Below are 56166 nucleotides of genomic sequence, written 5' to 3' on the forward strand. Positions count from 1 at the left end.
CGTGCTCGGCGGCGGCCCGCGCGTACCGGGCGAGCAGCGGGGTCAGCCCGCCGTCGACCTCCCCGGCGAGTTCCGCCAACCGCTGCGCGACCGTAGGCCGGCTGCCGTCGGGGCACGCCGGCCCGACCGGGGCGCCGGCCTGGCCGAGCCGGACCAGATCGTGCAGGACGAGCACCTCGTGACCGGCGAGACCGGCGGCGCGCAGCCGGTCGGCCAGCTCGCCGAGGTGCCGGGCCGCCCCGGCGGGATCGCCGCCGGCGGCCAGCACCGCGCCACGGGCCTGCTCCAGCCAGGGCTGGAGGACCGCCATGCCGGGGGTCTGGACCCGGTCGGCCTCGACCATCGCCTCCTTCGCGGTCGCCACGTCACCGCGCAGCGCCGCCGCCTGGGCGCGCTCGGCGTGCGCGAGCCCCGCGAAGACCCGGCTGGTGGCGAGCACCACGCAGGCGTCGAGGCTGGCCTTGAGGGCGTCGTCGCCGCGACCGCGCAGCCGCGCCGCGTACGCCTGGAGGATGGACAGGTAGCCGGTGCCGAGCCGGAAGTCCCCGGCGTCGGCCTGGTCGGCGAACTCGTCGGCCACGATGGCGTCGATGCCGGCCAGGTCCGCGGTGAGGGTGAGCCGGGTGCCCCGGGCCAGTTCCATGGCCAGGTGCAGGTACGGCATGTCGGCCCGCCAGTTCGCCGCCTCCGCCTGCACCCGGTCGATCGCCGCGGCGCTGGCCCGGAACCGGCCCCGCGCCGCGTCGGCGTGGGCGACGGTGGACCGGGCCAGCTCCCTGGCCGCGACACCGGCCGCCGGATGGTCCAGCACCGAGCGGCTGATCCGCAGCGCGGTGTCGACGTCCAGGCTGTGCAGCCGCATGATCGCCTCGAAGGCGCGCAGCCGGGCCCGGTGTCCGGGGTCGGCGAGGGTGTGACCGGCCGCCGCCAGGGTGTCCACCATGGACTGCCGGCTCAGGCCCCAGTAGCCGACCATCCCGTGCACGGTCAGCCAGCGGCAGCGCCGGTCCTCCGAGCCGACGTCGTCGGCCACCGCGTCGAGCACGTCGACGGCCTCCGCCGGCCGGTCGCCGAACATCAGGAGGGTGGCGAGCAGCTCGGCCGCGGGGAAACCGCCGTCGGCGTCGAGCGCGGCCCGCGCCAGCCGGGTGGCCAGCGGCACGTCGTACCGGGTGAACGCCTGACGGGCCGCGTCGAGCAGCAGCGCCGGGTCCTGGGCGGTGCCGGAGTTCAACCGCCACACCGCGACCCGCAGCAGGTCACCGCGGCGACGGGCGCCGACCCGTTCCAGCCGCTCGGCGAGCTGGGCCTGGAGGCGGCGGGTCCGGCTGACCGGGCACCGTCGGCGGATCACCTCGCCGTAGAGCGGGTGGGCGAGCCGGGCATCGGCCCGCCGGTCGCCCGAGCCCACGGTGATCAGGCCGCGCTCCTCGGCCACCTCCACGTCGGCCGGGTCGGCAGCCTGTCCGAGCAGGTGCAGGCCGAGCGGTTCACCGAAGGCGACCAGCTCGACCACGGTCCGGACGCCGGGCTCCAACCGCCCGATCCGGGTGTCGACGAGGTCGGTGAGGCTGGGGGCCAGCTCGAGTCGCCCGGTCCACCGCCACAGTCCGTAGCTGCGGACCAGTTCACCTCCGGCGGCGGCGGCCAGCACCAACTCCCGGAGCAGCAGCGGGTTGCCGGCGGAGAGCCGGAACAGCCGCTCGGCGGTGCCCGCGTCGACCGGCCCGGTCAGGATGGCGGCGAGCAGGGCCGTGGTCTCGGCCGGCCCGAGCGGGGCCAGCTCGGCGTGTTCGACCAGGTCGTCGGTCCACAGTGCCCGGACGGGCAGCGGGATCTGCTCGCCGCTGCGCAGCGTCCCCAGCACGGTGGTGTTCTCCGCGCGGGCGAGCAGGTGGACCAGGGCCGCCGACGGGGGATCGAGCAGGTGGGCGTCGTCGATGGCGAGCACGGTGCGCCGCCCGGCGGCCTGTTCCCGGAGCACGTCGACCCCCCAGCGCAGCACACCGGCGGGGGAGAGGCCGGGCGGCTGCTCGGCGGGCAGCACCGGGGCGAGGCCGCCGAAGGGCAACGCCGAGGTGGCGGTGCTGGCCGCGACGAACGACAGCGCGTACCGGTCCGGGGGCAGGTCGGCCACCCCCTCCCGCAGCAGCCGGCTCTTGCCGACGCCCGCGCTGCCGCTGACGAAGAGCCCGCGCCCCTGGTCTGCGTGCACCGCGGCCCGCAGACGGGTGAGTTCATCCGTACGGCCGACGAAACCCCACCGACTCATCCGGGCAGCATATCGATGCAATTCGGTGCGGAGGCACCCGGTCACCCACGGGAGTGGAGTAGGTGCGGGTCCGACACTGAGTATCCGCGTCGTGCCGGTGCGGTATCCGCGCCGGGCCACCCCGGGTGGGCGGGTGTGCGCGTCCCTCCGTCGATCGTCACCGGCCCGGTCGTCCCGTCCGGGTGTCCGGCGTCAGGCGGGCCGGGCCGGTCGACGCGGGGCCGCCCCGGTATCCGTATTCCCCCGGTTTCCGCAGCTCTGGCGGGTGATCGGAGCCGTCCCGGCGTTCCGGTTCATCGGATCCCCGCTTCCGGTGGCACCATGGGGGCATGGCGGCTCCACAGGTTGCACCGGTCGAGACGCCGGACACCGACGAGGTGCCGGTCGCGGACCGGCAGTGGGTGACGATCGTCTGGGACGACCCGGTCAACCTCATGACGTACGTGACCTGGGTCTTCCAGAAGCTGTTCGGTTACAGCCGGGAGAAGGCCGAGAAGCTGATGCTGGACGTGCACCACAAGGGCCGGGCCGTGGTGTCCAGCGGCGCCCGGGAACGGATGGAGCACGACGCGGCCCAGTTGCACGCGTACGGCCTCTGGGCGACGGTGGACCGCTCGTGAGCGTGAGGAGTGAGCCGGGTTTGCGAGCCCCGCAGTCGCGAACGGAGATGGCCCGGTGAGCGCGAGGAGTGAGCCGTTCCTGCGAGCCCCGCAGTCGCGAACGGAGATCACCCGGTGAGCATGTTCCGTCGTCAGGGTGACCGTTACGTGGCGACCTTCGCCGTGGACGAGGCGCGGGTGCTGCGCAAGGTCGCCGGTGAGGTGGTCGGGCTGCTCACCGACGGCTTCGACCCGGCCGACCCGGTCGTCGGTCGGCTCTTTCCCGAGGCGTACCCGGACGACCCGGCGGGCACCGCGGAGTTCCGCCGGTACACCGAGGGCGACCTGAAGACCGCCAAGATCGACCAGGCCGGCGCGGTGCTCGCCGCGCTGCCCGACTCCGCCGGTGGCGAGGTGCGGCTGGACGCCGAGGCGGCCGAGGCGTGGCTGCGGGCGCTCAACGACGCCCGGCTCGCGATGGGCGTCCGGTTGGAGATCAAGGACGGCACTGACCTGGGCGAGGAGCTCGACGACGCGGTCGCCGACGACCCGACCTCGTCCCGGGTGTTCCAACTGTCGGTCTACGCCTACCTCGGCTATCTCCAGGAATCGCTGCTCAATGCCCTGATCGACTGAACTGTGACGGTCACCGCCTCGCCGGTTGCGGTGGACGGGCGCTAGGCTGGGTCACGTGCTGAGCATCGACCGGTCGATCGTCGAGGCGATCGTCGCCCACGCGCGCCGGGACCACCCGGACGAGGCGTGCGGGGTGGTCGCCGGACCCGTCGGCGGCGACACCCCGACCCGGCACATCCCGATGGACAACGCGGCCCGCTCGATGACGTTCTACGAGTTCGACTCGATGGAGCACCTGCGGGTGTGGCGGGAGATGGACGACCGCGACGAGGAGCCGGTCGTCATCTACCACTCGCACACCGCCACCGAGGCGTACCCGTCCCGCACGGACGTGGCCTTCGCCGGTGAGCCGGGCGCGCACTACCTGCTGGTCTCCACCCGCGAGCCGGACACCGAGGAGATCCGGTCGTTCCGGATCGTCGACGGCGTGGTGACCGAGGAGCCGGTGCGGATCGTGGACGCCGGGGTGGACCCGCACGCGGTCCAGTCCTACATGTTCGGGCAGAGCCCGGCGACGGTCGACTACGAGTGTTCCGGCAGCTGATCCCCAGCTCCGCACACCCTTTCCGTCCGGCACCGAGGCACACCCGACCAAGGAGTACGTCATGGCCATCGAGGTTCGCATCCCCACCATCCTGCGCAGCTACACCGGCGGCGCGAAGGTCGTCGAGGGCGCCGGGGACACCCTGGGCGACCTGCTCAACGACCTGGACTCCCGGCACGCCGGCCTGAAGGGCCGGCTGGTCACCGAGGCCGGCGCGCTGCACCGCTTCGTCAACGTCTACGTCAACGACGAGGACGTCCGGTTCCTCGGCGCGCTGGACGCCAAGCTCAACGACGGTGACAGCGTGACCGTCCTGCCGGCCGTCGCCGGTGGGGCGTTCGGCTTCGCCGCCGCGGCGGCGATCAGCCAGCACCGGGCCGGCCGGCACGGCCCCGCCGGGGCGACCGCCTCGTCCGCGGTCGTCCGGCGCGTGGCCGTCGCCGCCCGCTGAGGGCGGGCGTCATGACGCGGTACGACAGCCTGCTCGACGCCTGCGGCGGCACCCCGCTGGTGGGTCTGCCCCGGCTCTCGCCGACGGTGCCCGACGGGGCACCGCCGGTGCGGCTCTGGGCCAAGCTGGAGGACCGGAACCCGACCGGCAGCATCAAGGACCGCGCGGCCCTGTTCATGGTCCGGGCGGCGGAGCAGGCCGGCCGCCTCCGGGCGGGCGACACGATCCTGGAGCCGACCAGCGGCAACACCGGCATCTCGTTGGCCATGGTGGCCAAGCTGCGCGGCTACCGGCTGGTCTGCGTGATGCCGGAGAACGTCTCCACCGAACGGGTCCAGCTCCTCCGGATGTACGGTGCGGAGATCATCTTCTCGCCGGCGGCGGGCGGCTCGAACCAGGCGGTCGCCACCGCCAAGCAGATCGCGACCGAGCACCCCGACTGGGTGATGCTCTACCAGTACGGCAACGAGGCCAACGCGCGGGCGCACTACGAGACCACCGGCCCGGAGCTGCTGCACGACCTGCCCACCATCACGCACTTCGTGGCGGGCCTGGGCACCACCGGCACCCTGATGGGCACCGGGCGGTTCCTGCGGGAGAAGGTCGAGGGCATCCAGGTGGTGGCGGCCGAGCCCCGCTACGGCGAACTGGTCTACGGGCTGCGCAACATCGACGAGGGCTACGTCCCCGAGCTGTACGACGCGACGGTACTCAACCGGCGCTTCTCCGTCGGCACCCGGGACGCGGTGCTGCGTACCCGGCAGCTGGTGGAGGTGGAGGGGATCTTCGCCGGCTTCTCCACCGGGGCGATCCTGCACGCCGCCCTGGCCGTGGCCCACGAGGCGGTGCGGGACGGCCGCCGGGCCGACGTCGCCTTCGTGGTCTGCGACGGCGGCTGGAAGTACCTCTCCACCGGGGCGTACGGCGGCACGCTCGCCGACGCCGAGAACGCCCTGGAGGGGCAGCTCTGGGCCTGACCCGCCGGGAGCCCGGTCAGCGGACCGCCGACCGGGCTCCGTGGGTGTCACGTTGATGACAACTTCCAGAAGATGATTCTGGCTCCGCCGTCGCTGCGCGTAGGCTGCGCACCGTGGCGTACGCGTCGGTTGAGATCATCAGCCCACCTGGCCCCGGCGTGTCGACTACCTATCGTAATTGTGGGGCGACTGGATGCGGCTGACCGTCCTGGGCTGTGCGGGGAGCTTTCCCGGTCCCGAGTCCCCCTGCTCGGCCTACCTCGTCGAGGCGCAGGGCTTCCGTCTGCTGGTCGACTTCGGGTCCGGCTCGCTGTCCACCCTCCAGCGCTACGCCGGGCTGCACGCCCCGGACGCCATCCTCCTGACGCACCTGCACTGCGACCACATCCTCGACGCGGCGTCGTACGTGGTCGTCCGACGGTACGCCCCGGACGGCCCCTATCCGGCGCTGCCGGTCTACGCGCCGCCGGGCGCCCCGGACCGGCTCGCCACCGCCTACGGTCAGGACGGTGCCGACGTGGAGGACGTCTACCAGTTCTACGGCCTCCAGCCGGGCACCTTCCCGATCGGCCCGTTCACCGTCACCGTCGACCGGGTGAACCATCCGGTCGAGACGTACGGGGTACGGCTGGAGCACGAGGGTCGGGTGCTCTGCTACTCCTCCGACACGGCCCCCTGCGAGGCACTGCTGCGGCTCGCCCAGGACGCCGACGTCTTCCTCTGCGAGGCCAGTTACCTCGACGGGGTGGACAATCCCCCGGACCTGCACCTGACCGGTCGGGAGGCCGGCGAGGCGGCCACCAAGGCCGGGGTGGGCCGGCTGCTGCTGACCCACCTGGTGGTGGCCTGGGGCAGCGAGTCGCACACCATCGCGGCGGCGGCCGGGGCGTACACCGGCCCGCTGGAAGTGGTCCGGGCCGGCGCCAGCTACGACATCTGACCCGGCGCGGGTGCGGCGAGACGGCCCGGCAGTCGACGGTCGGCTGAGGAGACCGCGGCGCGCGGCGATCACGGCACCGCATAGGGTGCAGGGATGGCACGACCTGACGGGCGTCGACCCGACCAACTCCGACCGGTGACGTTGACCCGGGGCTGGAGCACCCACCCGGAGGGCTCGGTGCTCGTCGAGTTCGGCGGCACCCGGGTGCTCTGCACGGCGAGCGTCACCGAGGGCGTGCCGCGCTGGCGCAAGGGCTCCGGGCTCGGCTGGGTCACCGCCGAGTACGCGATGCTGCCCCGGGCCACCAACACCCGCTCCGACCGGGAGAGCGTCCGCGGCAAGATCGGCGGGCGGACCCACGAGATCTCCCGGCTGATCGGCCGCAGCCTGCGCGCCTGCGTCGACCTGAAGGCGCTCGGCGAGAACTCGGTCGTGCTCGACTGCGACGTGCTCCAGGCCGACGGCGGCACCCGTACCGCCTCGATCACCGGCGCGTACGTGGCCCTGTACGACGCGGTGAGCTGGCTGGCCGCCCGCAAGTCGCTGGCCGGCAAGCCGGAGAAGGTGATGCACCGGTCGGTGGCCGCCGTCAGCGTCGGGATCGTCGCGGGCGAGCCGCTGCTGGACCTCTGCTACGTCGAGGACGTGGCCGCCGAGGTGGACATGAACGTCGTCTGCACGGGCGAGGGCGACTTCGTCGAGGTGCAGGGCACCGGGGAGGACGGGGTCTTCTCCCGGGCACAGCTCGACGCGTTGCTGGACGTCGCGTCGTTGGGCTGTCTGGAACTGGCCGAGGCCCAGCGGAAGGCGCTCGCATCATGAACAAGGTCCTGCTCGCCACCCGGAACCGCAAGAAGCTGGTCGAACTCCAGCGCATCCTCGACGGCGCGCTCGGCGCGCACCGGATCGCCCTGCTCGGCCTGGACGACGTCGAGGAGTACCCGGAGCTGCCGGAGACCGGCCTCACCTTCGGTGAGAACGCCCTGATCAAGGCGCGGGAGGGCTGCCGGCGGACCGGTCTGCCCACCATCGCCGACGACTCCGGCATCGCGGTCGACGCGCTCAACGGCATGCCGGGGGTGTTCAGCGCCCGCTGGGCGGGCCGGCACGGCGACGACCGGGCCAACCTCCAACTGGTGCTGGACCAGATCGCCGACCTGCCCGACGAGCACCGGGGCGCGGCCTTCGTCTGCACCGTCGCGCTGGTGCTGCCCGGCGGCAAGGAGCACCTGGTCGACGGTCGCCAGCCCGGCCGGCTGCTGCGCGCCCCGCGCGGCGACGGCGGCTTCGGCTACGACCCGATCTTCGTCGGCGACGGCCAGGACCGCACCAACGCGGAGCTGACCCCGCAGGAGAAGGACGCGATCAGTCACCGGGGCAAGGCGCTGCGCGAGTTGGCGAGGCTGGCCGCCAAGGTGCTGCCCGCCGGCTGAGCCCGCCGTCGACCGACTCGTCGCCCCGCAGGCTTGTGCGACGCGACGACGCCCGGCCGTCGACCCACTCATCGTCGTCGCCGGGATCTGCGACGACGCCCGTCGGTCGAGTAAGGAGCGCCGCCGCGACTAGGGCGTGTCCTGCCGATCTTGTAGCGGTTGGTCGTTGACGATGTGCCGGTGGTACGTCGTGGTGAGCTGACCGACGAGGCGTGGGCGGTGATCGCCCCGCTGCTTCCCGAGCCGGGCGGTGCGCGGGGGCGGTGGCGGGATCATCGCCAGGTCATCAACGGGATCTTGTGGAAGCTGCGTACGGGTGCGCCGTGGCGTGACCTGCCGGAACGCTTCGGGCCGTGGAAGACCTGCCACGAACGGCTGCGCCGGTGGAGCGCTGACGGAACGTGGGATCGGATTCTCGCGGCGGCGCAGGTCCACGACGATGGCACACCGGTGCAGTGGACGATCAGCATCGACTCGTCGATCGTGCGGGCGCACCAGCATGCCGCTGGCGCCCGCAAAAAAGGGGCTCCACGGCAAGTCCGGCGGCACCTGGTACGCAAGATGGCGAGGCCATCGGCCGATCCCGCGGCGGACTGAGCACGAAAATCCACCTGGCTGTCGACGGACGCGGCCGGCCGTTGTCGATCCTGCTCACCCCGGGCCAGGCCGGTGACAACCCGCAGCTGTTGGCGCTGCTGGATGCGATCCGGATCAACGAGCCCGGGCCGGGTCGGCCCCGCAAGCGACCGGAGGTGCTGATCGCGGACAAGGGCTATGCGCATGACTCGACCCGTCGAGCCCTGCGACAACGCGGGATCCGGCACGTCATCCCGGAACGCTCGGACCAGGTCGCCCGCCGGGCCGCCAAGGGCAGCCACGGCGGGCGACCACCGGCCTTCGACAAGGCGATCTACCGCAAGCGCAACGTCGTGGAACGCTGCTTCAACCGGCTAAAGCAGTGGCGTGACCTGGCCACCCGCTACGCCAAGCGCGCATCCCTCTACCGGTCCGGCCTGGTCCTCATCGCCGCCATCATCTGGCTTCCATGATCGGCAGGACAGGCCCTAGTTACCAGAAGTAGTTTCGGTGACGCCCCCACCTCCCCACCCACCATCCTTTGCTCTGCTGCTCCCTAGGCGACAGGCACACAGAGTGTCCGCCCAAGGATTGCTGTCCTTGGTGCCGCTTATGACTTTTACCTGTTCAGGCGAATGTCGCGTCAGTGGCAGCAGAGCAAAGGGTCTGTGCCGGTGTGGTGGCTCTCGGGAGGTTGCTTACTCTCGGTAGCGTGGTGCGGCGAGTCGGGCTTGACTACTGATCGTTATGGTTGCGTCGCCGTCGCCGTCGCCGTCGCCGTCGCCGTCGCCGTCGCCGTCGCCGTCAGCTCAGCGGCCCGATCTGCCGTTCGACGGCGGCGCGCAGGTCCGGGCCGGCCAGTACCGACCGGGCCGACTCCAGCACCGGGGCGAGGAAGACATCCGGCCCGGGTGCGCCGGCCGCCGGGCCGAGCGCGTCCAGCGCGGCCCGCCCCGCCGGCGAGGGCTCCAGCGGCGCACGCAGTTGCAGTCCCCGGACAGCCGCCAGCAGCTCCACGGCGAGCAGGCTGGTCAGGTTGTCCAGCACGGTGCGCAGCTTCTTGGCCCCCGCCCAGCCCATCGAGACGTGGTCCTCCTGCATGCCGCTGGTCGGCAACGAGTCGACCGAGGCGGGCGCGGCCAGCCGGCGGTTCTCCGCGACGATCCCGGCGGCGGTGTACTGGGCGATCATCAGCCCGGAGTTGACCCCCGCGTCGGGCGACAGGAACGCCGGCAGCTCCCGGTTGCGGGTGACGTCGAGCAACCGGTCCACCCGGCGTTCGGCGATCGCCCCCACCTCGGCGGCGGCGATGGCCAGGTAGTCGGCGGCGAAGCCGAGCGGAGCGCCGTGGAAGTTGCCCGTCGACTCGACCCGGCCGTCCGGCAGCACCACCGGGTTGTCCACCACCGAGACCAGCTCCCGGCCGGCCACCGTCGCGACGAAGTCCAGGGTGTCCCGGGCCGCGCCGGCCACCTGCGGGGCACACCGCATCGAGTACGCGTCCTGCACGGCGTGCGCCAGGTCGTCACGGTGCGAGTCCATCACCCGGGAGTCCTGGAGCAGCCGGTGGATGTTCGCCGCCGAGGCGGCCTGCCCCGGATGCGGCCGGATGGCGTGCAGCTCGGGCAGGAACGGCCGCTCCGAGCCGAGCATCGCCTCGATGGCCAGCGCGGCGGTCACATCGGCCATGGTGAACAGGTGCCGGGCGTCCGCGACGGCCAGCAGCAGCATGCCGAGCATCCCGTCGGTGCCGTTGATCAGCGCCAGCCCCTCCTTCGCGGCCAACGCGACCGGTGCCAGCCCGGCGGCGCGCAGCGCGTCGGCCGCGTCGACCCGTTCGCCGCCGGGGCCGAGCACCCAGCCCTCGCCGAGCAGCACCAGCGCGCAGTGCGCCAGCGGTGCCAGGTCACCGGACGCGCCGAGCGAGCCGTGCTCCGGCACCCACGGGGTGACGTCGGCGTTGAGCAGGTCGACCAGCGCCTGGGCGACCAGCGGCCGGATCCCGGAGCGGCCCAGCGCCAGCGAACGGACCCGTAGCAGCATCATCGCCCGGACCACCTCGCGGGGCATCGGGGTGCCCACCCCGGCGGCGTGCGAGCGGATCAGCGCGTGCTGCAACTCGGCCCGGCGTCGCGGGGCGACGAAGGTGTTCGCCAGCGCCCCGAATCCGGTGGAGACGCCGTACACCGGACGGCCGGCGGCTTCGATGCCGTCCACGATGGACCGGCTGGCGACCATCGCGTCGACGGCGGCCGGGGCGAGCACCACCCCGGCGTCGCCGCGCGCCACGGCGAGCACGTCGGCGGGGGTGATTCCGGTGGGCTGGACGGTCACAGTCGACATTGCGGCACTCCGTTGTGCAGAACCTGACGGATCAGTGGGACACCCGGCCGGTAGGCCAGGTACAGGTGGGACGGGGCGTCGAGGATCATCAGGTCGGCGCGTACGCCGGGGCGCAGCAGCCCGACGTCGGTGCGGCGCAACGCCCGTGCGCCGCCGGCCGTCGCGGCCCAGACCGCCTCCGCCGGGGTCATCCCCATCTCGCGGACGGCCAGCGCGACGCAGAACGGCATCGACGAGGTGTACGACGACCCGGGGTTGCAGTCCGTGGCCAGCGCCACGGTCACCCCCGCGTCGAGCAGCCGCCGGGCGTCCGGGTACGGCGACCGGGTGGAGAACTCGGCCCCCGGCAGCAGCGTCGCCACGGTGCCGCCCGACCCGTCGCCGGTGGCCGGATCGGCGGTGGTGGCCGAACCGGCCAGCGCGTCGACGTCGGCGTCGGACAGGTGGGTGCAGTGGTCGACGCTGGCCGCCCCCAACTCCACCCCGAGCCGCACCCCCGGCCCCGGGCCGAGCTGGTTGGCGTGCAGCCGCAGGCCCAGCCCGGCGGCCTGCCCGACGGTGAGGATCGCCCGAGCGTGGTCGGCGTCGAACGCGCCCCGCTCGCAGAACACGTCCACCCAGCGGGCGTACGGCGCGGCGGCGGTGAGCATCGGCCCGCAGACCAGCCCCACGTAGTCGTCGGGACGGCCCGCGTACTCGGCGGGCACGACGTGCGCGCCGAGGAAGGTCGTCTCGGCGGTCACCTCGGCGGCGATCCGTAGCGAGCGGGCCTCGTCGGCGACGGTCAGGCCGTACCCACTCTTGATTTCCATGGTGGTGGTGCCCTGCCGCATCGCCTCGTCGCGTAGCCGCCCCACGGTGTCCCGCAGGTCGTCGTCGGAGGCCGCCCGGGTCGCGCCGACCGTGGTCCGGATGCCACCCCCGGTGTACGGCTCGCCGGCCATCCGGGCCGCGAACTCGGCCGCCCGGTCCCCGGCGAAGACCAGGTGGGCGTGGCTGTCGACGAACCCGGGCAGCACCGCGCCGCCCTCGGCGTCGATCCGCCGGTCGGCGGCCGGCGCGTACCGGGCCGGCCCGATCCAGACCACCCGGCCCGCCTCCACCAGCAGGGCGACCCCCCGCCGCAGGCCCAGCGGCCCGTCCCCGCCGGCGGTCGGCACGTTGGTGACCAGCTCGCCGATGTTGTCGACCAGGAGACTGCTCACGCCACCCCTCCCGTCGCCGACCGCCGCGCTCCGCGCGTGACCGGCCCGGTGCGGCTAGGCACCGGTCACCGCCGCGACCGCCGCGCGCAGCTCCGCCGGCACGTCCACGGTCAGGTGCCGGCCGTCGCGCACCACCTGCCGACCGTCGACCACCACCTGGTCGACGTCGGCGGCGGTGGCCGCGAAGAACACCCCCGCCGGCGGCACCCCGGCGGTACGCGGGCTGTCCAGCCGGACCGTGACCAGATCGGCGCGTTCCCCGACGGCCAGCCGGCCGGTGTCGGACCACCCCAGCGCGGCGTGCCCGGCGACCGTGGCCGCGTCACGCAGCGCGGCGACGGTGAAGTGCCCACGCCGCCGGGTACGCAGCCGCTCGTCCAGCTCCACCGCGCGGGCCTCCTCGAACAGGTCGACCACGGCGTGACTGTCGCTGCCCAGGCTCAGCGGGATACCGGCGTCGGCCATCAGCCGGGCCGGTCCGATCCCGTCGGCCAGGTCCCGTTCGGTGGTGGGGCACAGACACACCCCGGTCCGGTGCCCGCCCAGCAGGGCCAGGTCGGCACCGGTCGGATGGGTGGCGTGCACGGCGGTGACGTCCGGGCCGAGCACGCCACGGTCGGCGAGCAGCGCGGTCGGGGTGCGCCCGTGCACGGACCGGCAGGCGTCGTTCTCGGCGGGCTGCTCCGACAGGTGCACGTGCAGCGGGACACCCTGCCGGTAGGCCCAGCCGGCGACGGTGGCGAGCTGCTCCGCGGGCACCGCGCGCACCGAGTGGACGGCCGCCCCGCGCAGCACGTGCGCCCCGGCGGGCCGGAACGCGTCGACCCGCTCCGCCCAGCGCCGCGCGTCCCCGTCGCCGAAGCGCCGCTGCGCCCCCGCCAACGGATCGCCGGCCACCGAGGCGGTCAGGTAACAGGCGTCCAGCAGGGTGATCCGGATGCCGGCCTGCGCCGCCGCCTCGACCAGCGCCGCGCCCATCGCGTTCGGATCGTCGTACGGCCGGCCGTCGGGGCCGTGGTGCAGGTAGTGGAACTCGCCCACACAGGTGATCCCGGCCAGCGCCATCTCGGCGTACGCGGCCCTGGCCAGGGCCAGGTAGGAGTCGGGGTCGAGCCGGCCGGCGACGTCGTACATCACGTCCCGCCAGCTCCAGAAGTCACCCCGACCGCCGTGGGTACGCCCGCGCAGCGCCCGGTGGAAGGCGTGCGAGTGGGCGTTGGCGAGGCCGGGCAGGGTGAGGCCGGGCAGCCGTACCGCGTCGGCCAGCACCTCGACCCCGGCGGGCGGGGCCGCCCCCCGGGCCAGCGGGGTGACCACGGTGAACCGGCCGTCCTCGGCCTCGATCAGCACGTCCGGGGTGGGCGCGGCGTGATCGGGCAGCCACGCCTGTTCGGCCAGCCAGCGGGTCAGCGGCATGCCAGCTCCTCCAGCACCCGGGCCAGCGCGACCACCCCGGCCGCGCAGTCGTCGTCGGTGGCCGACTCGGCGGGGGAGTGCGACACCCCGGTCGGGTTGCGCACGAACAGCATCGCGGTGGGCAGCCGCGCGGCGAGCACCCCGGCGTCGTGGCCGGCCCCAGTGGGCAGCACCGGCGCGGCCAGCAGTTCCGCCAACCGGCCGGTCAGCCCGGCGTCAAAGGCGACCAGCGGCGTCGCCGACTCCGGGGTCACGGTCAGCTCGGTGCCGTCCCGGCGGGCGCGTTCGGCGACCTTGGCGTGCACCGCCTCGACCAGCTCGCGCAGGGTCTCCGGTGCGGCGGCGCGGGCGTCGAGCCAGCAGGTCACCCGCGACGGGACCGCGTTGGTGGCGTTGGGTTCCACCGCGACCCGGCCCACAGTGGCGTGCGCGCCCCGCAACCGGGCCTCCTTGTTCGCCGCCAGCACGGTGAACGCGTAGGTGAGCATCGGGTCGCGGCGGTCGGCCATCCGGGTCGTACCGGCGTGGTTGCCCTCGCCACGCAGCTCGAAGCGCCATCGGCCGTGTGGCCAGATGGCACTCGCCACCCCGACCGGCGCACCGGCGTCGACCAGCGCCCGCCCCTGCTCGACGTGCAGCTCCACGAAGGCGGCGAACCGGTCGGCCAGCGCCGGGTCGGCCCCCGCCGGGCGGGCACCCAGCGCCTCGGCGAAGCCCACCCCGGCGGCGTCGCGCAGCCCGGCCGCGCGGTCCGGGTCGATCTCGCCGGTGAGCAGCCGCGACCCCAGACACGGTACGCCGAACCGGGCGCCCTCCTCCTCGACGAACGCGGCCACCACCACCGGCCGGAGCGGGCTGGCCCCGGCGGCCCGCAGCTCGTCCACGGCGAGGAACGCGCTGACGATGCCGAGCGGCCCGTCGTACGCCCCGCCGTGCGGCACCGAGTCGAAGTGGCTGCCGGTGAGCACCGCCCCGGTGCCGGCTGCCGCGCCGACCCGCCCCGCGTCGCCGTCCCGCGCATCGCCGGGCGGGTCGCCCCACCGGGCGAACAGGTTGCCGTTGCCGTCCTCGCTGACCGGCATGCCCCGCAGGTCGGCCTGTGCCCGGAACCACTCCCGCAGCCGCAGCTCCGGCGCGGTCAGCGCGTACCGCAGATAGCCGCCGCTGCCGGCGTCCCGGCCGACCGGCGCGATCTCGTCCCACAACTCGCGGAACCTCACGGGGCTTCTCCATTGTTCGTGACTGCGGTGCTCCGCTGCGCTGCGCTCCTCGCACTCACGGGGTTCCTCCGTTGTTCGTGACTGCGGTGCTCCGCTGCGCTGCGCTCCTCGCACTCACGCGTGCCCCTCCGCCATGGGGATGCGGACGTCGGTGCGCCCGGCGACGTCGCGGGCGGTGTCGTAGCCGGCGTCGACGTGCCGGATGACCCCCATCGCCGGGTCGTTGGTGAGCACCCGTTCGATCTTCTGCCCGGCCAGCGCGGTGCCGTCGGCGACGCACACCTGACCGGCGTGCAGCGACCGGCCGATGCCCACCCCACCGCCGTGGTGGATGGACACCCAGGACGCGCCACTGGCGGTGTTGACCAGCGCGTTGAGCAGCGGCCAGTCGGCGATCGCGTCGGAGCCGTCGGCCATCGCCTCGGTCTCCCGGTACGGGCTGGCGACGCTGCCGCAGTCCAGGTGGTCCCGGCCGATCACGACCGGCGCGGACAGCTCCCCGGCGGCGACCATCTCGTTGAACCGCACCCCGGCGACGTCCCGCTCGCCGTAGCCCAGCCAGCAGATCCGGGCCGGCAGCCCCTGGAAGGCGACCCGTTCGCCGGCCAGCCGCATCCACCGGGCCAGCGACTCGTTCCCGGGGAACAGGTCGAGGATGGCCCGGTCGGTGGCGGCGATGTCGGCCGGGTCACCGGAGAGCGCCGCCCAGCGGAACGGCCCTCTGCCCTCGCAGAACAACGGCCTGATGTACGCGGGCACGAAGCCGGGGAAGTCGAACGCCCGCGCGTACCCGCCGAGCTGCGCCTCGCCCCGGATCGAGTTGCCGTAGTCGAACACCTCCGCGCCCGCGTCGAGGAAGCCGACCATCGCCTCGACGTGCCTCGCCATCGACGCCCGCGCCCGGTCGGTGAACTCGGCCGGCTTGGCCGCCGCGTAGTCCCGGGCGTCGGCCAACTCCACCCCCTCCGGCAGGTACGACAGCGGGTCGTGCGCGCTGGTCTGGTCGGTCACCACGTCGACGGCGACGCCCCGGCGCAACAGCTCGGGGAAGACGGTGGCGGCGTTGCCGACCACGCCGACGCTGAGCGCCCGCCGCTCCCGCTTCGCGGCCGACACCCGGGCGACGGCGTCGTCGAGCGAGTCGGCTACCTCGTCGAGGTAGCGGTCGTGCACCCGCCGGTCGAGCCGGGTCCGGTCCACGTCCACGATCAGGCACACCCCGTCGTTCATGGTGACCGCGAGGGGCTGCGCCCCGCCCATCCCGCCGCAGCCGGCGGTGAGGGTCAACGTTCCGGCGAGGCTGCCGCCGAAGCGCTTCGCGGCGACCGCGGCGAACGTCTCGTAGGTGCCCTGGAGGATGCCCTGGGTGCCGATGTAGATCCACGAGCCGGCGGTCATCTGCCCGTACATGGTCAGGCCGAGCGACTCCAGCCGGCGGAACTCCGGCCAGGTGGCCCAGTCGCCGACCAGGTTGGAGTTGGCCAGCAGCACCCGGGGGGCCCACTCGTGGGTCCGCATGACCCCGACCGGGCGGCCGGACTGCACCAGCATCGTCTCGTCGTCACGCAGCCCGGTGAGGGTGCGCACCAGCGCGTGGTACGACGGCCAGTCCCGGGCCGCCCTCCCGGTGCCGCCGTAGACCACCAGGTCGTCGGGGCGTTCGGCCACCTCCGGGTCGAGGTTGTTCATCAGCATCCGCAGGGCGGCCTCCTGCGGCCACCCCCGCGCGGTACGGGTGGTGCCGCGGGCGGCGCGGACGGGCTGGTGCATGACGTACTCCTCTCAGCCGAGGAACAACTGACGACGGGCGGCGGACGACTCGAACGCCTCCAGGCGGCGCTGGGTCTGGAGCGGGGCGGCGTCGCAGATCGCCTGGAGCACCACCATCGCCAGGGTCATCGGGGCGGTGTGCAGGTCGAAGACGAGGTCGGTGCCGACGGCGGCGGGGAGCACCAGTTCGGCGTACTCGGTGGCGGGGCTGACCGGGGAGTCGGTGATCGCGACGACGGTGAGGCCGGCGTCGCGGGCGGCCCGCAGCGCGTCCAGGGTCTCCCGGGGGTAGCGGGGCAGCACGAAGGCGAGCAGCGCGTCCGCCCCGGCCGAGGCGGCCTGTTCGAGCCGGTCGGTGAGCAGGCTGCCGCCGTCGTCGAGGACCCGCACGTCGGGCAGCACCTTGGCGGCGAAGTAGGCGAAGTAGGCGGCCAGCGGCGCGGCGGCCCGTAGCCCGAGCACCGGCAGCGGGCGGCTCGCCGCGAGCAGCCGGCCGGCGGCGGCGATCCGGTCCCGGTCGGCCAGCTCGCCGGCCAGCCGCTCCAGGTTGGCCATCTCGGCGCGTACCGCGAGTTGCAGTTCGTTGTTGTCGTCGGGGCGACCGTCGGGGCCGGCGGCGGTCAGCTCGCGCAGCCGGCGGCGCAGCGCGGGGTAGCCGTCGTGGCCGAGCGCCACGGCGAACCGGGTCACCGACGGCTGGCTGACCCCGGCCAGCTCGGCGACCTCGGCCGCGGACAGGTACGCCACGCTGGCGGCGTGCTGCACCAGGCAGTGCGCGATGCGCCGCTGGGTGGGGGTGAGCCGGACGCCGTGGAAAAGGTCGAGCAGCCCGTCCGGCGGCGCGGCGACGGCTCCTTCATTCATACCGCGACTCTATGCATGAAATATTTCACGGGCAAGCACCGGCTTCCCGCCACGAGGCAGGCACCGGCTTCCCGTCCGGCGGCGACGCCGGGCTCAGCGGGCGGCGCGGACGATCTCGGCGGTGGCGTCCCGACGGACCGCGTCGTAGAACTCCCGGGACTTCCGCTCGTCGGCGAAGACCACGCTCTCGGTGCCCACCCGACCGGTGCCCCGGGACGGGCTGGTGACGAAGGTGAGGTTGCCGCCCCGCAGGCCGCGCAGCTCGGTCGCCAGCCCCAGCAGCGACATCTCCCGGTCGACGGAGACCGACGCCGAGACGGCCCGGACGAAGTCGTCGAGCCTGCCCGGGCTGGTCAGGATGCCGCCGGTGGCCGCCTTGTCGAGGATCGCCCGGATCACCTGCTGCTGGTGCCGGATCCGGGCGAAGTCGCCGTCCGGGAACTGCTTGCGCTGCCGGGAGTAGTCCAGCGCCGTCGCGCCGTCCATCGTCTGCCGGCCGGCCGGGAAGGTGCGCAGCGGAGGATGGATCGAGGTGAAGCGGTGGTCGACGGTGACGTCCACCCCGCCCAACGCGTCGATGATCTCCTGGAAGCCGGCGAAGTCGACCACCGCCACGTGGTCGACGTGGACCCTGGTGAACTCCTCGACGGTCTGCACCATCAGTGGAATCCCGCCCCAGGCGAACGCCGCGTTGATCTTCGCGGGCCGGCCGCCGTGCCGGCCGTCGGTCGACCGGGGCACGTCGACCCAGGTGTCCCGGGGGATCGAGACGAGCTGCGCGCTCTTCCGGTCCCCGGGCAGGTGGGCCAGGATGATCGTGTCGGTCCGGGATCCCCCGGTCCGTTCCGGATCCCGGGAGTCGCTGCCCAGGATCATGATGTTCGTGGCGTCCCGGGCCACCACCGGTGGCCGGCTCTCCGTCGGTACCCCGGTGAAGGCGTCCACCCGTTCGACGTCCTTTTCGACCGACCGCAGGTAGAGCGCGCCCGCCCCGACCCCGCCCGCCCCGACCAGGGCCAGTGCCAGCAGCGCCACCAGGGCGATCCGCCGGCCCCGCCGCCGTCGCCGTGGCGACGACCCGGGGGAGTCGACGTTCTCGGGGGAGCCGGCCGGAACTGATTCCGAGAACTGTTCGCCTTCTGGCATGGCCGCATGTTACTGAGTCGTCACCCAGCCGGGCAGCCTGCGTACGCCCGACGGGCCACGGGCCGAAAAGCCGCCGTACGCTGGACGTTCAGTCGCTGGTCACCTGCGGCTGGTAGAACCTCGCCGTGGATGCGACGAGACTGCGCCGGGCCATCGCCCGTACCCCGTTGGCGCCGGTGGCCGCCTTCCCCGGCGACGGCATCGGCGTCGCCTGGTGAGGCCCGACCGACGGTGATCCGGGCCGGGCGTCCGCCGCTGCGGCGACACCGCCCGGCCGAGCCGTACTCCGCCGGGCGGGTGTTGCCCCCGGGCCGGTCACGGATCGATGATGGCCGAACCGCCACCACCGACGGAGGAGTCGAGATGCAGGTTCTCCACCACCCCCGCGTGGCCTGGGACATGGCCCGCCTGATCGTCTCGGCCGCTCCCGACGACCGGCTCTTCGACTGGCTGTGCACCGAAGTCGACGCGCTGCTCGGCCCCGAGCACGCGCGGGCACTCCGGGACACCCGGCAGCGGCTGCTGCCCTGGGCCCGGACCGCCCCCGACGCCGCCGCCGTCGAGGCCGGCCGCTGGCGGGTCCGCCTGGAGGACCTGCTGCGTACCCGGCCGGAGACCGCCGAACCGCTACGGTCGCTCACCGTGATCGCGTCGGGACTCCACCGCAACCGGATCGGCTGACCGGCTTAGCTTTCGCTTAGCCGGCTTGTCCCCCGGTCGTCCACTGCGGCAGCATCGGTCGGCGTGACCGATGGCAGCGTGTCCCAGGAACCCGGCTCCGGGCCGGGCGGCCGCGCCCCCGCCGACCGCTCCGGGCCGGGGCGTCGCCGCGCCCGGGGTGGCGGACGCCGCCGCTGGCTGGCCGCCGGTGGCGTCGCCGCGCTGGCCACCGTGCTCGGGCTGAGCCTCGCGCTGCGCTCCGGCGCCGCCCCCGCCTGTGCCGCCCCGCCGGTCGGGCTGGCCGGTGCCGGGCCGGTGGCCGCCGGGCGGCTACCACTGGCGGCCCCACCCACCGGGAGTACGGTCCACAAGGGAAAAGCCACCTTCTACGACTCCAAGGGGGCCGGCGGGAACTGCTCCTACCCGTCCGCCCCGGCCAACCGGCTCTACGTGGCGCTCGGCCCCGGCGAGTACAGCGCCGGCGCGGCCTGCGGTGGGTACCTCGACGTCACCGGCCCCCGGGGCACCGTCCGGGTCCTGATCATGGACCAGTGCCCGGAGTGCGCCCCCGGGCACGTCGACCTGTCCCGCGAGGCGTTCGCCCGGATCGCCGACCCGGTGCAGGGCATCGTCGGCGTCAGCTACCGCGCGGCGGTCGACCCGCCGCTGTCCGGCCCGCTCACCTTCCGGATCAAGGAGGGGGCGTCGCAGTACTGGTTCGCCGCACTGGTCGCCGAGCACGGCAACCCGCTGCGCACCGTCGAGGTACGACAGGGCTCCGGCGCCTGGCGTACCGCCGCCCGGCAGGACTACAACTACTGGCTGATCGACTCCGGGGCGGGGCCCGGCCCGTACGCCGTCCGGGTCACCGACGTCTACGGCCACCGGGTCACCGCCACCGGCATCACCATGTCCCCCGGCCGGGTCCAGCGCAGCACGGTGACGATGTACGGCGGCAGCGCCCCGGCCGCCCGGACCGCCCCGTCCGGTGAACCGCCGTCGCCAAGCCCCAGGGTCACCCCGAGCCGGACGACCAGCGCCAGCCCGTCGGCGGTGGCCACCACCACCCCGTCCGCTCCACCGGACGTGGCCGCCGCCCCCGTCCCCGCCACGTCGACGCAGCCGCTCGCGGGTCGACCGGTCGACTGCGCCTCCCGGGGCTGACCGCTCGTCGACCGTCCACCCCGCGTCGTCCGCCGTGTCGTGCTGCCTTATCCCGTGTTCTCCGCTGGGCCGACACCGGCATACGGCCTGCGGTCACGCGACGCGGTCAGGCGGCCGGGGTGTCCAGGTCGTGCCACATGAGGATCTCGTCACGGTCGTCGCCGGGTGCCACCCGCAGCGCGCCCGGCAGTCGGCCCACCTCGCGGTAACCGAGCCGGCGGTAGAAGCGCTCCAGGCCCAGCCCGCCGCGCACCGTCACGTGCAGCGCCCGCCACCCCAGCTCGGGGGCACGCCGGGCAGCCTCCCGCATCAGGGCCTGCCCGTGGCCGCGCCCCTGGGCGTCGGGATGGACCATCACCCGTTTGAGCACGCCCCAGTGCGCCTTCAGCGGGAACCGGTGGTCGGTGAGGAACAGCACCGCCACCGGTCGGTCGCCCTCGTAGCCGACCAGCAGCCGGTCCGGGCCGTCGGTGACGGCGGCGAAGGTCACCTCGGCGACGGGGCGCACGTCGCCTGCGCCGACCGGGGCGACGAAGCCGACCGCGCCGCCGGCGTTGGTCGCGTCGACCCACAGGTCGACGATGCGTTCCCGCAGCTCGGCAGTGAGATCGGGGTCGAGGACGAAGCACAGGCTCACGCTGCTGATCCTGCTACCGCGACCCGCGGTTGACCTGCGATCGTGACGTTTCCGACAGCCGGGCGTCCGGCTGCCGGAAGTGGAGTAGGGCCGACGGGACTCGAACCCGCACTGTTGCGGACCTAAACCGCACGCCTCCTGCCATTTGGGCTACGGCCCCCCACCGTGTACACCGTCACTTTCCAGGGCCATGGTGTGCGACGGCGAAGCCGTCTGCCGATCGGGAAGCCAGTGGGTGTCACAGCCTCCGCATCGTAGACCACATCCGGCGGGGGCAGCGCTGCTCGGTGGGAGGAACCGGCATAGGTGGCCGTCTGGCTGTGGCAGTTCGGGCAGAGAAGTCGCAGATTGCACGGCTGGTTGTCGAGGAAGTCGCCGTTGATGTGGTCGACGTGCAACGTCAACGGCTTGCCTTGCCGGCTGGCTCCGACACCGCATGCTTCGCACTCCTCCGGCAACCCGATGGCAGCCAGGGCGCGTTTGAGGCGCGAATCCGGAACCCTCCGCCCCTCCGAACGTTTGACCAGCAGTTGCGTCACCGGGGTGCGGACACCTCGACCACCCTTGTTGTGTACCTGGCCGGTGAAATGCGATGTGTCGATTCCCAGGCGCTTGAGCTGACGACTGATGTGGGCGTGGGAGCCACCGCTGAATCTCACACCGAGTATCTGGAGCAGGTCGGCGATACTGCGGGACTGCTCCGCCGCCTGAGCGAGCATCTCCGGCGTGTACTTGTATCGGGTCATGCGCGGAAAGTAGCGGGAACCTCTGACACCCGTCGTCGGAGTGTGACGCGCTCAGTCCAGGCCGAGGTCGCGGCGCAGCTTGGCGACGTGGCCGGTGGCCTTGACGTTGTAGAACGCGTGTTCGATCTTCCCGTCCGGGTCGATGACGAAGGTGGACCGGATCACCCCGGTCACCGTACGGCCGTAGAGCTGCTTCTCGCCGAAGGCGCCGTACGCGGTGAGTACCGCCTTGTCGACGTCGGCGACCAGCGGGAAGGTGATGGCGTCGCGTTCGCGGAACTTCGCCAGCTTGGCGGGTTGGTCGGGGGAGATGCCGACCACCTCGTAGCCGGCGGCCTGCAGCGGGGCGAGCGAGTCGCGGAAGTCGCAGGCCTGCTTGGTGCAGCCGGGGGTCATCGCGGCCGGGTAGGCGTACAGGATGACCCGGCGACCGCGCAGCGCGGCCAGGGCGAGCGTCTCCCCGGTGTCGGTGGGGAGGGTGAAGTCGGGTGCGGGGTCGCCGGGGGTGAGCCGGTCGGGCGCGGTCATGGCGACGACCCTACCGCCGGGCGGCGACGTGTCGCCCGCTCCGCGCCGGGCCGCCCCGCCCCGCTCCGCTCCGGACCGCCCGGGAGCGTCCGGCAGCCCGGGAGCGTCCGGCAGCCGGCGGGCAGGTGAACCGCGTATGGCTTGTTGCCGCATCTTGGCAACAACCGACCGGGGGAAATAGGCTGAGCGCGCCGGCCGAGCAGGAGGTCACGTGGAAACCCTGGCGATGCACATCTCGAACGGGATCATCAACGGTCCCGTCGCGGGCGTCTTCGCGGCCGTCGCACTGGCCGCCCTGACCTTCTGCGTGCTGCGCGGCCGGCGCGACCTGGACGACCGGCTCGCGCCGATGGCCGGCCTGGTCGCCGCGTTCATCTTCGCCGTGCAGATGCTCAACTTCCCGATCTTCACGGCCGGGGTCTCCGGTCACCTGCTCGGCGGCGCGCTCGCCGCGATGCTGGTCGGCCCGTGGGTGGGCGCGCTGTGTGTGTCGGTGGTGCTGATCGTGCAGGCCCTGGTCTTCGGCGACGGCGGCGTCGCCATGCTCGGCCTGAACATCACCAACATGGCGCTGCTCGGCACCGCTGCGGCGTACCTGCTGATCGCCGGCCTGCTGCGGATCCTGCCCCGCACCCCCACCGGCCTGGCCGTGACCGCCTTCGTCGCGGCGCTGGTCAGCGTGGTCGTGGCCTCCCAGGGGTTCGTCGTGCAGTACTGGCTGGGTGGCACCACCGACCTGGGCGGCAACCTCACCGGCCTGGCCGGCACGATGGCCGGCGTCCACCTGCTGATCGGCATCGGCGAGGGGCTGATCACCGCGACCACGGTCGCCACCGTGGCCAAGGTCCGGCCCGACCTGGTGTACGCGCTGCGTGCGCTGAAGCCGGCGACCCCGCCGGCTTCCGTCCCGGCTGTCGGAGGTGTGCGGTGAGGAAGCGTTCCTGGGGTTTCGTGGCGGTCGGCCTGCTGGTCGCCCTGCTGCTGGCCGGGGTGGTCAGCAACTACGCCTCGTCGCATCCGGACGGCCTGGACTCGTCGCTGCTCAAGGGCTGCACGGTGAACGCCGACGACGAGATCACCGGTGGTTCCTGCCCCGCCCGGCAGGCGAGGGACCACGAGCTGGCCGACAGTCCGCTGGCCGACTACGGCATCCGGGGCGTCGACAACGGGTTCCTCTCCACCGGCCTGTCCGGGGTGGTCGGGGTGCTGCTCACCTTCGCCGTCGGCGGCGGCCTGTTCTGGCTGCTGCGCCGCCGTGGTCCGGCCGACACCGGCACCCGGGGCGAGCGGGCCGGCTCCACCGCCGACCGGCAGCCCGCATCCGGCTCCGTCGGCTGACCCGGCGGTACGACGTGGGAGCCGGACACGCACACGTGCTCTACCGGGACACTCCCTCCCGGGTGCACCGGCTGGCCCCCGAAGTCAAGATCGCCGCGATGGTGCTGTTCACCGTGGCGGTGGTGGCCACCCCGCGCGAGGCGTTCTGGGCCTTCGGCGGGTACGCCCTGCTGGTCGCCGTCGTCGCCGCGCTGGCCCGGGTGGGTCCGCGTTGGCTGCTGCTGCGCGCCACGATCGAGCTGCCGTTCGTGCTGTTCGCGGTCGCCCTGCCGTTCCTCGGGGCGGGCCCGCGCACCGAGTTCGTCGGGTTGAGCCTGTCGGTGGACGGCCTGCACGGGGCGTGGAACATCGTCGCCAAGGGCACCCTGGGGGTGCTCGCGTCGCTGCTGCTGGCCGCGACGACCACCACCCGGGACCTGATCGTCGGCCTGGACCGGCTGCGCTGCCCGCAGATCATCACCCAGATCGCCACGTTCATGCTGCGCTACCTCGACGTGCTGGTCGGTGAGGCCCGCCGGATGCGGGTGGCCCGGGTCTCCCGGGGTGACGACCCGCGTTTCCTGTGGCAGCTGCGGGGCTTCGCGGCCGGGGTGGGCGCGCTGTTCCTGCGCGCCTTCGAACGCGGCGAGCGGGTCTACCTGGCGATGCTCTCCCGGGGCTACGCCGGCCGGATGCCGGCGGTCTGGCAGGGGTCCGGCGCGGCGACCGCCGGGCAGTGGGCGGCGGCGGCGACCGTGCCGGTCGCGGCGGTGGCGATCGCCGCGACCGCCGTCGTCCTGACATGATCGGGTACGTGCAGACCGCTGTCTCCCTGGACGTGCGTGGCGTCCGGTACGCGTACCCGGACGGTCACGTCGCCCTGGCCGGGGTGGACCTGACGGTGCCGCGCGGCGACCGGGTGGCCCTGCTCGGCCCGAACGGCGCCGGCAAGACCACGCTGGTGCTGCACCTCAACGGCATCCTCACCCCGACCGAGGGGGTGGTGAGCGTGGGCGGGCTGACGCTGTCCCGGGACCGGGACACCCTGGCCGAGGTCCGTCGCCGGGTGGGTATCGTCTTCCAGGACCCGGACGACCAGCTCTTCCTGCCCACGGTGGCCGAGGACGTGGCGTTCGGCCCGGCGAACCTGGGGCTGCGCGGCGTCGAGCTGGCCGCCCGGGTGGACGAGGCGCTGACGGCGGTGGGGATGGCCGAGCACCGGGACCGCGCCCCGCACCACCTGTCGTTCGGGCAGCGTCGTCGGGTGGCGGTGGCCACCGTGCTGGCGATGCGTCCGGAGATCCTGGTCCTCGACGAGCCGTCGTCCAACCTGGATCCGGCGGCCCGCCGGGAGCTGGCCGGGATCCTGCGCGCCCTGCCGGTGACCCTGCTGATGGTCACCCACGACCTGCCCTACGCGGCGGAGCTGTGCGACCGGGCGGTCATCCTGGACGCCGGCCGGATCGTCGCCGACGCCCCCACCGCCGACCTGCTCGCCGATGCGGCCCTGCTGGCGCGGCACCGCCTGGAACTGCCCTACGGCTTCCACCCACGACCGACCCGCTGACCCGCGCGGCCGGTTCCGGCAGGCCGGGGCCGGTCGACTCACCGGTCGCGGGGCGGGACCGGAGCGGCCAGGGTCCGGGGCGCGGCGGCGCGGGCGGCGGCGTGCAGCCGGAGCAGGCCGGCCCCGACCGCGCCCACCCCGGCGACCAGCACCCCGGTGAGCAGCACCCGCGCGGTGCCGCCGGACCAGGGCACCGGGGCGACCGCCCGGGACAGCACGGTGAGGTTGGCGACGCCGACGAAGAGGGTCAGGCACGCGCCGGCCAGCGCGAGCACGAAGTCGGCGGCGGGCCGGCCGGCCAGTGCCCAGCCGCCGGCGGCCAGCGCGCCCAGTCCGGTCAGCAGCGGCCAGAGCTGCCCGGCGAGCAGTCCGAGCAGCACCCCGGCCATCCCCTGCGCCCCGGCGTCTAGCTCCCGGCCGAGCACCAGCGCGACGGCGGCGGCACCACCGAGGGCGAGCACCGCGCCGACGCCGCGCAGCGCCCGGCCGCCCGGCCCGGTGCCGGCCGGCACCAGTCCCGCCGCCCCGACCAGCAGCGCCCCCAGGGTGGCGGCGACCCACCACGGGTACGGGTCCGGTGGCGGCACCCAGTCGAGGGTGCCGCGCAGCTCCACCGGTTCACCCCCGGCGCGCAGCGGCACGGCCCAGTCACGGACCCGGTGTTCCCGGCCCGGGTCGGCGGCCACCGGGGCGGGCACCGTGGGCTCCCGCCACAGGGACCGCTGGTCGTGCCAGCGGACCAGCCGGTCGTCGCCGATCCTGCGCCACTGCGGCGGCGCGGCCGGGTCGGCGGTGGCGGGCAGCGCGGTGTCGCCGGCCAGGGTCCGGTTCAGGTAGGTGGCGGGGGAGCGGGTGTTCTCGTACGCCCCGTCCGGGCCGACCCGCAGGTACGGCTCCCCGGAGTAGCCGATCACCTCGACCTCGCGACCGGTGTGGTTGACCAGTTCGAGTCGCGCGCCCGCCTCGACGGCCCGGACGGTCAGTCCGGGCCGGGCCGGGGTGATCCCGGTCACCGCCGTGCGGTAGTCGGTGCCGTCGGGGGCGTCCGCCCCGTGCGCGTATGCCGGGGCGGCGGTGCCGAGCAGGGCGAGCAGCACGGCGGTGAGCAGCAGGACGGCCCGCCGCAGGGGTGCCGGGGTCACTTGCCGGCCGCCTCCACGGCCGCGGTGATGCCCGCCGGGCTGCGGTCGGACACGGCGGTGCCGTTCACCTTGATGGTCGGGGTGCCGGTGACCCCGGCCTTGCTGGCGTCGTCGGTGACGTGTTCGGTCCACGCCGTGTACGTCCCGTCCCGGACGCAGGACCCGAAGTCGTCCCTGATCAGCCCGACGCCCGCGCCGATGTCGATCAGCTGGTCGTTGCTCAGCCCGGCGCCGCCCTCGGCGGGCTGCTGGGCGAAGAGCGCGTCGGTGAACTCCTTGAACTTGCCGCCCTTGGCGGCGCAGCCGGACGCGGCCGAGGAACGGGTGGAGTATTCGGTGGTGGAGAACCGGTTGAGGTAGGCGACCGGGTGGAAGACCACCCTGGCCTTGCCGGAGGAGACCAGTTGGTTGACGGTCTCGCCGCTGGCCTGCTGGAACTGCTTGCAGGCCGGGCAGAGGTAGTCCTCGTAGAGGTCGATGGTGACCGGCCCGGTGCCGAGCACGATGCCGGTGCCGGCGTCGTTGGCCCCGGGCGGGGCGGTGAAGGTGTCCGACTTCTGGCTGGAGTAGACGCTCCACCCGATCAGGCCGGCGATCACCAGCACCACGACCGCGCCGACGGAGGTCCACAGGGTCCGCTTGCGCCGCTTCTCCCGGGCGAGCTGCTCGCGGACCACCCGCGCGGCCTCGTTGCGCCCCTTGCGACTACTCATCGTCGTCCTCCACGGGTGGGTCGCCCGCGAGCCAGCCGTCCACCGAGAACGGGGTGCGGGGCCAGATCAGCAGGAATCCGGCCAGCGCCAGGAATCCCAGGTCCCGGAGGATCTCCGGGAGGTAGCTCGGGGACTGGCCGGCGGCGAGCTGCCCGCCGCTGCCGAAGCACCCGCAGTCGATGGCCAGGCCGCGCGTCCAGGCCGAGGCGATGCCGGCGACGAAGACCACCAGCAGCGCGGCGGAGATCCCGGCGCTCAGCCGGGTCGCCAGCCCGGCGAGCAGCAGCAGGCCCAGCGCCAGTTCCACGAAGGGCAGCGCGGCCCCGACCGCCGTCGCCACCTCGTAGGGCAGCACCTGGTACGCGTTGACGGCCCGCCCGGAGGCGGCCAGGTCACCGACCTTGGCCGCGCCGGCGAACAGCCATACGGCGGCCAGGCCGAGCCGGGCGGCGAGGCCGAGCCAGGGTCGGACGACGGGCCAGCGTCCGGCCGGGGTACGCGCTGCGGTCACGCCCATTGGTCGTACCGTCCGGCCGCCGGGTTCCCGGCTGCGGCCGTTCCCCGGCGGCCCGCCCGGGGACGGGTGGGACCGGTCGGCGGGGCCTGGCGGGCGGTCGCGGCGGGGTCGCGGTGAGCGGGGGTCACGACAAGCCAGGCTACGCGGCGTGGCCGTGGCGGGCAGGGTCCTTCGGCCCTTTGCATGGTCCCGCTCACGCCGGGAACTTTTTCCCCCTGCCGTCCGACTACCTGCTCATGACGTGCAACCACCTGCGGCAGGCGCCCCGGCCGCCGGGGCCGCCCCGTGCCGTCGCGGGGCGGCCGGGTGGGCGTTCGGGGCTCCGGTCAGCGAGCATGGCGGGATGAACGCCGTGGATCGTCGCTGGCTCGCCCGGACGGGTGCCGCTGCCGGCCTGCTGGTCACCCTCGTCGCCCTGCTGCTCGCCCCCGCCGGGCCGGCCGCGGCCCATGCCGTGCTGGCCAGCAGCAGCCCGGTGGCCTCGGCGGTGGTGCCGAGCGCCCCGTCGGAGGTGGTGCTGACCTTCACCGAGTCGGTCCGCAAGGTGCCCGACAAGGTACGGGTCATCGCGCCGGACGGTTCCCGCGCCGACCGGGGGGAACCCCGGTTCGAGGGGTCCGTGGTGACCATCGGGGTGGACCCGGCCGGCCCGCGCGGCACCTACCTGGTCAGCTACCGGGTGATCTCCGCCGACAGCCACCCGGTCTCCGGGGCCTTCACCTACTCGGTGGGAGCGCCGTCGACGCCGCCGACCGACTCCGGCGCGGACAGCCGGGCCGACCCGGTGGTCGGCGCGGGAGTGAAGGTGGCCCGCTACCTGGGGTACGCGGGGCTGCTGCTGGTGGTGGGTCCGACGCTGGTGCTGGCCGCGCTCTGGCCGCTGCGGCTGTCCCGGCGGGGGCCGGCCCGGCTGCTGTGGGCCGGTACCGGGCTGCTCGCCGTGGCCACCGCGGCCGAGGTGTGGTTGCAGGTGCCGTACACCGCCGGTGGCGGTCTGTTCGACGTCACCGGCGAGGGGCTGTCCGAGGTGCTGGGCAGCGGGTACGGCAGCGCCCACCTGATCCGGCTGGGCCTGCTGGCGGCGGCGGTGTTCCTGCTCCGGCCGCTGACCCGGGGGCCGGTGGGGCGTACCGACGGGCTCATCCTGACCGCGCTCGGGGTGGCCGGGCTCTTCACCTGGCCGCTGGCCGGGCATCCGGCGGCCTCGCCGGCCCCGGCGGTCTCGGTGCTCGTCGACGCGGTGCACCTGGGCAGCATGGCGGTCTGGCTGGGCGGGCTGGTGATGCTGGCCGGCTTCCTGCTGCGCCGGGCCGACGAGCGGGAACTGGGGGCGATCCTGCCGATCTGGTCCCGCTGGGCGGCGCTGGCGGTCGCGGCGTTGCTGCTGGCGGGCGTCGTGCAGGGGCTGATCGAGGTGGGCACCCTCGCCGCCCTCACCGGCACCACGTACGGCCGGTTGCTGCTCGTCAAGATCGGATTGTTCGCGCTGGTGGTGGGGGTGGCCGCGTACTCCCGGCAGCTCGTGCGACGGCGGACCGCGGCGGCCCGGCCGATGCCGGTGCGGCGCGCGGTCTGGGTGGAACTGGCGGTCACCGCGGTGATCCTGGGGGTCACGGCGGTCCTGGTGCAGACCCCGCCGGCCCGGACCGCCGCCGACGGCGCGACGGGCGCGGACAGCGGCTACTACTCGACCACGCTGACCAGCCCGATCTACTCGCTCCAGGTCGAGCTGGACCCGGCCGAGCGGGGCAACAACTCGATGCACCTGTACGCCTACACGCCGGACAACCGGCCGCAGCCGGTGGTGGAGTGGAAGGCCACCGCCGCGTTGCCGTCGGCCGGGGTCGAACCGATCGACATCCCGTTGCTCAAGCTCACCGACAACCACGCGACCGGGGAGTTCAGCTTCCCGTCGGCCGGTGAGTGGCAACTGCGCTTCACCGTCCGTACGTCCGACATCGACCAGGCCACGGTGACCGCCACCGTGCCGATCAAGTAAGAAGGGCCCGTCCCAGATGATCCGTCTCCGGCGCACCGCATCCGCCGCCGCGCTCACCCTCACCGCCGTCGCCGCCACGCTGCTGGGCTTCGCCGGGCCGGCCGCGGCGCACGTCACGGTCAACCCGAAGGAGGCGACCCAGGGCGGCTACGGCCGGTTCGCCGTCCGGGTGCCGAACGAGAGCGACACCGCCTCCACCGTCAAGATCGAGGTGAACCTGCCGGAGAACGCCCCGGTCGGCTCGGTCTCCACGATGCCGGTGCCGGGGTGGACGGTCGCGGTGGAGAAGCGCAAGGTGGATCCGCCGATCGAGGTGCACGGCAGCCAGCTCACCGAGGCCGTGTCGAAGCTGACCTGGACGGCCGCCGCCGGTGGGGGCGTCAAGCCGGGCGAGTTCCAGGAGTTCCCGGTCTCGATGGGTCCGCTGCCGCAGGTGGACAGGATGGTCTTCAAGACGCTCCAGACCTACTCCGACGGCAACGTGTCGCGGTGGATCGAGGAGCCCACGCCGGGTGCGGAGGAGCCGGAGAACCCGGCGCCGGTGCTGACCCTGACGGCGGCGGCCGGATCTCCGTCAGCGGCTCCGGCGGCCGGTGCGACGGCGGCGGCCGGGGACGACGACGATGACGACGACGATGCGGGTTCGACGGCGGTCGTGCTGGGCGTCGCCGGCCTGCTGGCCGGGCTCGGCGGGCTGGCCCTCGGCGGGCTGGCCTTCGCCCGGACCCGGCGGGAGCCGACGCCGAAGTCCTGACCCGCGCCGCCCGCACCGGCCCGTCGGATCCGTCCGGCGGGCCGCCGCGTGTGCGGTGGCCGGTCCCGGTGGCCGCCGTGTGCGGGCGTCCCGGGCGGTGTGCCTGGTGACGTCCGCCACGCGCGGGTGCCCGTGGGGTGGCCGGTCGATCCCTCCGACGGTCTGTCGTTCCCGGTGACGGCCCTCCGCGCTGCCGACGCGGAGGGCCGTCCCACCGGGGGAGCGGTGCGTCGCGGCCGTGACCGGCTCATGCCAGATTAGCGCTAAAAGCCGGACAGTGGAATATCTGTCCTTTTCACGGCTGCCCGGTTCCCGGGTGCTGCTCCCGCCGCACCGGGAGCAGCACCAGCAACAGCACCGCCAGCAGCACGTACGCGTTGCGGACCAGGAACTCCCACGGATTGTCCGTCCGGGCCGGGGCCACCCCCCAGTCGAAGAACGAGACCACCCCGCAGACGATCACCAGACCGGTGCCGACGGCGAGGGCGAGCAGCCGACGTCGGCGTCGCGCCCCCTCCCGGGTCTCCCGGTCGGCGTCGAGCGCGGCGTCCACCAGCACCACCACCGCCGGGACGAACCAGTAGATGTGATGGGTCCAGGTGATCGGGCTGACCAGACCGCCGACCAGCCCGGTGAGGGTGAGGCCGGTCAACCAGTCGCCGCCGTGGGCGGCGCGGGCCGCCCGGTGCAGGCCGTACCCGAGAACGGCGACGACCAGGACGAGCCAGAGCAGGCGGTTCGGCTCCTCGGGCGCGTCGATCCGGCTGAGCAGGCCGAACAGCGACTGGTTGCCGGTGTAGTCGGTCCGCCCGACCCGGTCGGTGGCCCACAACTCGTGCGTCCAGAACCGCCACGAGTCGTGTGGCGCCACCGCGGCGGCCAGCAGCGTCGCCGCCGCCGCCGTGACACTGGCCACCACGGCCGCCCGCCAGCGCCGGGTCACCAGCAGGTAGACGATGAAGATGCCCGGAAAGAGCTTGAGCGCCGTGGCCAGCCCCACGCCCACCCCGGCCCACCGCCGGGCCCGGGGTACGGCGAAGAGCAGGTCGGCCAGGATCAGCACCACCAGCAGCATGTTGATCTGACCGAAGGTGATCGTCTCCCGGGTGCTCTCCACCGCGAAGACCAGCAGCACCGCCACGGTGAGCGCGAACGTCCGGTGCAGAGCGTGCCGCTCGATCACCGGGATCACCAGCCAGCGGGTGGTGACCACGACCGCCACGCAGGTCAGCACCGTGAAGACGACGATGGTCAGGCCCAGCGGCAGCACCCCGAACGGCCGCAGCAGCAGCGCGCTGAACGGCGGGTACGTGAAGTACAGCTCACCCTGCACCCGGTCGGGCTGCACGTAGTCGTAGAGCGGGTGCCCCGACGCCCACCAGTCCATCGCCCGCATGTAGATCTTCAGGTCGAAGAAGTCGTGCACCAGTCCCGGCAGGTAGAGCGCCGGCAGGACGGCGGCCAGCGCCAGCACCGTGACGACCCGGCGGACCGTACGGCTTCGCTGGTCCTCCGGGGTGGCGACGGGGGACGCGACGGAATCGGCGGGCACGGGGAAACCCTAGCGGTCCTACCCCGCGACGGTGCCGAGGCGCGGGCACCTGGGCTGCGCGTAGTCTGTTGCGGTGGCTGACCTTCTCGTCTGGATCGACTGTGAGATGACCGGGCTCGACCTCACCAGCGACAAGCTGATCGAGGTCGCCGCGTTGGTCACCGACCCCGACCTCAACGTGCTGGGTGAGGGGGTGGACGTGGTCATCCACGCCGACGACGAGGCCCTGGCCGGGATGCCGGAGATCGTCCGCACCATGCACGCGAAGTCCGGCCTGACCGAGGAGGCCCGCCGTTCCACGGTCACCCTGGCCGAGGCCGAGGATCTGGTCCTGGACTACGTCACCAGCCACGTGAAGGACCCGCGTACCGCACCGCTGTGCGGCAACTCCATCGCCACCGACCGCGGCTTCATCGCCCGGGACATGACCCGACTCGACGCCCACCTGCACTACCGCATGATCGACGTGTCGTCGATCAAGGAGTTGTGCCGGCGCTGGTACCCCCGGGTGTACTTCGGCCAGCCGCAGAAGGGGCTGGCGCACCGGGCGCTGGCCGACATCCGGGAGAGCATCCGGGAACTGGAGTACTACCGGCGCACCCTGTTCGTACCGCTGCCCGGGCCGGACGTGGAGACGGCCAGGGCGATCGCCGCGCAGCTCTAGCCCGGCCCGCCGGCCGGGGGTGCAACCCGCTGGACGGGCCCCGCCCGGGTGTGGCTATTATTAGTCCGCACCCGCCCGGGAGACCGGGGCGGACGGCATGGTGGCTGTAGCTCAGTTGGCAGAGCACCGGGTTGTGGTCCCGGTTGTCGTGGGTTCAATTCCCATCAGTCACCCGGTTGGTGGAGGTTTCCACCGCAGCTCAGGCCCCCTCCTCGGAGGGGGCCTGAGTCGTTTCCGGGGTCTGCCGGGGGACGCCCCCGCTGTCGCCACCCGTCGTGCCTGTCCCGGACGCACGATCGGCCCCCACCTGGCGGCGGGGGCCGATCGTGGACGGTCGGTGCTCCGGTCGGATCGGGGTGTCGACGTCCCGGTCAGGACGTCGGCGTGGCGCTCGGCTCCGCGGTGGTGCCGTCCGGCGTGGTGCCGGCGTCCGACTGCCCGGCGTCCGGGTCGTACGGCAGGGCGCTGCCCTTGACGTACTCGTCCCAGCTCATGTTCCAGTCGGTCCAGCCGTTCCCGTTCTGGAGCTTGCGTTCGGTGCCCTTGACGGTGATCGGATCGCCGATCTTCGTGTTGGCGAACAGCCAGGCGCCGTCCTTCATCGACACGTTCACGCAGCCGTGCGAGACGTTCGTGGTGCCCTGCTGCCCCTCCGACCAGGGGGCGGCGTGGATGAACTCGCCACCCCAGGTGAGTCGCTGGGCATAATCGATCTTGGTGCGGTAGCCCTCCTCGGGGCCGAGCTCCTCCATGGTGTCGAAGACCGTCTTGCGGAGCTTCTCGATCACCACCATGGTGCCGCTGGACGACGGGGTGCTCTTCTTGCCGAGGCTGACCGGGACGGTCTTGACGGCCTTGCCGTCCTTGGTGACGGTCATCCGCTTGGTCTTGTTGTCGACCTGCATCACCACCGCCGGGCCGATCTTGATGTCCACGGTCAGGTCGGACCGGCCGTACCAACCGTCGCCCATCGGCAGCCCACCGGCCCGCACCCGGTACGACACGGTGCTGCCCGACTTCCAGAACTCCTTCGGCCGGTAACGGACCTCGGTGGGGCTGACCCAGTGCCAGACGCCCTCCTGGGCCGGGGTGCTGGTGACCGTCATCCGTCGCTGCACGTCGTCGCGGTAGTCCTCGGGGACGGCCCGACCGAACTTCACGATCAGCGGCATGGCCACGCCGACCACCTGGTTGTCACCGAGGAAGCTGGTCACCCGCACCTGCTTGTCCGGCTTGGCCATCACGGTGAAGGCACTGGTCGCCGTCGCCGCCTTGCCGTCGTCGCCGGTGGCCGTCACGGTGGCGGTGTACTTCCCGCCGTACTCCAGGGCACTGTCGGGCAGCCAGCTCGTGCCGTCCGGGGCGAGCTTGCCCTCGACGGCCTTCCCGGCGGAGTCGGTGAGCGCGACGGTGGTCTCCTTGGCGTCCTTGGCGGCGAAGACGATGCCGGCCGAGGCGGGGACGTCGGTGGCGTCGGCCTTCGGTTCGGTGATCGTCGCGGTGGCCTTGGGCGCGCTCTCCCCGCCACCGCCCTGCCAACTCGACGGCTTGTCACCGCCGGAGCCGGTGCAGGCGGAGGTGAGGGCCAGCGTCGCGGCGAGGACCCCCGCCGCGAGCACCCGGCGGCGACCGGTACGCCCGGTCAGGTGGTCCTGGACAACTCGCATGATTCCCTCACAGTCGTGGTCCCCGGTGTTCCATCGTGCCTCACTGACGCCGGGGAACGCCCGTCGGTTGCGAAGGGTGAACTGAAACACGCCGGCGGACGAAGTGTGAACACGATGGGTCACCGGTCCACATCGGTCCGGGTCGGACACGGTGACCCGCGCCGACCCGGACCGGTTGTCAGACCAGGGGGCCCGAGCCGCCCTGCGGCACCGGTAGCGCGCTGCCCTTGACGAACTCCGCCCAGGTCATGCTCCACGCCGTCCACCCGTTGCCCGGTTCGAGCTTGCGGGGGGTGCCCTTGACCGTGATCGGGTCGCCGACCTTCGTCTGCGAGAAGAGCCACCGGCCCATCGCCATCGAGACGTTCACGCAGCCGTGCGAGACGTTCCGCCGACCCTGCACCCCCTCCGACCACGGGGCCGCGTGGATGTACTCACCGCCCCAGGTCAACCGCTGGGCGAAGTCGATCTCGGTGCGGTACTGGTTCGCCGGGTCCGGCTCGTCCATGGTGTCGAAGACGGTCTTCTCCTTCTTCTCCATCACCACCATCGTGCCGCTGGAGGAGGGCGTGCTCTTCTTGCCCAGGCTGACCGGCAGCGTCTTGATCAGCTGGCCGCCCTGGAAGACCTCCATCTGCTTGGTGGCGTTGTCCACCCGCATCTCGAAGGACCGACCGATCTTGGCGGTCGCCGACCGGTCCACGTTGCCGTACCGCCCGTTGCTCAGCGGAATCCCGGCCAGCGCGATCCGGACGCTCAGCGTCGTCCCCGGCTGCCAGTACTCCGGCCCCCGGTAGTACGCCTGGGTGCCGTTGGATACCCAGTGCCAGGCACCCGGCTGCGGCGGATCGGTCTTGACGAACATCCGCTTCTGGACGGCCGCCCGGTCCTTCTTCGGGATGCCCGGGCTGAACTCGGCCACCACCGGCATGGCCACGCCGTACGTCCGGTCGTCGAACAGGTACAGGCCGGAGCCGATCATCGAGTTCGGCTTGGCCATCGTGGTGAACGTGCTCACCCCCTGCCGGGGCTGGCCGTCGGCGCCGGTGCCGGTCACCGTGGCCTTGTACCTGGTGTTGTACTTCAGGGCCGACGACGGCACCCAGGAGCTGCCGTCCAGACGCATCTTCCCGCCGACCTGCTTGCCGTCACCCGTGGTGAGGGTGACCGAGGAGATCTTGCCGCCGCCCGGGAGGTCGGCGCTGATCTCGGTGCTGACCGGCCTGCTCTTCGCCCCGTCGGCCGGACTGACCGCCAGGCCGGCGGCCGGCGCCGACGGCGAGGCCCCGTCGGACTGCGTCGGGGTCACCGCCCCGGTGCTCGGCGAAGCCCCGGTGCCGCCGACGAACTCGGCCTGCTTCTTCTGGTCGCCGCCGCACCCGGCCAGAGCCAGCGACGCCGCCAGGACGAGAGCGCCCGCCATCGCCCCGCCCCGCGTTAACCTGCCCATCCCCACCTCTGTTCTCGCGTACCTGGCGGACATCGTGCCCCATCCGGGCCACCGGCTCGATCCCGCACGTTGTACGGTGGGGAATTTGGTAGCTTTTGACCGTTAAGCTCGACCGAAGGGGGGAGCCGGGTAGTGGATTGGAACCCCGCTCCCGCCCCGTGCTATGTTCTCTGCGTGCCAACGAGCGCCGCTAGCTCAACTGGCAGAGCAGCGGACTCTTAATCCGCGGGTTCGGGGTTCGAGTCCCTGGCGGCGCACCACCAAAAAGGCTCTGACCTGGGGTTTCACCCTGGGTTGGAGCCTTTTGGTGTTCCTGCCGGTGGTTCGGTGTCTCGGTGGGTGCTCGGGAGCCGTTGGACCGGGGTCGCCTGCCCGGACTGGATGGACGCGAGTCGCCACCTGAAGCCCGTTGGTGACGGTTACGCTGATCGGGTGGTGGCGCAGTCACGGGTTCGCGTGCAGGGGGACCTGTATCACCCGGTGGTGCCGGCTGGTGCCGTGTATGTGGGGCGGCAGGGGTTCGGGTTGCGGCGTTCTCCCTGGGCCAATCCGTTCAGCCTGCGGAAACATGATCGGGCGGAGGCGCTGCGCCTGTATCGGCAGTGGCTCGTGGGGCAGCCGGAGCTTGTCGAGCGGGCGCGGCGGGATCTCGCTGGTAAGCAGTTGGCGTGTTGGTGTCGTGTGGAGGATGCCTGTCATGCGGATGTGTTGACCGAGATTATCGGTTGACGCGTAGCCGGTACCGTTCGGTGGGTCGTTTGGGTGCGTAGACACCGCCGATGCTGAAGGACTGTGGCCTTGCCGCTTGGTTGCCGACGTAGAACGCTACGTCGCGTTCGGCGGCGCAGAGTTGGGTGAGGAACTTGTGCCTGAGTTGATCTGCGGCCTCCGCGTCGGTGAGCTGCGTCAGGCGACGTTGTAGGGCGACGAATTCCCAGTCCCAGAGTGTCTGCTGGTGCCCGCGGCATTGGCGGTCTGCGCACCGGTAGCGGTAGGTGCCGGTGAATCGCGGTGCCTTAAGAGGGCTGCGCTGGGACGGCTCCAGCAGGTCGAGCTGATTGAGGTAGCCGGCGATCTTCCTGCGGTCCTCTGGCGACCAGCCGTCACGTCGTTTGACCTGTAGGCCCGAGATGTCGGCAACGCGGATCAGTGCGATCGATCGTGCACTCGGGTCGTCGCGGGTCTGCTTGTTGAGCTGGCACATGGAGTCTTCGACGAGTGGATCAAGGAGGGTGCGGCGGGGCTGCCAGTTGGCAAGGTGTCGCTCGGTGGTGATGGTGTCCACGATCGGCTTCCAGCTCTCGCGGCGCTGGTCCTGCCGGGCCGGCAGTGCGTCGAGGCGGACGATGTCGTACTTGCGGAACTTGCTGTCGTCGGCCAGTTCCCGAAAGTGGACCGGGTAGAGCCGGATCCAGCCCGTCCAGGGAGCGTCCAGGCCGAGCGCGCCGACGCAGACTGTCTCCCCGTAGCGGGCGGAGGGGTTGGGTGCCGCCTTCACGGTGATCAGGATGCGGAGTGTCGCTGGTCGCGTGAGTACCGGCTTCGGTGATAGCTGTTCACCGGTGCTCGGTCCCCACAAAGGAAGTTGTTCCAATGGAACCACCAACATTGCTGAATGTGGCTGCATGCACACTTCGCGCTACATAGATAGCTTCGCATCTAAGTCGATGGGGCGCCAGCCATCTGCGATGTCTAACCGTCACCTGCGGTCATCTGGGGGTTGTACTGCCCACGCCGTCAGGGCATCGAGGTGCGCGCAGTGTTCCAGGACCTCGCGGTCGAGGGTGCTGGGTTGGCCGTACTCGTCGAGGAAGCTGTGACGTAGGTCGGGGCGGTGCGGCCAGATGCGGGTGGTGAGGCGTACGAGGTCACGGGCGGGCAGGTCGTAGCGGCTGTGTTCGAAGTCGATCAGGCGAAGGATGCCGTCGTCGCTGTGGATCATGTTCCGGGGCATGAAGTCGAGGTGGCACGGTACGGCAGGGAGCGGGCCAAGGTCTTGAAGGGCTCGCATGTGGGCGCGTACCTCGGCGCGGAAGCGGGACGTGATGCGGTCTGCGGCTTGGTGGATCCAGTACTCGGTTCTTTGGGCGAGCCAGGCTGTCCAGTCCGGCTCCAGCCTCGGCGGCCCGGCGGCGTGAAACGTTCTGAGTAGCCTTCCCGCTTGGCGGTAGGCGCCCTGCCCGGCCTCGGAGTCGAGGGTTCGGTGGCGGAGTGGGATGCCGGGCACGGCGGTGATGATGATCGCGGGCGGATCGTCGGCTGCCGCGAGGAGGCGGGGTGCCCGGTCACCGAGGGTCGGAACCCAGGTCCGGTAGGCGTTCACCTCCTGGGTGTGTCGTTGGGGGCTGCGGTGGGGTTTGACGATCACCTCCCCGTGTTCGGCGGTGGCGGCGCGGAGTACCCGGGTGCCGGCGTGGCCTGGATGCCAGTTCAGAGGTGTGACGTCGACGTCGAGGAGACGCCGGCAGAGTGCGAGGAGGTCTGTGCTGCTCATTGCCCGGGTTCGAGGTGTCGGGTGTCGTTGTGCGCGGCGAGTTGCCAGATCGTGCGTCCGAACCGGTTGGTGGGTCGCTGCCATCGGGTGATCGAGGCGTGGTCGGTGACGAAGCCGAGCAGTAGGCAGGCGTCCTGCGGGAGTGCGAGGAGAAGGGTGTTGGCGGCCTCGACGGTCTCGCCGTGGGCGGCGATGAGGATCCGTTCGCCGTCGTGTCGGGTGAGGATCTCCTGTAGGGCTCTGATTGCCCGGTCGAGGTACTGGTTCCAGGTCTCCGAGCCGTTGGCGTAGGGGCGGTCGGGGGCGTGTTGGGGTGGCCCCTGAAAGGCGGTTTTGACGTCCGCCCATGGCCGGCCGTCGGCGTCGCCGTGGTCAGGCCCGCGAAGGTCCGGCTCGATGGTGGACGGCAGGTGGAGTGCCCGCTTGATGATCTCGGCTGTCTGGACCACGCGGAGTCTGGGCGTGGAGTAGAAGGCTGAGAACGGTCGAGCTGCGTGTTCGGCGGCCAGGCGGACAGCGAGCTGGGTGACCTGCTCGTGGCCCCGGTCGGTCAGACCGGTGCAGCCGTGTTCGCCGCCCACGATCCCGGCGACGTTGCAGGCGGCCTCGCCGTGACGGGCGATGACAAGTTTGGTGGTGGGGGCCATCGGCAGGGATCCTTCAGGAGGTCAGGTCGGCGCGAACGGGTCGGGCCAGGGCCGGACAGTGGGCCACGGGTGTCGGTATCCGTTGGTGCCGAGGTACCGGAGCGTCAAAAGGTGGTGTAGCTCGGCGTACTGCCGTAGCTCGTCGAAGCCGCAACGGTTCGGGGCGGTGGTGGAACGGTAGGCGTCGATGCAGGCCGTGAGGGTTGCTTGGTCGAGGCGTCCGTACGTCAGGGATGTGGTGACGAGGAGTCCGGCCAGGTCGTAGCCGAAGGGGGCGAGAGTGAGATCGTCGAAGTCGACGACGGCGATGCCTTCTTGCTGAACAAGGTAGTTGCGGACGTTCGGGTCCTTGTAAAAGGCCGCCGGTCGGTCAGCCCGGTCCAGGACGGCGTCGAGCACGGTCTGGTCGACTCCCGTAGCGAGGGCGGTCTGGTGTAGCGCCTTCCGACGCGGTCTGGCGAAATCGGGAATCACCAGTCCGATCGAGGTGGTGTGCGTTTCGTCGAGCCGGGCGGAGTGCAGTTCCCTGCGGTAAGCGGCGTCGTGTAGCCGACCGAGGATGGCCGCCATCCGGGGAAGATCCGCCATCCCAGCTGCCCGGCCCGATAGCCGCTCGAAGATCAGAGAGCAGTCGGTCCTCGTGATCAGGCGTGGCAGGCGAACAGTGGAGTCCAGCCCATTGAGCCAGGCATGGTGGGCCGCCGCTGCCGAGCAGCGCTGTGGGTCGGCGTACCGCTTGATGAAGAGGTTGCTGGTCACGGCCGTTCCGCCAGGGCGTAGCTGACGGTGGATCGGGCCAGGTACGGCGGTGCCGGCAGCCGCTGCCGGAGGATCGCGGCGAGGTCGTCCGGTCGGCAGTCGGGGTCAAGTCGGTACTTGGGAGTGGTGGCGAGATAGCGGGCGAGGTGTACGACGTCGGCGAACTCGAAGACGTGGTCCTCATGCAGGACGTCGAGCACCGTGAGGTGGGTGCCGGCTATATCGAGCAGGTTGGCGCTGTGGAAGCTCTCGTAGAGGCTCGGCCGGCGCGTGGCATCGCGGTCGATGCCGGCGAGTTGGAGGAGCTGGTCGAGTTCGGCGTAGCTGTCGAGCGACTTGGTTGCCAGGACGGCGCTGCCTCCGGGGCGGAGGCAGCGGGCGATTTCCGCGATTACGGCGGCTGGGGTGGTCGAGTGATAGAGGCAGAACGCGGCTACTGCCGCGTCTGCTACCGCATCCGGCATCGGTAGGCGGTGGAAGTCGGCGGCGACCACCGAGCCGTTCCCTCCGGCCTCGGCCAATCGGGTACGAACGATGTCCAGCAGTGCGAGCGAGGCGTCGACGGCTACGAGGCGTCGAGGGCGGAGGCGGGCGGCGATGCGGAGCGTGGTGGTACCCCGTCCGCAGCCGATGTCGAGGACCATCGCATCGGGTGAGGTCCGCTGTGCCAGCAGGTCGGTGATGACTGCGGTGGCGTCTCGCCCGGCGACCTTGGCGTCGCGCAGCGCACGGGTGCGTTCTGCGAGCCGGTCGCCAGTGCGGTAGAGGTCGCCGTGTACCAGAGTGGGATCGAGGAACGGGTTAGCCAGCATTGGTCGCCTCCCGTCCCGTCCGGGTCAGGGCATTGGTGGGGCTTGTGCTCGTATCCGGTCGACCAGTCGGTTGGCCTGGCGGCGGCTGGTGAGCGAGATCAGCTGGACGTGTGGTCCGTGTTCCTGGATGAGGTTGCGGACCCGAGGCCGCATGGTGCGTCGATAGCCGAGGATGTACCGGACGAAGTTCCAGGTGATCCGGTCGTAGACGCCGTCGGCCTGGTGCTGGCCACCCCGGTAGCGCCGACGTCGCTGGACTATGCCCCAGAGGCAGGTGGCGGCGGGAAGGTCGAGGAAGATCACGGTGTCGGCGGCGGCCAGCCGGATCGGCAGGGTACCGGCGTAGTTGCCTTCGATGATCCAGCGTTCGCCGGTGACGAGTTTCTCCTGCCTGGCGGCGAACTCCTCCTGGGGAAGCGGGTTCCACTGCTCGTCGTAGTAGATCGCGTCGAGGTGGGTCAGGGGCGCGTCGAGGATCTGGGCGAGTTGCCGGGCGATCGTCGATTTGCCGCTGCCACCGCAGCCGATGAGGGCGATCCTGTCCATGGTCCTCCAGGGTAGGCCTGCTCTGGGGCGGGGTCGTGCGGACACGGCGGGTCATGGCGTCACCAGATCGGGATGACGCAGGAGACGATTCAGCACGCTGAGCTGGGTGGAGAGCCGGAACGGGGCGAGACGGTGCAGGCAGTCGGCGATCAGGCCGGCGTGGTCGCTGGTCCCGGTGATCTCGGCGAGCCAGCCGACCCGGTGTCGGACGTCGGTAGCCTGTCTGACGTGCAGGTTCGTCGGCACGAGTTCGGCGGCGCCTCTGATGGTGGTCGGCAGGAGCGGGGCGCAGCCGGCGAGGACAGCTTCGAAGATCCGCTGGGTGATCTGGCCGGCCTCGGCGTAGCGCTCGGGAAGTAGCAGCACGGTGGCGAGCGCGTCGGCGTGGATCTTGCTGACCTGCGGGAACGGTACCCGGCCGATGAAGTTGAGGCCGGGCCAGCGGTGGGTGTCGGGCCACTTGCCGGCGACCAGGTGGGGCAGGTGCGCGGCGGCGGGGGCGAAGAAGGTGTCGAAGGCGTCGTCGCGGTCGTACTGGTTGCCGACGTACACCAGCGGCGTCGAGCGGTGCCGGGTGGCCAACTCGTCGGGGTCGGTGGCGTCGAGGACCCCGTCCGCGACGGGGAAGAGTAGCGTCGTCGCGCCCGGGCTCGGGTGCAGGGCCGGTTCACAGACGGTGACGTTGCTGGTCTGGCGAAGTGGGTCTGCCGGATCGAGTCGCCGGTCCTTGTCCCAGAGAATCGTCGGGATGCCGAGCCGGTGGGTGTAGTGGGTGACGAGTTCGGCCTGGCGGTGCAGGTCGCAGGTGTGTCCGGGCCGGCCGCAGGGAGTGGTGTTGCGGCCAGGGATGGGCCAACGCCATTCGAGGAACAACGCGTCGAGGTCGGGTAGGCCGACGTCCCACCGGTAGCTGGCGCTGAGGTCGAGGCCGGCGTCGCAGAGGTCACGGTTGGGCTGGAGGAACACGATCTCATGGCCGGCTTGGCGGAGCCCGTCGACCAGGCAACGGCGGTGGCTGCGTCCGCCGTCGGGGGTGTCGACGACACCCGAACCGAGGAATCCCCAGAAGCTGTAACCGATCAGCATTTCGTCACCCACCAGCCTTCGAGAAGCAGGGCATCCAGGCCGGTCTCGACCAGGCAGTCCAGGGCCATCTCGGGGGTGCCGCAGATCGGCTTGCCCTTGATGTTCAACGAGGTGTTGATCAGCACCGGATGTCCGGTGATCTCGCCGAAGGCAGCCAGCACGCTGGCGAGGAACGGATGCTGGTGGCGGGTCACAGTCTGAACCCGCGCGGTGCCGTTGCCGTGAACGATCGCGGGAAGGCGGCTGCGGGTCAGATCGGTCACCGGTGCGGCGATGGACATGAACGGTGAGGGCTGGCCGAGTTGGACGTAGTCGGCGGCCCTGTCGGCGAGGATCACCGGGGCGAAAGGGCGGAACGCTTCGCGGAACTTGACCGTGCGGTTCAGCCGGTCCACGACCTCGTGGGTGAAGGGCGAGGCGAGGATGGACCGGTTACCCAGTGCGCGTGGCCCCGCCTCCAACGGACCGGTGAAGAGCCCGACGATCGTTCCGTTGGCGAGCTGCCGGGCGAGGTGCTGGGCCGGGTCCGCCGGTCGTTCGGCGGTCAGCCCAGGCCGCGGTTCGGCCGACAGGGTCAGATCGGGGTACGCCGGGCCGAGGTAGCAGCGTCCGCCGATATCGGTGGGAGGTTGGCCGGTGGTGTCGAGCCAGACGGCTGCGGCAGCTCCGATTGCGGTGCCCGAGTCTCCGGGAGCGGGTGGGATGTGGACCTCGTCGACGATGCCGGCCCGGGCGATCCGACCGGCCGCGACGCAGTTCATCGCGACGCCACCGCCGAGACAGAGCAGCCCGGACCCGGTCAGGCGGGCGGCCCGCCCTGCCAGATGAAGCATCACCTGCTCGGTGCGTTCCTGCAGGGCGGCGGCGAGGTCTGCGTGCACCGGTTCGACCGCAGCATCCGGTGGGCGGGGCGGGCAGGTGACGGCGGTGAACTCTGCGCTGGTCCGGGGGTATCTGCTGGAGAGGACCCGAAGCGGTAACAACCCTGGATCGAGGGTGAAGCCGTCACCGGTCAGCGGAATCGCGCGCGTCATCACGTCACGGAATCGCGCTGGTTCACCGAGGGCGGCCAGCGCCATGACCGTGCCCTCCTCGTCTCCCCGGCGCCAGCCGAGGTGTTCGGTCACGGCGCCGTACGCGTAGCCGAGCGATGCCGGATCCCTTATCGCAGCATCCAGACGGAGGTGAAAGGGCTGCTCGTCGCGGTGCGCCGCATGCCAGATCGTGGTGGTCTGCAACTCGCCGAGACTGTCCACGACCAGGACCGCCGCGTCGTCCACGCCAGCGGACAGAAAGGAGTAGAGGGCGTGTGCGCGGTGGTGCAGCACAGGGACGAGTCGGGCATGCGGGAACCGCTGCGACAGCTCGCGCATGCGCGCCCGGTAGCGGCGATGCACGGTGAGGAAGCTGCGGGAACGAGGAAGCGCCCGGCTGCGGGTCGAGGCGCGTGCAAGGTGATCGGGGAGTTGGCCCAGCGCCGGCAGGTAGCGACGGCCGTCGAAGTTGTACGCCACTGCGGTGACGTCGCTTGCGGTGAACCCGGCCTGGTCGAGGAGCCAAGCTGCGGCTCTGGCGGGGTACGCCTTGCTGTGCTTGGTCCCGTCGAGGCGCTCCTCTTCGGCGAAACCAGTCAGGTTGCCGTTGACCAGCAGTGCTGCGGCCGAGTCGTGGGTGTAGGCGCAGAGCCCGAGCACGACCTCGGCCCCTCGTGCGGACCGTTGCGCGATCATCGCTGCCCAGCGGGCTTGGCGGGGGCGAGGTGGTCGTACCAGCTCACCAGGGCGGCACCGAGTGGATCGGGAGTGTCGGTGGCGAGTTTGCGCGCTTGGTCGCGCTCCCCGGTTTTCCAGGCGCGGTAGCTGGCGAGAGTCCGCCCGAACGCGTCCCAGGTCGAGCCGTCGGCCGGGCTGGTGTCGCCGTCGAGCACCCGCTGGAGGAGGTGGTCGAGGTCCGGCCAGGGCGCGTCGACCGGAGCCAGTTCGGCGTTGCCCTCGGTGCCGTGCAGGGAGGCGGCGGCAGCCTCGGCATTGTGGGCGTACAGGTGCAGCGAGTCGACGTGGTGGTGGTACTCGCCCAGCTCGACGTCGAGCCAACCGGCCATCAGTTCGTGGATCAGGGTGGTGGTGAAGATGTCGTATGGGAAGCCGAGCCAGAGGTCCTGGCTGCGCATGCTGGTGTGCATGATCAGTCGACCGTCCCGGATGAAGAACCGGTAGCCGAGGGTGCACGGCACGTCGCGGTAGCCGCGATGGTCCCGGGACGGGTCGAACAGCTGAATCACCCCACGCCGTGACTCTCGATCATTGAGCAGCTGTCGGCGTACCGCGTCGAGCTGATCGATGTGGCCGTCCCAGCGGCGCAGCCGTGGCCCGTACGCGCCGCGTAGCACGCCGTCGTCGGCGTACACGCGCAGCTTGTCGTTGTAGTCGTAGATCCATGGCGAGTCGGAGCCGGAGAGGATCCAGAGTGCCTCCGCGACCGCGAAGGCAGGGTTGATCACCCTTGCGGGTGGTACCGCGACGAGCCGTCGTCGGGGGTTGGTCAGGCGCAGGTGTGCCCCGACCACCTCGGTCGTGGTGAGGTCGCGGGGGCAGGCAACGCGACCGTTGAGCAGTACGGCCTGGCAGGCGGCGGTGAACAACGCGCTCGCCGAGTCGGCGGTCAACACGATCATGGTACTCCCTTGTGAGTTCAGGAGGTGAAGGACGCGAGTCGGTCGTCGGAGAGGTTGACCAGCCAGGCGGCCTGTCGTGCGAGACCCTCGTGGAGCCCGACGGTGGGCCAGTAGCCGAGCAATCGGCGGGCGCGGGTGGGGTCGGCCGCAGTCGCGGGTACGTCGCCCGGTTGGGCGGCCACGACCTTCACCGGCACCTGTCGTCCGGTGACCCGGGCAGCCTCGTCGATCACCGCGAGCATCGAGACGCTTGCACCGCCGCCAACATTGACCACCGCTGCCTGGGCATCGAGGCGAGCGGCGGCGAGGGTCGCGGCGACGACATCGCCGACGTAGGTGAACTCGCGCCGCTGGCTGCCATCGCCGAACAACGTGAGTGGAAAGCCGGTGTAGGCGGCGAACAGGACTCGGCCGATCGCCATGTCGGGCCGCTGCCGAGGCCCGTAGACAGTGAAGTAGCGCAGCGCGACCGCACTGAGCGGGCTGTCAGCTCGCCGGGCGTAGGCGAGACACAGCTGTTCCGCGGCCAGCTTGCTCACCCCGTAGGGGGAGACCGGGCAGGTGGGGTCGTCTTCGCGGCTGGGCCGGTCGGCCGGACCGTAGACGCTCGACGACGAGGCGACGACCAGCCGGCGCACCCCCTGGCGGGTGCAGGCCTCCAGCAACCGGTGTGTGCCGAGCACGTTGGTCTGGGTGTAGTCGAGAAACTCGCGACTCCACGACGGCCGTACACCCGGCCGCGCGGCGAGATGGAAGACGGTGTCGCAGCCAGCCACCACGTCGTCCAACTGGTCGACGGCCAGGTCCAGGCAGTACGGCGTGAACAGGGGGCTGCCGACAGCCTGGGCCAGGTTCTCGTCGGCGAGGGCGTGCTCACCGACCCGCCGCCGATCCATGCCGACGACCCTGACTCCTCTGCCCAGTAGCGCGTCGACCAGGTGCGAGCCGATGAAGCCGGCCGCTCCGGTGACCACAACACGAGACATCATCGCTGCTCCTCCCTTCCTGGGCTCTGCTCGAAGAGCCGACGCCAGACGTGGGTGTACAGGGGTGGGTCTACCTGGGAAAGCGTGGTCTGATCGATCACCGGCAGGGCACCCGGTCGTTCGGATCTTGTCGAACCGGTGGCTGTCGTAGCGGCGTTACGGGAGACGTAGACCGTCATCGCGGTCCCGCCTCCGACCCGCCCATGCCGCGCCGTGATCGCCGAGGACGTGCGCCAGGTCTGCGGAGTCGGCCGCCGGCGCGGCGGACCCACCGGAGGACCGGCAGGTCCGCCACCGGGAGGCGGCGGCTGGGAGCACCCCGCGGATCACCCGCCTGCGCAGGCTCGACGGCGGTACGCAGGCGAGGAACCAACCTCACGGGACTTGCGCCGACAGCCATCACGGCATTTGGACCCCGCTGGGGCGACGCCTTGTCAGTCCTGATCAGTACGTCCACCATGAGCCTCACGCCGTTGACGGTCATCGGTGGACACCGGTGCCACCGGCAACGGCGGCGTTCGATGTCCAGCTCTAGCGAACCGTTCCTTGCCGTGGGCCGGTACCGTCCACTACCCGTCCAGTCGCAACCAGGTAGTGACGACCTGTAGCGGCAGTGGCTAGCGTGATCCACGTCGACAGGTGAAGTCCGGAGGTGCGCGATGGCGGGACGGCGCTATTCCCCGAACCGGCAGCTCGCGTGGGAGAGACTCCAACGCGGCTGGTCCTACGAGGAGACCACCGAACGCATCCGCACCGAGATGAGCCGCGCAGGCGAGACCGACACCGGGCTCAACGCCAACACGGTGCGACGCTGGGAGACCGGGGAACGGTGGCCAGACCCGCGTTACCGCAAGCACCTGGTCGCGATCTTCGGTAAGCCAGCGAGCGACCTCGGCCTGCTCACCCCCGATGAACTGGCCGTACGTCCGGCTGAGGAAACACTGCACGAGTTCAGGAGGTTGTGGGACATGCTCACCCGAGACGGCAACGGCAACGGCTGGGACCGGGCGTCCGTACTACGTGCGCTCGTCGGTGCCAGCATGCTGCCCTTGGTCGCGCCGCTGCTATCACTCGATCCCCCCGCCGCACACGCTGGCGGCAGGACCGTCGACCCCGACTCGTACCGGCAGATCGTGCGCTGTCAGCGCGAGCTGTACTGGACCAGCCCGGCTCGGCCGTTGTACGAGGCCGCCTACGCCCATACTCAGCTCGGCATCGGACTCCTTCGCGCCGCAACCGGAACCGACCGGACTGGTCTCGCCGGAGCGCTCGCGGAGTCCGCAATGCTCACCGCCCGACTCGCCTTCTTCGACCTCAGCCAGCCCGCCGTCGCCGAACGCTGCTACGACGTCGCCCTCGCTGCCACCCGCGAAGCCGGCGACCATGCGCTGGCCGCAGCTGTTCTCGGCCACATGGCGTTCATCCCCGCCTTCGGCCACGATCCCGCGAAGGCCCGCACGCTGACCAACGCAGCCCTCCAACACACCTGGCACGGCGTCAGCCCCATGGTCCGCTCCTGGCTGCACTGCGTCGCCTCGGAGGTCGAGGGCCGGGCAGGAGCAGCGGCGGCCAGCCGCCACCACATCGATCTGGCAGCGAAGGCGCTTGATGGCAGCCCTGTGCCGTCTGAATGGCTCGACTTCTACGACGACACGCGTCTGCACTCCTTCGCCGGCTACGCCGCCCTTGCCGATGGCGACCACGGGGAAGCCGCCACCCAACTCGATCAGGCACTCGCCGCTCTCCCCGGGGCCGGCGCCAAACAGCGCAGCGTCGTCCTCGCCGACCTTGCCAACGCCCATGGCAATGACGGTGACCGGGCTACCGAGTACCTCAACCAGGCCATCGACGCCCTACACACCGATTGGTACGGGACCGGCCTCGACCGGGTCCGAGCCGTCCGCAACGTACTCGGCGACAGCCGCAACGGTGCCCGACTCGACGAACGCGTCACCGCGTTGACCGCCAGTCGCGCCGCGCTACCTGGTAGTTAGAGCGGGCCGGCGTCGATTCGCCAATAACCGGCATCGGGTAGCTCCGTGGGCGATTAAAGCCGGAGCAGACCTGGGTCGCTGGTTCTATCCGTCGTCAACGACATCGACATGGAGCATTGGGCGCCGAATGGATTCCCTGTGTCGGGCGCTTCGACCGACCGGTAAGCACTCACACGGTGCTGTGCCAGCGACAGCCGCCTGCGCATCCGCGACCTAATCCCTACGGAAGGTAACGTTGATCAAAGTGGCCAGGTCGGCAGCCGGCCGAGCTGGGATAACTGGAACAAGAAGACGAAGTGACCCGCTGATTCGGCAGACCCTCCCGCCACGTGGTGCGATCTCCCGCGTGGCCGTCCAACAGGTAGAGGACCCATGCGAACCACCGCAGTCGGCGACGTGACGATCCTGCTTCCCGATCTCGACCCCGACGATCTCGACAGCACCACCGAGCCCGATGCCGATCTCACCGACCTCCATGTCGACAACGCCTCCTGGCGGGGTGTCGCCCTCGACGAGGTCCGTGTTCGGGGTAGCCGGATCACCGGTTCGGACCTCAGCGAGAGCACCTGGGAAGGGGGAACGGTCTTCGGCTGCGAGATCGTCCGCACCGACTTCTCCGGCGCCAACCTGTCCGGGCTCAGCGTCGAACGCAGCGTCGTCACAGGGTCGCGGTTCACCGGTGCGCGGCTCACCGATGTCCGTCTCAAGGATGTCCTGTTCGACGGCTGCCGCTTCGACTACGCCACCTTCAGCCGGGTCGCCGCTGGCGGTGCGGTGGCGTTCGTCGATTGCATCTTTACCGACGCCACCTGGTCCTCCTGCCGGCTTCCCAAGGTCGTCCTGAGATCGTGCCAGCTGGCTCGCCTCGAACTGGCGTCGAGTCAGCTCCAGGGTGCCGACCTGCGGGGTAACTCGCTGCGTGGCCTGAAGACCGCTCTCGCGAACCTGTACGGGGTCACGCTCACCGAGGAGCAGTTGCCTGACCTGACCCACCTGGCTGTCGGTGAACTCCACCTTGCGGTGCGGGCTCAATGATCTTCGGATGGGGAGTGCCCGTCGGTCGGCGTGTGGCCGCGCTCGTCGGGTCTGTTGGTGTCGCAGTGCAACGGTGGAATGTCAGTCGTGGGCTACCGGTCGCGGGGGCGGCGGCGTTGCCGGTGAGGTTGTACGTCGATACGGCCGCGTTCGCGGTGGAGCGCTCCGACGGTGCTGACGCCCAGGCATTTGTCCTGGGTGGGCAGCTCGGTGCGCGCATCTGGCCGTTCACCGCTGTAGCGGACGACTCTGTACTTCTGCCGGTTGGTTCTCTTGCCGTGACTGGTTGGTCCCTCGGGTGTCGGTTCGTGGGCCGGTGGGGGCGTCGATGACCGTGGGTGTGCAGTCGACTCGACGGGGTGGGGGAGTGGGGTCTGCGCCGGTCCTGCCGAGAGGGTTCGGCTCGGTGGACGGGATCACCTCGGGGCTGGTGGCCGAGCAACGTAAGGACCTTGGCCGGCAGTTGGCCGGATGGCGTGCCGCTGCCGGGATGACGCAGGCGCAACTGGCCAAGCGGATCTGCTACTCGCGCAGCACGCTCGCCAACGCTGAGACCGGTCGGGACATGAGCATCCGGGGTTTCTGGTGCGACGCCGACGACGTGGTCGGTGCCAACGGGGCGCTATTGGCCGCCTTCGACCAGGTCGCTGCGTTGGTGCGGGACTTCCACGAGCAGCGGGCATCGGCACGTGACCGCGAGCGTCGGCAACGCGCTGCCCGCCTCATCGCTTCCACCATTGAGGCGCAGCCGAGCGCACCGGCGGAGCCGAGAAGGTGCCAGTGTGAGGCGGTGGTCGTCGGTCGGTGGACCGAGCGGGAGGTCCGCGCATTGCGGGAGGCGCTACGGATGACCGTCCACGACTTCGCTCAACGGCTGGGAGCGAGCGACGCGGCCGTCTCCGGCTGGGAACACCGACGCACGCCCACGCCACCGAAGATGGCCGCGCAGGCGGTGTTGGACCAGACGCTCGCACTCGCCGACACCGACACCAAAGCCCGGTTCCTGCTGATCCTCAACACCCCCGACCAGCACGGGTAGAACAGCGCGCGAGTGAGATAGGCACACCGACAGGGCCGCTCGCCGTAGCCGAGCGCCGACGGCACCCGCCGACAACCGTGGGTTCTGCTGGTGAGCGAATCTCCTGTCTCGCCGGAGATGGGCAACTGAGGCACCCTCTCATGCCGACGAGAGTGCACTCGATCATGCCGAAGTGAGTTTATGCGTCGTTCCGTTTCGCCCCTAGCCCCCTGGTCCGCACGATCTTCGACCAGCCCGACACCGACGCCGTCCACGCCCAGTACGGGCGGGTCGTGGCCACGATCGAGGCGAAGTTCCCGGCCGCCGCCGAGCATCTCGACGCCGCCCGCGACGACCTCCTCGCATTCACCGGCTTCCCGCGCGAGATCTGGCGTCAGATCTGGTCGAACAATCCGCAGGAGCGCTTCAACAAGGAGATCCGCCGGCGCACGGACGTCGTCGGGATCTTCCCCAACCGACCGGCGATCGTCCGCCTCGTCGGTGCCGTCCTGGCCGAGCAGACCGACGAGTGGACCGAAGGCCGCCGCTACATGGGCCTGGACCTACTCGCCAAAACCCGCACGACCGTGATCGACACCGACCAACACGTCACCGACCAGACCGACCCGACCTCGATCGCCGCATAACATCAGACCGGATCCCGCGATGGCCGTCTCTTACACCACCAGCGCGGACGTGACCTACCGAGGTCCGCGTTCAACATCTCACTTTGTCGGTGGGAGTACGATCCATCGCCAGGATGGTATGGCTAGAGCGCGTGAGGGCATGCCAGCCTATGTTCGGCGAGTCTACGCAATGCTGGCATTCGGGAGTTTGCTGTGGGGAAAGTTCGCACGTCACGGGAGGTGGGACACGCAGTATGCGGATGCTGCTCGACACCAATGTCTGGAGCCATTTGTCAAGGCAAGGCCTCGGTGAGGAATTCTATCGGCTAATCAAGCGGCGCTCGGTCAATGTCGTCACGGCCCCTGCCTCATTGCTCGAACTCCTCCGGACACCTCAGGGTCCTCTTCGACGGGAGTCCGTAAAACTCATTGGGCGATCACGTTGGACCCGTTTGCCAACTGAGGCGGAATCCGAGGTAAGAGAGCTTGTGGCTGAAGTGGCTCGATTGCGGAAAGGCTGGCTACTGTCCGAGCCGCTGCGAGGCCGCTACGCGGCTCTGGCTTCAGACTGGCGGCACGGGATCTGGCGGGCGGCGCGCCGCGACGATGCGTCTGTGATTGACTACGCGAAGAGGCATGCGGTTGAAGCGCGGGCTGGGATCTCACAACATCAGCGAGAACAATCAGCTCGATGGAGGGATGAGGGGTTCCTTCGAGGGCTGGCGGATACCGTCGTCTGCATCGACGGCACCATCGGATTCCCTCGCCCCGAGGACGAGAGTTGGTTCCAGTCGCAGGGCTGGCGGCCTGGAACGCATGTAGAGGCTTGGCGCCTAGAGGCCCTGCAACATATCCACCAGGGCCTCTTCATGGCGAAGAGACCATATGCGGAACCGACGACTGGATCGGCGTATGCCGATTGGTTTGAGACATTCGTTGACCTCGACGCCGTCTCAGCGGAGCGTGCCGAGTTTGGGGAGCTACTTCTTTACGAGATGGCTGCGTCGGCTATTCCAAGAGCTTGGATGCGATGGGCGTTGGGCCTCGTGCAGCATGCAGTCAAAAAGAGCTCCGGCAATGCGGTCGACGCGCAGCTATCAACATATCTATACGACGCTGACCTGTTCTTTACGTCTGACAAGATATTCCAAAAGCTGCTAGAGTCTATTTACCCAAAGTCACCCATCCCTTTCGCCGTGCCGGTATATCTTAATCCGGCCGGTAATCTTTGTTCAGACATTGAGGAGCTGATGGAAGACGCTGTGCAATGATTGGCATTCGAAGCTCTGCGCCCTCTCATGTCGCAGATACCGTGCTAGGCGGTGTCGCCACACCCGATCGTTCCCACCTCGGCCGTGCCGATCTCAGCGCGCATTCGACGTCTCGATGATGGTGGCCGTTCCTACCGTGGGCCGGCCCTCGTGCATGGTGATCGGCATGCCAGGTTGCAGGTGCCTCCAGAGGGGTGGGGACAGCGGGCCAAGGCGGACCGACCCGGTGGCGCCTGGTGGCAACGCTGGCGCCGACTCCACCCAAATGCGAGCCACGAGCAGATCGGGGTTGCCCGCGGCCGTGCGCCTGCCGACATCCCACAGCGGTCGGAGGATGCCCTTGCCCGGGATCGGCGTTCGCCGTCCGCCTTCGGCAGGCGACAGGAGTCGCAGCTCGGCGCGCACGATCCCATGGATGCTCTCCCACCGACCCCAGCGGCACCACGCGGCGGCATCAGAGAGCCACATCAGCTCGGCGCTGTCGATCAGCAGATCCCACCATGCGGTCGGCGGTCGCCAACTCGTGTCGAGGTCCGCAAGGAGGTCGAGCGCGACCTCCCACTCGTCGTGGTCGAGGTACTCGCGGACGTCTGCCACTGTCGCGCCGGCCTCGTTGACGACATCAGTGGGGACCATGGCCGCAGCCTGGGCGAGCAGATCGGCAACATCCACCTGCGGATTGTTCAACATCGCCGCAGCGTCAGCGCGACGCCTCTCACCGGCGCTCGGGTTTGCCGCCCCGGGTGTGACAGCTGTCGGGCGGCGAGTTCGAGTCGGTCAGCTCAACGGGAGACCATCGAGATAGCCAACGTGAGTGGAGCCCGACGCGACACGGACCCGGTACCCCCAGCTCCAGAGAACCTGGACGACCTTCGCGGCACCGGCCGGATTGGCGGAGTGGACGTTGATGACGCCGACGTCAAAGGGGCACTTGTCGAAGGCGGCCCGTTCCAGAACTTCCACGACCGGCCAGACGTGTCGTCCCCACCCAGGTCGTGGTCCAACCACAGCTCGTCCAGACGCCGGTCGCGGTACCGGTCGAGGAGGTCAACTCCGGCGGTGCTGGTACGGGCCACCTCGGCACCCCGGCCATCCACGAACGAACGAAGATCATCGACCAGGATGGTTGTGCGACGGGCATCCACGTGATGATGATGCCTGGCACCGTCGTCTGACATCCGGATTTGCCGCGATCCGCGTGCTTTACCGGGATCATCGTGCGTCGAGCCTGCCCGGGCGTACGGAGCCGGACAGGAGGACAAGTTCAGCCGATGATGGCGGCGAGAGTTGGGTTCGCAGCTCGCGTCGTGGTCGACGGCTGCGGCGAGCAGTCTGGCGGTTGCTGAAGAAGCTGGGACTGCAGTTTCACCTGCCAGTTCGTCGGGAGCCGGGTCGCCGACCTCCACCCGCAGACCCAGAACTGCGGCGTCGGTTCGGCTGATCAGCCGGTCCGTCGACGGCACCAGGGCTGGAGAACGACACCGAAGGCACTGCAGGACGGGAAGACTCCGGTGGCGGCCATGGCGACGCCGCGATCTGGGCCCCGGTGACCGGCAGGGTGGGCGAGATCTGGTCGAGCAAGCGCTGCGCCAGGGTGGTGTCGATCTCGACGTCTGCGCTGATGCGAACATCGGCCGCGGTCGCCAGGTCCACGACGTCGTCGCTGGTGAACGCATCAGCTCCGAGAGTACTCAGCCGTCGCGCGAACTCCTGGACATTGATCATTTGCAGCCTCATCGTCGGATTGTTGATTATCCACCGTAACCCCCGCTTCGGTCGGCGGATCCGGCGCCCGCCGTGCGGGCCACTGGGGCCGGCAGTCGGCGCCGACAACTGCGACCGCTGCGCGGAAGTCCGCAACTCTTCGGTGAGCTGATCGCGCGCCTGCAGGGCCGTCACGCTCTGTGTTACCCATGCTGTCCCGCGACGCCCGGAAGTGCCGCTTACCGCGTGCTGGGCAGCTTCATTCGAGCGGTTGGGCAGCAGGGTCATTGCGTAGTCGAGTAGCTGCTGGTCACGGTGGTGATGAGGTCGTGTGGGCGGCGGCTGGCGCGTCGGGTGGCTCGGGCGATGTTGGTGTCGCCGTTGCCGCGGTGGAAGCCGATGGCGGTGTTGCGGAGGACGGCTGCGACGGCGGGTCCGGTGCCGGTGCGGGCTCGGTGGGCGTCCTCGCCGAAGGTCACGTCGCGGACCCAGTGCAGCCGGTTCTCGATATGCCATTCCAGCCGGGCCCATTGCTGCAGGTCGGCAGGCTGGGCGTGGGCGGCGGGCAGTGACGCCACCAGATAGACCGTCTCCCGGGTTCGCTTGCCGGCCACGGTGCGGGAACCTGCGAAATCCCAGGTCAGAAGCACCCTCAGGCGACTACGCAAAGCCCCTGGGTTGGGCAGTGGTCAGGTGGTCGGCTTGTTGTGTTTGCGGATGAGGTCGGGTAGTTCGGTGAGTGTGTCGAGGTGGAACAGGCAGCGGTCGCTGATCGCTGTGTCGTTGAGGATGTGTCCCCAGGGCCCTCGGCGGATGAGTGCGGTGGGGATACCTGCTTCTTGTGCTGGTTTGATGTCGTTGTCGAGGCGGTCTCCGACGTAGAGCACCTGGTCGGCTGGGCAACCGGCTTCGGTGACTACGCGGTCGAAGAAGGCGGGGAAGGGCTTCTCTACGCCCCAGCCGTCCGAGGTGCCGATCACGTCCACTGGGAGGTTCAGGGCGCGCAGGATGGTTTCTGCGCGTGCTGTCTGGTTGCCGGCGAGGCCGACGTGGAGCCCTGCCGCGCGTAGCGCGGCCAGGCAGGGGCGGGCGTCGGGGTAGAGGTCGTCTTCGGTGAATGATTCGGGTTGTCCTGCTCCGGTGCGGCGTTGCCGTTCCTGGGTCAGGTCGAACCCTGGTCGGAAGACCTGGAAGGTTTCCCGGTAGTCGAGGCCGCGGGCGATGACTGCGCCGAAGACGGCGGAGAAGGTGTGGCGTGGTACGCCGAGCCAGTCTGCCCACGTGCCGTACTCGCGGGACTCGTCGACGATGGTCTCGCCCACATCGAAGAACACGCTGGTGATCACCTGGCGATTGTGCCGTGTGCCCTTCGGTAGATCAACGTGCGCCCCGAGCCGAGCCGAGCCGCTTGGCGCGGTGAGGGTGAAGTGTTACCCCGTGGCGCTGGGTGAGCGTCTTCGACCTTGCTGGCCGGTGGGCATGAGGTGGTGGGATCGGCTCAATCGTGACCGCTCGATGTGGGACTGGGGCGGCGGCAGGCCGTGCGCGTGGTATGAGGCGGCCCCGAGATTGGTGCTGGTGGGGTGGGGGCGTAGGTCGGCCTGGTCTCTGAGGATCACACCGGCAAGTTGGGCACCAGAAGCCGCGTCGGGCGGTGTGAGAGGCGGAGGTCGTCTGCGTCTCGGTCATGCGAACGGGCCCTCTCCGGGCTCGATTCCTGGCCCGTAAGTGTGCTTCGGGTCAGAAGGCCGTCTCATGAAGTGAGACGTTTGCGAGTATTGGTCAAGATTTTTCTGCCTGTTTCGGGCGTGGATTTGTGCCGCTGGGGTCCAGTGCGGGTTGGTGGGTGTCGGTGCGTCCGGCTGGGTCCGGAGACGTGGTGATCGGCTGCTGGTGATGCTGGTTGACAGGGTGCTGCCGGGGAGGCGTACTGGTACAGACATGACCGCGTGGCGGTCAGTCTGCCGGGTCCAATCGGCCAGGCTGGCGACGTTCCAAGGAGGAGCGTCGCCGGTCGTTCGAGGCTCGGGGCGGGCGGATCGTCGTTGGTTTTGAGTGGTAGGGGGTTCGCAATGAAGGATCTTTCTCCGGCGGGTTGAGTCGACGCCCCACCCGAGCCGTGATGTCGACGCTCCCGGGGCATTTGTCCCCCGCTGCGACGCGCCGTCTGCCGGCGCGGGGGTGTGCCGCCCTGCCCTCCTGCCGCCGTTCTTGCTGCCGCTGACCGCCTTTCTGGTGGTCGTGTCGGTCGTTGCTGTCCTCATCCGCTTTCGGGTCGACCGGATGCCCGGTCGGCGTGTTGGTTGGACTCCGCAGTGCGCTTCTCCGTAGTCCGTCGCACTGGGTGTGGCTGTGTATCCCTGCGGCGTCGTGAGTGTCGTCGCGCATTCTCATTGTTTTCGATCAAGGAGTTGTTGTGTTCGTGGTTCATCTCGTCTCTGTGCGCTCCGGCTTCGTGCCGGTGGCGGTGACAGATCCCGTTTCGGTGCCCGTTGCGGGGTCCGGGTTGGTGTCGGTGTTGAGGTCAGTCTTCAACCGGACGCCCCGACGGACCCCCTGTCGTGTCTCACATCGCTGGTCAGGTCGGCTGTCAGCGCTGCTGGCTTGTCCTGCGACAGACCCTGCATGGTCTCGGGTCTCTCCCCCTGGGGCTGGCATTCCGTACTGGAGGGGAGGTGGTGGCTGGTGGATGATCCGGTCCTTCGGGTCCAGTCCCAACTGACGGCCCGTGACCGTGTGCTGCTGGGCTGGCTCTACGACCACGGTGTGTTGACGTCGTTCCAGGTCGCGCATGCCCTGTTTCCGTCTCTGGATTTCTGTCAGCGGCGGTTGCGGACGTTGTACCGGTTGCGGTTGGTGGCGCGGTTCCGTCCGCAGCGCGCCGACGGCGGCTCCTACCCGTACCACTACGTCATCGATCAGCTCGGCGCGGAGGTCGTCGCCGCCGGCCGCGACGAGCGTCCGCCTCGGCGTGATCACGCTCGGGTGGAGCGGCGCCGTTGGACGTCGAGCCGCACCCTGGAGCACCGGCTCGGGGTGAACGGC

56 protein-coding genes, 3 tRNA genes and 2 pseudogenes (2 of these 61 cut by a window edge) are annotated in these 56166 nt (G+C 71.0%); 28 read left to right on the forward strand and 33 right to left on the reverse strand.

Annotated features, from left to right (window positions below; all coding sequences use genetic code 11):
• Nucleotides 1–2272: the 5' portion of a LuxR family transcriptional regulator gene (locus tag O7612_RS06870; RefSeq protein ID WP_282271447.1), read on the reverse strand. 407 nt of this gene lie to the left of the window's left edge; 2272 of the gene's 2679 nt are visible here — the first part of the coding sequence; it begins with the start codon at nt 2270–2272; the stop codon falls past the left edge of the window.
• 329 nt (nt 2273–2601) lie between these two features.
• Here O7612_RS06870 and clpS point away from each other — a divergent pair, with 329 nt between their 5' ends.
• The 9 genes from clpS (at nt 2602) to O7612_RS06915 (ending at nt 8901) form a co-directional block, all read left to right on the forward strand.
• Entirely contained in the window at nt 2602–2892 is a 291-nt protein-coding gene (clpS, locus tag O7612_RS06875; RefSeq protein ID WP_067313943.1) for an ATP-dependent Clp protease adapter ClpS, read from the forward strand.
• A 120-nt stretch (nt 2893–3012) separates the two neighbouring features.
• Complete coding sequence (locus tag O7612_RS06880) at nt 3013–3507, forward strand: DUF2017 domain-containing protein (RefSeq protein WP_282273827.1); 495 nt, start codon at nt 3013–3015, stop codon at nt 3505–3507.
• Between the two features lie 55 nt (nt 3508–3562).
• Entirely contained in the window at nt 3563–4051 is a 489-nt protein-coding gene (locus tag O7612_RS06885; protein WP_067313938.1) for a M67 family metallopeptidase, read from the forward strand.
• 61 nt (nt 4052–4112) lie between these two features.
• The gene (locus tag O7612_RS06890) at nt 4113–4502 is read left to right on the forward strand and encodes a MoaD family protein (protein ID WP_282271454.1); all 390 of its coding nucleotides are present in this window, start codon (nt 4113–4115) and stop codon (nt 4500–4502) included.
• An 11-nt stretch (nt 4503–4513) separates the two neighbouring features.
• Nucleotides 4514–5479, forward strand: coding sequence for a cysteine synthase (locus tag O7612_RS06895; protein ID WP_282271456.1), 966 nt, complete (start codon nt 4514–4516; stop codon nt 5477–5479).
• A 193-nt stretch (nt 5480–5672) separates the two neighbouring features.
• A complete protein-coding gene (locus tag O7612_RS06900) occupies nt 5673–6419 on the forward strand; it encodes an MBL fold metallo-hydrolase (RefSeq protein WP_282271458.1) in 747 nt (248 codons plus the stop codon).
• Nucleotides 6420–6512: 93 nt separating this feature from the next.
• Entirely contained in the window at nt 6513–7241 is a 729-nt protein-coding gene (gene rph / locus O7612_RS06905) for a ribonuclease PH (protein ID WP_282271460.1), read from the forward strand.
• Entirely contained in the window at nt 7238–7852 is a 615-nt protein-coding gene (gene rdgB / locus O7612_RS06910) for an RdgB/HAM1 family non-canonical purine NTP pyrophosphatase (protein ID WP_282271462.1), read from the forward strand. Before rph ends, rdgB begins: the two co-directional genes overlap by 4 nt.
• A gap of 180 nt (nt 7853–8032) precedes the next feature.
• A protein-coding gene (locus tag O7612_RS06915; protein WP_282273828.1) for an IS5 family transposase occupies nt 8033–8901 on the forward strand; the annotation gives its coding sequence in 2 pieces (ribosomal slippage) (nt 8033–8375 and nt 8375–8901; 870 coding nt in all).
• A gap of 331 nt (nt 8902–9232) precedes the next feature.
• Here the strand turns inward: O7612_RS06915 and hutH are convergent.
• From hutH to O7612_RS06950, 7 genes are all read right to left on the reverse strand, one after another.
• Nucleotides 9233–10771 carry a histidine ammonia-lyase gene (gene hutH, locus O7612_RS06920; protein ID WP_282271464.1) on the reverse strand — a complete coding sequence of 513 codons (1539 nt, stop codon included), beginning with the start codon at nt 10769–10771 and terminating at the stop codon, nt 9233–9235.
• Entirely contained in the window at nt 10759–11976 is a 1218-nt protein-coding gene (gene hutI / locus O7612_RS06925; protein WP_282271466.1) for an imidazolonepropionase, read from the reverse strand. The genes hutH and hutI overlap by 13 nt, the downstream gene beginning before the upstream one ends.
• 54 nt (nt 11977–12030) lie before the next feature.
• Complete coding sequence (locus O7612_RS06930; protein WP_282273829.1) at nt 12031–13386, reverse strand: formimidoylglutamate deiminase; 1356 nt, start codon at nt 13384–13386, stop codon at nt 12031–12033.
• Nucleotides 13383–14612, reverse strand: coding sequence for an allantoate amidohydrolase (locus O7612_RS06935; protein WP_282271469.1), 1230 nt, complete (start codon nt 14610–14612; stop codon nt 13383–13385). Before O7612_RS06935 ends, O7612_RS06930 begins: the two co-directional genes overlap by 4 nt.
• A gap of 114 nt (nt 14613–14726) precedes the next feature.
• Nucleotides 14727–16382, reverse strand: a complete 1656-nt coding sequence (hutU, locus tag O7612_RS06940; protein ID WP_282271471.1) for a urocanate hydratase — start codon at nt 16380–16382, stop codon at nt 14727–14729.
• Between the two features lie 12 nt (nt 16383–16394).
• Nucleotides 16395–17246 carry a MurR/RpiR family transcriptional regulator gene (locus tag O7612_RS06945; protein WP_282271473.1) on the reverse strand — a complete coding sequence of 284 codons (852 nt, stop codon included), beginning with the start codon at nt 17244–17246 and terminating at the stop codon, nt 16395–16397.
• 93 nt (nt 17247–17339) lie between these two features.
• Complete coding sequence (locus tag O7612_RS06950; RefSeq protein ID WP_282271475.1) at nt 17340–18392, reverse strand: LCP family protein; 1053 nt, start codon at nt 18390–18392, stop codon at nt 17340–17342.
• A 363-nt stretch (nt 18393–18755) separates the two neighbouring features.
• Between O7612_RS06950 and O7612_RS06955 the strand changes: the two genes are divergently transcribed.
• Together O7612_RS06955 and O7612_RS06960 are read left to right on the forward strand one after the other, a co-directional pair.
• A complete protein-coding gene (locus tag O7612_RS06955; protein WP_282271477.1) occupies nt 18756–19073 on the forward strand; it encodes a hypothetical protein in 318 nt (105 codons plus the stop codon).
• A 63-nt stretch (nt 19074–19136) separates the two neighbouring features.
• Complete coding sequence (locus O7612_RS06960; RefSeq protein ID WP_282271479.1) at nt 19137–20216, forward strand: expansin EXLX1 family cellulose-binding protein; 1080 nt, start codon at nt 19137–19139, stop codon at nt 20214–20216.
• 106 nt (nt 20217–20322) lie between these two features.
• Here O7612_RS06960 and O7612_RS06965 read toward each other — a convergent pair whose 3' ends face one another.
• The 3 genes from O7612_RS06965 to bcp all read right to left on the reverse strand — a co-directional run bounded on the left by O7612_RS06965 (nt 20323) and on the right by bcp (nt 22127).
• Nucleotides 20323–20853, reverse strand: a complete 531-nt coding sequence (locus tag O7612_RS06965; protein WP_282271481.1) for a GNAT family N-acetyltransferase — start codon at nt 20851–20853, stop codon at nt 20323–20325.
• Between the two features lie 85 nt (nt 20854–20938).
• Nucleotides 20939–21013: transfer RNA gene (locus tag O7612_RS06970), tRNA-Leu, on the reverse strand.
• A 637-nt stretch (nt 21014–21650) separates the two neighbouring features.
• Complete coding sequence (gene bcp, locus O7612_RS06975) at nt 21651–22127, reverse strand: thioredoxin-dependent thiol peroxidase (protein WP_282271483.1); 477 nt, start codon at nt 22125–22127, stop codon at nt 21651–21653.
• Between the two features lie 211 nt (nt 22128–22338).
• On the opposite strand from bcp, the gene O7612_RS06980 reads away from it, so the two are divergent.
• The 4 genes from O7612_RS06980 to O7612_RS06995 are packed head-to-tail and all read left to right on the forward strand — an operon-like array spanning nt 22339 to nt 25011.
• A complete protein-coding gene (locus O7612_RS06980) occupies nt 22339–23058 on the forward strand; it encodes an energy-coupling factor ABC transporter permease (protein WP_282271485.1) in 720 nt (239 codons plus the stop codon).
• The gene (locus tag O7612_RS06985; protein ID WP_282271487.1) at nt 23055–23465 is read left to right on the forward strand and encodes a PDGLE domain-containing protein; all 411 of its coding nucleotides are present in this window, start codon (nt 23055–23057) and stop codon (nt 23463–23465) included. The genes O7612_RS06980 and O7612_RS06985 overlap by 4 nt, the downstream gene beginning before the upstream one ends.
• Before the next feature lie 14 nt (nt 23466–23479).
• Complete coding sequence (gene cbiQ / locus O7612_RS06990) at nt 23480–24250, forward strand: cobalt ECF transporter T component CbiQ (protein WP_282271489.1); 771 nt, start codon at nt 23480–23482, stop codon at nt 24248–24250.
• Nucleotides 24247–25011 carry an ABC transporter ATP-binding protein gene (locus O7612_RS06995; protein WP_282271493.1) on the forward strand — a complete coding sequence of 255 codons (765 nt, stop codon included), beginning with the start codon at nt 24247–24249 and terminating at the stop codon, nt 25009–25011. Before cbiQ ends, O7612_RS06995 begins: the two co-directional genes overlap by 4 nt.
• Before the next feature lie 38 nt (nt 25012–25049).
• Here the strand turns inward: O7612_RS06995 and O7612_RS07000 are convergent, their stop codons facing one another.
• Genes O7612_RS07000 through O7612_RS07010 form a run of 3 tightly spaced genes read right to left on the reverse strand, consistent with a single transcriptional unit; the run spans nt 25050 to nt 27383 of the window.
• Nucleotides 25050–26153, reverse strand: a complete 1104-nt coding sequence (locus tag O7612_RS07000) for a hypothetical protein (RefSeq protein ID WP_282271495.1) — start codon at nt 26151–26153, stop codon at nt 25050–25052.
• On the reverse strand, nt 26150–26866 hold the full coding sequence (locus O7612_RS07005) for a thioredoxin domain-containing protein (RefSeq protein ID WP_282271497.1): 717 nt from the start codon (nt 26864–26866) through the stop codon (nt 26150–26152). Before O7612_RS07005 ends, O7612_RS07000 begins: the two co-directional genes overlap by 4 nt.
• Nucleotides 26859–27383 carry a MauE/DoxX family redox-associated membrane protein gene (locus O7612_RS07010; RefSeq protein WP_282271499.1) on the reverse strand — a complete coding sequence of 175 codons (525 nt, stop codon included), beginning with the start codon at nt 27381–27383 and terminating at the stop codon, nt 26859–26861. Before O7612_RS07010 ends, O7612_RS07005 begins: the two co-directional genes overlap by 8 nt.
• A gap of 343 nt (nt 27384–27726) precedes the next feature.
• Between O7612_RS07010 and O7612_RS07015 the strand changes: the two genes are divergently transcribed.
• Both O7612_RS07015 and O7612_RS07020 read left to right on the forward strand, forming a co-directional pair.
• Nucleotides 27727–29382, forward strand: a complete 1656-nt coding sequence (locus O7612_RS07015; protein WP_282271501.1) for a copper resistance protein CopC — start codon at nt 27727–27729, stop codon at nt 29380–29382.
• Between the two features lie 16 nt (nt 29383–29398).
• On the forward strand, nt 29399–30136 hold the full coding sequence (locus O7612_RS07020; protein WP_282271503.1) for a YcnI family protein: 738 nt from the start codon (nt 29399–29401) through the stop codon (nt 30134–30136).
• A gap of 295 nt (nt 30137–30431) precedes the next feature.
• Here the strand turns inward: O7612_RS07020 and O7612_RS07025 are convergent, their stop codons facing one another.
• Nucleotides 30432–31688 carry a glycosyltransferase family 87 protein gene (locus O7612_RS07025; RefSeq protein ID WP_282271505.1) on the reverse strand — a complete coding sequence of 419 codons (1257 nt, stop codon included), beginning with the start codon at nt 31686–31688 and terminating at the stop codon, nt 30432–30434.
• Nucleotides 31689–31761: 73 nt separating this feature from the next.
• On the opposite strand from O7612_RS07025, the gene orn reads away from it, so the two are divergent.
• Both orn and O7612_RS07035 read left to right on the forward strand, forming a co-directional pair.
• Nucleotides 31762–32352 carry an oligoribonuclease gene (gene orn, locus O7612_RS07030; protein ID WP_282271507.1) on the forward strand — a complete coding sequence of 197 codons (591 nt, stop codon included), beginning with the start codon at nt 31762–31764 and terminating at the stop codon, nt 32350–32352.
• Nucleotides 32353–32452: 100 nt separating this feature from the next.
• A tRNA-His gene (locus O7612_RS07035) sits at nt 32453–32525 on the forward strand.
• A gap of 198 nt (nt 32526–32723) precedes the next feature.
• Here O7612_RS07035 and O7612_RS07040 read toward each other — a convergent pair.
• Together O7612_RS07040 and O7612_RS07045 are read right to left on the reverse strand one after the other, a co-directional pair.
• Entirely contained in the window at nt 32724–34019 is a 1296-nt protein-coding gene (locus O7612_RS07040) for an Ig-like domain-containing protein (protein WP_282271508.1), read from the reverse strand.
• Nucleotides 34020–34197: 178 nt separating this feature from the next.
• Complete coding sequence (locus tag O7612_RS07045) at nt 34198–35469, reverse strand: Ig-like domain-containing protein (RefSeq protein WP_282271509.1); 1272 nt, start codon at nt 35467–35469, stop codon at nt 34198–34200.
• Nucleotides 35470–35653: 184 nt separating this feature from the next.
• Between O7612_RS07045 and O7612_RS07050 the strand changes: the two genes are divergently transcribed.
• Together O7612_RS07050 and O7612_RS07055 are read left to right on the forward strand one after the other, a co-directional pair.
• Nucleotides 35654–35729: transfer RNA gene (locus O7612_RS07050), tRNA-Lys, on the forward strand.
• A 172-nt stretch (nt 35730–35901) separates the two neighbouring features.
• On the forward strand, nt 35902–36198 hold the full coding sequence (locus O7612_RS07055) for a DUF4326 domain-containing protein (protein WP_282271511.1): 297 nt from the start codon (nt 35902–35904) through the stop codon (nt 36196–36198).
• On the opposite strand, the gene O7612_RS07060 is transcribed toward O7612_RS07055, so the two are convergent.
• The 11 genes from O7612_RS07060 to amcA form a co-directional block, all read right to left on the reverse strand.
• Nucleotides 36188–37078 (reverse strand): hypothetical protein, encoded by an 891-nt coding sequence (locus O7612_RS07060; protein ID WP_348774274.1) that lies wholly within the window; start codon nt 37076–37078, stop codon nt 36188–36190. The two genes, O7612_RS07055 and O7612_RS07060, sit on opposite strands and share 11 nt — an antisense overlap.
• A gap of 90 nt (nt 37079–37168) precedes the next feature.
• A complete protein-coding gene (locus O7612_RS07065) occupies nt 37169–37963 on the reverse strand; it encodes an aminoglycoside phosphotransferase family protein (protein ID WP_067306130.1) in 795 nt (264 codons plus the stop codon).
• A complete protein-coding gene (locus O7612_RS07070; protein WP_282271516.1) occupies nt 37960–38610 on the reverse strand; it encodes a histidine phosphatase family protein in 651 nt (216 codons plus the stop codon). Before O7612_RS07070 ends, O7612_RS07065 begins: the two co-directional genes overlap by 4 nt.
• 21 nt (nt 38611–38631) lie before the next feature.
• A complete protein-coding gene (locus O7612_RS07075) occupies nt 38632–39369 on the reverse strand; it encodes a phosphotransferase (RefSeq protein ID WP_067306136.1) in 738 nt (245 codons plus the stop codon).
• Nucleotides 39366–40181 carry a class I SAM-dependent methyltransferase gene (locus O7612_RS07080; protein ID WP_282271519.1) on the reverse strand — a complete coding sequence of 272 codons (816 nt, stop codon included), beginning with the start codon at nt 40179–40181 and terminating at the stop codon, nt 39366–39368. Before O7612_RS07080 ends, O7612_RS07075 begins: the two co-directional genes overlap by 4 nt.
• Before the next feature lie 24 nt (nt 40182–40205).
• Nucleotides 40206–40727 (reverse strand): topology modulation protein, encoded by a 522-nt coding sequence (locus O7612_RS07085; protein WP_282271520.1) that lies wholly within the window; start codon nt 40725–40727, stop codon nt 40206–40208.
• 51 nt (nt 40728–40778) lie between these two features.
• On the reverse strand, nt 40779–41813 hold the full coding sequence (locus O7612_RS07090; protein ID WP_282273830.1) for a hypothetical protein: 1035 nt from the start codon (nt 41811–41813) through the stop codon (nt 40779–40781).
• On the reverse strand, nt 41807–43543 hold the full coding sequence (locus O7612_RS07095) for a carbamoyltransferase C-terminal domain-containing protein (RefSeq protein ID WP_282271522.1): 1737 nt from the start codon (nt 43541–43543) through the stop codon (nt 41807–41809). Before O7612_RS07095 ends, O7612_RS07090 begins: the two co-directional genes overlap by 7 nt.
• Nucleotides 43540–44487: a thymidylate synthase gene (locus O7612_RS07100; RefSeq protein WP_282271524.1), complete on the reverse strand. Its 948-nt coding sequence runs from the start codon at nt 44485–44487 to the stop codon at nt 43540–43542. Before O7612_RS07100 ends, O7612_RS07095 begins: the two co-directional genes overlap by 4 nt.
• 17 nt (nt 44488–44504) lie before the next feature.
• Nucleotides 44505–45461 (reverse strand): NAD-dependent epimerase/dehydratase family protein, encoded by a 957-nt coding sequence (locus O7612_RS07105; RefSeq protein WP_282271526.1) that lies wholly within the window; start codon nt 45459–45461, stop codon nt 44505–44507.
• An 11-nt stretch (nt 45462–45472) separates the two neighbouring features.
• Entirely contained in the window at nt 45473–45652 is a 180-nt protein-coding gene (amcA, locus tag O7612_RS29470; RefSeq protein WP_329007656.1) for a multiple cyclophane-containing RiPP AmcA, read from the reverse strand.
• Nucleotides 45653–46132: 480 nt separating this feature from the next.
• Between amcA and O7612_RS07110 the strand changes: the two genes are divergently transcribed.
• From O7612_RS07110 to O7612_RS07130, 5 genes and pseudogenes are all read left to right on the forward strand, one after another.
• Nucleotides 46133–47467, forward strand: a complete 1335-nt coding sequence (locus O7612_RS07110) for an XRE family transcriptional regulator (protein ID WP_282271528.1) — start codon at nt 46133–46135, stop codon at nt 47465–47467.
• Nucleotides 47468–47839: 372 nt separating this feature from the next.
• The gene (locus O7612_RS07115; protein WP_282271530.1) at nt 47840–48502 is read left to right on the forward strand and encodes a pentapeptide repeat-containing protein; all 663 of its coding nucleotides are present in this window, start codon (nt 47840–47842) and stop codon (nt 48500–48502) included.
• Nucleotides 48503–48908: 406 nt separating this feature from the next.
• Nucleotides 48909–49541 carry a helix-turn-helix domain-containing protein gene (locus tag O7612_RS07120; protein ID WP_282271532.1) on the forward strand — a complete coding sequence of 211 codons (633 nt, stop codon included), beginning with the start codon at nt 48909–48911 and terminating at the stop codon, nt 49539–49541.
• A gap of 209 nt (nt 49542–49750) precedes the next feature.
• A pseudogene (locus O7612_RS07125) lies at nt 49751–50167 on the forward strand (transposase); the annotation flags it as partial.
• 233 nt (nt 50168–50400) lie between these two features.
• On the forward strand, nt 50401–51417 hold the full coding sequence (locus O7612_RS07130) for a hypothetical protein (protein WP_282271534.1): 1017 nt from the start codon (nt 50401–50403) through the stop codon (nt 51415–51417).
• Nucleotides 51418–51510: 93 nt separating this feature from the next.
• Here the strand turns inward: O7612_RS07130 and O7612_RS07135 are convergent, their stop codons facing one another.
• Nucleotides 51511–52107, reverse strand: a complete 597-nt coding sequence (locus O7612_RS07135) for a hypothetical protein (RefSeq protein WP_282271536.1) — start codon at nt 52105–52107, stop codon at nt 51511–51513.
• Nucleotides 52108–52194: 87 nt separating this feature from the next.
• Nucleotides 52195–52493 (reverse strand): annotated as a pseudogene (locus tag O7612_RS07140) (cyclic-phosphate processing receiver domain-containing protein).
• Between O7612_RS07140 and O7612_RS07145 the strand changes: the two are divergent.
• Nucleotides 52413–52592, forward strand: coding sequence for a hypothetical protein (locus O7612_RS07145; protein ID WP_282274119.1), 180 nt, complete (start codon nt 52413–52415; stop codon nt 52590–52592). The pseudogene O7612_RS07140 and the gene O7612_RS07145 overlap by 81 nt on opposite strands.
• 190 nt (nt 52593–52782) lie before the next feature.
• On the opposite strand, the gene O7612_RS07150 is transcribed toward O7612_RS07145, so the two are convergent.
• The 3 genes from O7612_RS07150 to O7612_RS07160 form a co-directional block, all read right to left on the reverse strand.
• The gene (locus tag O7612_RS07150; RefSeq protein ID WP_282274120.1) at nt 52783–53154 is read right to left on the reverse strand and encodes a hypothetical protein; all 372 of its coding nucleotides are present in this window, start codon (nt 53152–53154) and stop codon (nt 52783–52785) included.
• Nucleotides 53155–53405: 251 nt separating this feature from the next.
• Nucleotides 53406–53735 carry a transposase gene (locus O7612_RS07155; protein WP_282271538.1) on the reverse strand — a complete coding sequence of 110 codons (330 nt, stop codon included), beginning with the start codon at nt 53733–53735 and terminating at the stop codon, nt 53406–53408.
• Between the two features lie 75 nt (nt 53736–53810).
• Nucleotides 53811–54467: an HAD family hydrolase gene (locus tag O7612_RS07160; protein WP_282271540.1), complete on the reverse strand. Its 657-nt coding sequence runs from the start codon at nt 54465–54467 to the stop codon at nt 53811–53813.
• 1339 nt (nt 54468–55806) lie between these two features.
• Here O7612_RS07160 and O7612_RS07165 point away from each other — a divergent pair.
• On the forward strand, nt 55807–56166 hold the start of the coding sequence (locus O7612_RS07165; protein WP_282271542.1) for a replication-relaxation family protein. 528 nt of this gene lie beyond the right edge of the window; the window shows 360 of its 888 coding nt (coding positions 1–360); its start codon is at nt 55807–55809; the stop codon falls past the right edge of the window.

The sequence above is a fragment of the Micromonospora sp. WMMD987 genome (assembly GCF_029581435.1).
In the GTDB taxonomy this organism is placed as follows: Bacteria; Actinomycetota; Actinomycetes; order Mycobacteriales; family Micromonosporaceae; genus Micromonospora; species Micromonospora rifamycinica.

Excerpts from the sequence above, each read along its gene's own strand:
- O7612_RS07135 (WP_282271536.1), bottom strand. The coding sequence starts at position 52,107 with ATGTTGAACAATCCGCAGGTGGATGTTGCCGATCTGCTCGCCCAGGCT.
- O7612_RS06880 (WP_282273827.1), top strand. The coding sequence starts at position 3,013 with ATGTTCCGTCGTCAGGGTGACCGTTACGTGGCGACCTTCGCCGTGGAC.
- O7612_RS07110 (WP_282271528.1), top strand. The coding sequence starts at position 46,133 with ATGGCGGGACGGCGCTATTCCCCGAACCGGCAGCTCGCGTGGGAGAGA.
- O7612_RS07010 (WP_282271499.1), bottom strand. The coding sequence starts at position 27,383 with ATGGGCGTGACCGCAGCGCGTACCCCGGCCGGACGCTGGCCCGTCGTC.
- O7612_RS07085 (WP_282271520.1), bottom strand. The coding sequence starts at position 40,727 with ATGGACAGGATCGCCCTCATCGGCTGCGGTGGCAGCGGCAAATCGACG.
- clpS (WP_067313943.1), top strand. The coding sequence starts at position 2,602 with ATGGCGGCTCCACAGGTTGCACCGGTCGAGACGCCGGACACCGACGAG.
- rph (WP_282271460.1), top strand. The coding sequence starts at position 6,513 with ATGGCACGACCTGACGGGCGTCGACCCGACCAACTCCGACCGGTGACG.
- O7612_RS07070 (WP_282271516.1), bottom strand. The coding sequence starts at position 38,610 with ATGGCCCCCACCACCAAACTTGTCATCGCCCGTCACGGCGAGGCCGCC.
- bcp (WP_282271483.1), bottom strand. The coding sequence starts at position 22,127 with ATGACCGCGCCCGACCGGCTCACCCCCGGCGACCCCGCACCCGACTTC.
- O7612_RS07015 (WP_282271501.1), top strand. The coding sequence starts at position 27,727 with ATGAACGCCGTGGATCGTCGCTGGCTCGCCCGGACGGGTGCCGCTGCC.
- O7612_RS07045 (WP_282271509.1), bottom strand. The coding sequence starts at position 35,469 with ATGGGCAGGTTAACGCGGGGCGGGGCGATGGCGGGCGCTCTCGTCCTG.
- O7612_RS07080 (WP_282271519.1), bottom strand. The coding sequence starts at position 40,181 with ATGCTGGCTAACCCGTTCCTCGATCCCACTCTGGTACACGGCGACCTC.
- O7612_RS06895 (WP_282271456.1), top strand. The coding sequence starts at position 4,514 with ATGACGCGGTACGACAGCCTGCTCGACGCCTGCGGCGGCACCCCGCTG.
- O7612_RS07100 (WP_282271524.1), bottom strand. The coding sequence starts at position 44,487 with ATGATCGTGTTGACCGCCGACTCGGCGAGCGCGTTGTTCACCGCCGCC.
- O7612_RS07150 (WP_282274120.1), bottom strand. The coding sequence starts at position 53,154 with ATGAGGCTGCAAATGATCAATGTCCAGGAGTTCGCGCGACGGCTGAGT.
- O7612_RS07020 (WP_282271503.1), top strand. The coding sequence starts at position 29,399 with ATGATCCGTCTCCGGCGCACCGCATCCGCCGCCGCGCTCACCCTCACC.
- O7612_RS06955 (WP_282271477.1), top strand. The coding sequence starts at position 18,756 with ATGCAGGTTCTCCACCACCCCCGCGTGGCCTGGGACATGGCCCGCCTG.
- O7612_RS06950 (WP_282271475.1), bottom strand. The coding sequence starts at position 18,392 with ATGCCAGAAGGCGAACAGTTCTCGGAATCAGTTCCGGCCGGCTCCCCC.
- O7612_RS07095 (WP_282271522.1), bottom strand. The coding sequence starts at position 43,543 with ATGATCGCGCAACGGTCCGCACGAGGGGCCGAGGTCGTGCTCGGGCTC.
- O7612_RS07005 (WP_282271497.1), bottom strand. The coding sequence starts at position 26,866 with ATGAGTAGTCGCAAGGGGCGCAACGAGGCCGCGCGGGTGGTCCGCGAG.
- O7612_RS06890 (WP_282271454.1), top strand. The coding sequence starts at position 4,113 with ATGGCCATCGAGGTTCGCATCCCCACCATCCTGCGCAGCTACACCGGC.
- O7612_RS06995 (WP_282271493.1), top strand. The coding sequence starts at position 24,247 with ATGATCGGGTACGTGCAGACCGCTGTCTCCCTGGACGTGCGTGGCGTC.
- O7612_RS07040 (WP_282271508.1), bottom strand. The coding sequence starts at position 34,019 with ATGCGAGTTGTCCAGGACCACCTGACCGGGCGTACCGGTCGCCGCCGG.
- O7612_RS06945 (WP_282271473.1), bottom strand. The coding sequence starts at position 17,246 with ATGAATGAAGGAGCCGTCGCCGCGCCGCCGGACGGGCTGCTCGACCTT.
- O7612_RS07060 (WP_348774274.1), bottom strand. The coding sequence starts at position 37,078 with ATGTTGGTGGTTCCATTGGAACAACTTCCTTTGTGGGGACCGAGCACC.
- amcA (WP_329007656.1), bottom strand. The coding sequence starts at position 45,652 with ATGACGGTCTACGTCTCCCGTAACGCCGCTACGACAGCCACCGGTTCG.
- hutU (WP_282271471.1), bottom strand. The coding sequence starts at position 16,382 with ATGCACCAGCCCGTCCGCGCCGCCCGCGGCACCACCCGTACCGCGCGG.
- O7612_RS06900 (WP_282271458.1), top strand. The coding sequence starts at position 5,673 with ATGCGGCTGACCGTCCTGGGCTGTGCGGGGAGCTTTCCCGGTCCCGAG.
- O7612_RS07115 (WP_282271530.1), top strand. The coding sequence starts at position 47,840 with ATGCGAACCACCGCAGTCGGCGACGTGACGATCCTGCTTCCCGATCTC.
- O7612_RS07130 (WP_282271534.1), top strand. The coding sequence starts at position 50,401 with ATGCGGATGCTGCTCGACACCAATGTCTGGAGCCATTTGTCAAGGCAA.
- rdgB (WP_282271462.1), top strand. The coding sequence starts at position 7,238 with ATGAACAAGGTCCTGCTCGCCACCCGGAACCGCAAGAAGCTGGTCGAA.
- O7612_RS07090 (WP_282273830.1), bottom strand. The coding sequence starts at position 41,813 with ATGCTGATCGGTTACAGCTTCTGGGGATTCCTCGGTTCGGGTGTCGTC.
- hutH (WP_282271464.1), bottom strand. The coding sequence starts at position 10,771 with ATGTCGACTGTGACCGTCCAGCCCACCGGAATCACCCCCGCCGACGTG.
- O7612_RS07065 (WP_067306130.1), bottom strand. The coding sequence starts at position 37,963 with ATGAGCAGCACAGACCTCCTCGCACTCTGCCGGCGTCTCCTCGACGTC.